The organism is Lachnoclostridium sp. An196 (assembly GCF_002160135.1).
Classification (GTDB): domain Bacteria; phylum Bacillota; class Clostridia; order Lachnospirales; family Lachnospiraceae; genus Hominiventricola; species Hominiventricola avistercoris.
The window spans coordinates 1-57,188 of the sequence record NZ_NFJZ01000014.1 but is presented as its reverse complement, the minus strand read 5'-3'; the positions used below and the strand labels follow the sequence as shown (position 1 = coordinate 57,188).

Here is a 57,188-nt window from a genome sequence, read left to right as displayed (position 1 = left end):
GATAGGTCATGCCGATGACCCTGAAGCAGCAGATATGCTGAAAGAAAGGTTGTTGGAACAATTCCCGGATTCTGAGATTTGTATTGCTTATATTGGCCCTATCATCGGAGCACACACCGGTCCCGGCGCACTGGCATTGATTTACTGGGGAAATAATCGATGACGGAGGATTTGTAGATACGCAAAAAAGCATTCTCCATCATAGAAAAATATAGTTTTGTTTAGAGCTGCCGGGTAACTTATGCTCGGCAGCTTTGAACTGTCTGCTAGAAGTAGTAGGAGGTGAACATATGGTTCCGCATGTATTGGGCGTAGGATACGCCTATAATGAATATGAGGTTACTGCTGGCCGATGGAAAGAATTTGAAATTGAATTTGACTATGCTGATAATATTAAACAAGCGGCCGCAATGCTGTCTTTTAAAGAATATATATGCGTAGCTATTTGCTCTGATGTGATTCCACAAGACGATTTGGATATCTTGAGACAAAAACGTGCGGTACCAATTATTGTTGTGCCACCTTCATATTCGGAGGAACAGCGGTATGCATGTGTCCATTTTGGTGCTGCTCAATATTTACATACCTATAATCATCCTATGGTAGAAATGTTTTCAGAGAAAAATAGTATGAGAAATTGTTTGAAAATACCAAAAGATAAAAGAAGACCGCTAACAATCATCACTGTGAAAGACTTGTCTTTCTGCTTAGAGTACAGGTCTGTAGAGATAGCTGGGGTATGCATTGATTTGACCGAAAAAGAGTTTGATATTCTTGCGCTGCTAATTATGAATCAACGGCAAGTCTATACTTATGAAATGATAATGGATTCTGTTTGGCATGATGATTTTTCGTTTTATTCACGCAATGCGATTTCAAGCCATATAAGTAATTTACGGAAAAAGTTAAAAAGTTCGGAAACTGCATCAGAACATATTAAAAGCATTCGAGGAATAGGCTACAAATTCGAAGTATAGGTATTTCTTGTGCAAATCTTGTATAAATCTAAAGTAAATCTTGCTTTCTGTTCTATACCATAGCTCTCAATAATGGCGAGCAGCTGTTAATTGAGTAATGGTTCAATGAAAACGCGGCTTGCTGAATAGCTGCCGCTTTATACTGCGTAGACAGAAAGGTTATTTACAGCGGCATATAGGAGGATGCCGCTTTGTTTGTTTTAACCTTTTACAGTTCTCATAATCTTCACTTGCTAAAAAAAGTGTAGCTTCCCCTCCGGGGCAGTTCGGCAACCTGTCGGTATTATCGTTCTGCGCAAACCGGAATAATAATGATCTTTTTTGTTGCGCCAGTTTCCTGGAATGGGAGACTGGCGCTTTTGCTTGTCGTTTTTTGCCGAATGTCCCCAAACGGCCTCGATGCCGTTCCCCGCCTCCATTCGATTCACCCGCTAATCACCCGTGAATCGAAATGGAGGTACATAATGAAGAAAGTCAATCTTCGGGATCTGTATCCCGATGTTTATAAAACCGATGCCTTTTTGGAAGTAACCGATGAAGTACAAGCGGTGTTTCAGTCTGACGAGCGAGCTGAAGCAGCCTATGAGCGAAAAATGTATCGCTATAAGGCGCAGTACTCCCTGGACTGTGAGAATGGAATTGAAAATGCGGTCCTGCGAAAGCTGGAGACGCCGGAGATGCTTCTGGAGGAAAAGCAGCTGCGCGAGCAGATTTACTCCGCCGTGATGGCTTTGCCGGAGAAACAGGCAAAAAGAATTTATGCTCGGTACTATCTGGGGATGAGCGTAAATGAGATTGCCGGAGCCGAAGGTGTAGATCCGAGCCGTGTCCGTGACAGCATCCGGCGTGGGCTGAAACAGTTGGCAAAAATTTTTTGATAAAGTTTCATTTGAAGCGCCTGTTTTTTGCCCCTTTTGTCAGTGTTAATAGAAGGACAAGTTTTCCCCTTCGATGGTACTTTGACAATTGAATAGACGGCATTTCTGGTACATAACCCATGTACGAGCGAATCAGGCGCGCCGCCAAGATGGACAGCCAAGGAGGTGATAAACAAGGCTGTTCCCAGCGATCAACGCCAGCCTGAGACCCGGAGGTGGCACTTCGAGCGCGAGGACTCCATGGGGGCTTAAAGATACTTGTTCACACCCGCCCACGGACTTGAGGCGGAACCCTGCGGCGCACGAGTAAAACGACGCTGCGGAGTTATGACATCCGCGCCAGCGGAGACCGGGAATGTCCCCATCGTCAGGGATGCGTGGCAAATGTGGCGAAAGCGAACTTCAAATTCAAGAGAGCTGCGTCCGGTTACCGTAAGCAACAACAGGTCATCATCCAGATGCAGTTTTCTTTTCAAAGTTAGATACCATGCACTGGCAGTTTCGGCTGCCAGTGCATTCATGTGATTTTGAAAGCACGATGACAACCTTGACGGAATGGAGGGAATATGATTTATGGAAAAACTGATTACACGAAAAGAAGCTGCCAGAATCCTGGGAATCAGCATTGCGACCTTGGATGCGGCCCGTAACAACGGCTTGATTTCTTATGTTCAGTATGTGCAGAACGGTTGTGTATATTTTACTGATATGGGCCTTCAGGAGTATATCGCAAAATGCACCCACCGGGCAAAACCGATGGAAAAGAATGCGACTTACCGCAAGACCCGGAACGCCGGAGCATGAGCCAATCCGTATCCTTGCTGGAACTGAAGATCTCTGATAAAACAAAGATACAGCGCTGGAGATTATTTTAGGAGGTGACGGAATTGGCAAAAAGGAAAATGATAATTCCTGAATATGGAACGGTTATAAAAAAAGGTGTCCTGTATTACAGAACAAGAATCAAAGATGCAGATGGAAAACTCGTTGCCCTTTATGCAAGAACGCCCGAAGAACTTTATAATAAGGAAACGATTGCGTTGGAGCAGATTGAGAACGCCACATTTCATCGAAAAACACCCACGGTTGCAGAGTATTGTGAGAAATGGCTGTTGATGCAGTCTGTTCATGTTCGTACCACGACTTTGACGGACTATACCTCAAAGGTACGGCGTCATATCATTGCGGAATTAGGTGATAAGCGGATGGGAGAGGTCAGCCTGGATGATATTCAGCTTGCACTTGTCTCTGTTTCAAAAAAATCTGCATCGGTATATAAGTCGGTCGTGATCCTGTATAAATCTATTTTCCGTGCAGCAAAGGAAAGCCGGATTATAGATAATAACCCGACGATCTATCTAACGACAAAGGGTGGCGGCGTTCCGCAGAAAGATAAAGCGGCGCTGACAGACGAGCAGGTCGAGCGCTTATTGGATGCGGTGGAAGGACTGCCAACCTATGTGTTTGTGATGCTTGGATTGTACGCAGGCTTGCGGCGGGAAGAAATCCTCGCCCTGAAATGGGATTCGGTCTATCTTGATGGAAACTTTCCTTATTTAACAGTGCGGAGAGCATGGCATACAGAAAACAACAGGCCGGTGATTCTGGAAGAATTAAAAACGAAGGCTGCCGAGCGAAATATTCCACTGCCGACCTGTTTGGCTGAGTGCCTGAAAGAGACAAAGGAAAATTCGACTTCGGAGTATGTGGTGCCGAACCGGGACGGCGATCCGCTGTCCTATACGCAGTTTAAGCGGCTGTGGCAGTATGTTGTCACCAGAACAGTCAAGGAACGGTCCTACTACCGATATGAGGATGGAAAGCGGGTAAAGCATACGGTCACACCTGTTCTTGGAGAAAAGGCGGCGCATAACGGTAATGTTGTTTACAGCCTGGACTTTGAAGTAACACCGCATCAGTTGCGACACACCTACATCACGAATCTGATTCATTCGTCGGTAGACCCCAAAACGGTGCAATACCTGGCAGGCCATGAAAGCAGCAAAATTACCATGGACATTTACGCAAAGGTCAAATACAACAGGCCGGATGAGCTGGTCAGAACGATGGGTAACGCATTTTCGCAATGGGATTCAGTGTGAGCATAAAATAACAAACGCGAAAACGAAGCAGGAGCGAGGCAAGGATGTCTCGCTCTTTGCTTTACATAGGCCGTATCTTTGATTAAGTCTGTACTTTCTGATAAAAAGAGAGTGTAGATACGGAAACTGCACGTTATCAGGAAAGGAAGGTCAAAGATGGCGAAAATGAAAACAGAGGTTCCGCAGTACGGAACCATTATGCAAAAAGGAATCCAGTATTACAGAACCCGGATCATGGACGCAGATGGCAAGCAGGTGAGTTTGTATGCTGCTACTTGCGAAGAATTATATGAGAAGCAATTAGAAGCGCGGCGACAGGTGGAGGAGATCATCTTTCGTCGGCAGCATCCGACAGTGGCCGAGTATTGTCAGAAGTGGCTGCTGATGCAGTCGGCAAAGGTATCTGCTTCTACATTGAGAGGATATACTGCTGACATGAAGAACTATATCATTAAGCCTTTGGGTGAGATGTATATGGAAGAAGTGACCGCAGATGATATTCGGCTGGCGCTTGTACCGCTGTCAAAAAAATCGGAGGGGTTATACAGCACAGTAAATATGCTTCTCAAGTGTATTTTCTACTCGGCAGAGCGCAGCCAGATACTTGAGCATAACCCCTGTGTAGGAATATCGGGAAAGGGCGGAAAGCCAGCGAAAAAGAGGGAGGCATTGACAGATCAGCAGGTAGAAGTGCTTCTGGATACGGTCAGGGAGCTTCCTCCCTACTTGTTCATTATGCTTGGGTTATATTCCGGTCTGCGCCGGGAAGAAATCCTTGCGCTGCAATGGGACTGTGTATTCCTGGACGAGTCTACTCCCTATATCTCGGTAAGGCGAGCATGGCGCACGGAACATAACAGACCCGTGATTTCCACTGTTCTAAAGACCAAGGCGGCTAAAAGGGATATTCCGATTCCCAAGTGCTTGGTGGACTGCCTGCGTGAAGCCAAAACAGCATCAAAGTCGGACTATGTGATTTCGGATAGCGAAGGACAGCCGTTAGCTGCATCGCAATTTCAAAGGGTATGGCAGTATGTAGTTGTTCGGTCTACCAAGCCGCGCAACTACTATAAGTATGTGAATGGGCAGAGCATCAAGTACACGGTTACACCAACGCTGGGCATGACACAGAGGAATCAACCCAAAATCAAATATACGCTGGATTTTGATGTGACCCCACACCAGCTCCGGCACACATACATCACGAACCTGCTTTATGCCGGAGTTGATCCCAAGACGGTTCAGTATCTTGCAGGACATGAAAACAGCAAAACAACTATGGACATCTATGCTAAGGTCAAGTATAATAAGCCAGAGGAGTTGTTCAGTGTAGTAAACGGTGCTTTTCATCAGAACGCTGCTGATTGAAAAACAGCCATTTTCCGTGGTTACCACATAGGATAACTGAACAGCGAAAAGTCCGGAAAAGCCCGAAATACCAAGGAAAAACGGCTCAAAAACGAGCGCAATACGGTCTCAAAGCAGCGAGACGTGCACCGCAGTTCTCCAAGAGATAATCGAGCGGACAAACCAATTCAAGATTGCTTAAAAAGCCCGGAACCATACGGTTTTCCGGGCTTTTTCCTTTATGGGTCGGATAGACCCAGTTGAGTACGTTGGAGTTTCTCGACAGAGAAACGGAGACGTGCGAAATAGGAACCACCCGCTATGCGGGTGCGCGACTTTTAATATCAGGATTTTGAAATACATAATCTATTGCTTCCTCATAAACAACTAAATCCACATCATCAGTTGGTGTTAGCCTCTCGAATTTATATTTGCTTTCTGCCATATTCGTCACATTCTCTCTTGTTTCAATACTCAGCACTAAGCAAAAAATCCGCCAAATGCACGATCTTCACGCCATTGATAGTAAGCGCTCAATAACATAACGGCTATCTTTTTGCAAAGCATCCAGTTATAGTTGAAGTAAAATGCTCCAACTTCAACTTTTTGATTTGATCTGACATCTCTGCTGTATCATTTCAGACCAGGGCATCAGCTCTTCTATCCCTTCGGGCTCGTTTTTGTAGTCCGGCATATAGAGCAGTACTGTCTCCAGATATGCATAGATGTTCAGGTTATTGAGTTTTGCAGTTTCCACCAGACTGTAAATGATGGCACTGGCCTGGGCGCCTTTTACGGTATCGTGGAAGAGGAAATTTTTCCGCCCCACTGCGTAGGTGTAAATAACGGTCGCTCGTGACACACTGCACGGTTTAACTGTACCACCCTGCCGCTAATTCTGTACCATCTTACCGGTTGGCTGTACCAGCCGTTAAAGTTCTCCTTATAATGATTGTGGCACACCTAATGTGTGACTACTATTATAAGGAGGGCGATAATCATGGTAGATTATCGAGAAATCCTGAGGCTTCATAATCTCGGGTATTCACAGCGGGTGATCACATCATCTGTTCATAGTTCCCGCAGTACTGTCAAAGAAGTAATCGACTTAGCCAATGCGCTGAAGATCGAGTGGCCTCTGGATGCAAATGTTACTAACTCAGACCTGGAGTTACTCCTGTACCCTGCCCGGGCAGAGAAGAATTCCAACCGTATGCCCATTGACTTCCCGTGGATTCACAGGGAACTTGCAAAGAAAGGCGTTACGATGACACTTCTTTGGACAGAGTACTGCGAGCAGGCTTATGCCGCAGGGAAGCAGCCGTACATGAGTACACAGTTTGGTGACCTCTACCGCAAATGGGCAAGAGTCAGCAAGGCAACCATGCGTATTTCCCGAAAGCCTGGAGAGACCTTCGAGGTTGACTGGGCTGGTGCAACCGTTGACATTCACGACAGTGTTACCGGCGAAATCACTCCGGCTTATCTCTTCGTGGGAGTATTGTCTTGCAGCAGCCTTGTATATGCGGAACTCTGCCGGGATATGAAGTCGGAGAACTTTATCCTCTGCCATGTCCATGCCTATGAGTACTTTGGTGGCGTAACCCGTTTGGTTGTGCCGGATAACCTCAAGACCGGAGTAACCAAGAATACCCGTTATGAAACCGTCATTCCCAGAGCCTACCAGGAAATGGCCGATCATTACGATACGGCGATTGTCCCGGCCCGGCCAAAGGCTCCTGACGACAAACCAAATGCAGAGGGTTCCGTGAAGTTTGCCACGACCTGGATCCTTGCCGCCATCAGGAATTATCACTTCCTCTCTTTTGAAGAGGCTTATGCCACCGTAAAAGAGAAGCTTGAGGCTCTGAACAATAAGTCTTTCAAGACCCGGAAAGGGAACCGCCACACGGCATATGAAGAGGAAGAACGCAGTTTTATGCATCCGCTTCCTCCCGCACCGTACGAGCTGGCTACATGGAGCACAGCGAAGATCCACAACGACTATACGATCACCGATGGCCTCAATCGTTATTCGGTGCCCTTTGACCTGATCGGCGAGACCGTAGACATCCGCACTACAAGAGATACCGTGGAAGTGTTCTTCCGTGGCGGACGCGTTGCTTCCCATGTGCGCTTAAAAAAGGCCCAGAGCGATGCTGTTATGGTGCCGGGACATATGCCGGAAGCACACCGCAGATACCTCTCTTACAACAAAGACGCTTTCCTCTCATGGGCTGAGTCGGCAGGCTCCTCTGTTTCCGCAGTGATCCGTCAATTCCTGGAAGCCGGGAAGGAGCCGGAGCAGGGCTATAAATACTGTGTAAGCCTTATGAAGGCTGCAGACAGATATGGCCTTGCCCGTGTGGATGCCGCCTGTGAACGTGCATTAGCCTTTTCATCGACACCTGCGCTGAGGAGCATCCTCACCATTCTCAAAAACGGACAGGATAGGATTCCCCTCAATCAAGCCGCTGAAGCACCTGTGCCGAAAAATGGCACCCGCCACGGGATCACACGAGGCGCTGATGCTTTCCGGAAAGGGGGTGCAAACATATGATCAACCAGTCAACGATTGATACCCTCAAGCAGATGCGGTTCTCAGCCATGGCCAAAGAACTGGAGTCCCAGCTGAGCGATCCTGATACCTACAGCAGTCTCGGCTTCGAGGAGCGGATCGCTCTCCTGGTCGATGCAGAGTGGAACCGCCGCCAGGCCAATAAGCTCGCCAAATGCATCCGTGATGCCGGATTTTCAGCGCCAAATGCTTGTATGGAAGAGATCGAATACCATCCGGACCGTAAGCTGGACAAGACGCAGCTGACACGCTTCTCCACCTGCAAGTATATCGATGACGGGCGGCATATCATCCTGAGTGGTGCCTGCGGCAGCGGCAAGACGTACATTGCATGTGCACTTGGCAATGCTGCCTGCAGAAAATTTAAAAAAGTACGTTACGTACGCCTTCCTGAGCTTCTGGAAGAACTGAATGTCGCTAAGGGCACCGGTGAATTCCGGAAAACCATTGCTTCTTACCTGAAAGTGGATCTTCTCATCCTTGATGAATGGCTCATCCGCCCGTTGGTACAGCAGGAATCCTATAACCTGCTTGAGGTTGTGGAAGCACGGATCAAAAGCCAGAAGGGATCCATGATCTTCTGTTCCCAGTATCATACGGACGAATGGTATGGCAGGCTCGACCCCGCATCAGCGGAAGGGAGCCCGATTTCCGAAGCGATCATGGACAGGATCATCCACAACGCCTATGACGTTTTTATTGATGGCCACGTCTCCATGCGAAAACGCCATGGGATCCAGACATCCGGAGAGGATGGTGATGGCAAATGATCCGGGATGATTACACCGCATGGGACGAATGCCCCGATATTGATAACTGCGAACTGATCCAATCCTTCCTGGAACTCGTAGACTCCATGGTGAAAGACATCCAGCATCTGAAAGCTGAGACCGTAAAGGCCAGATATGAATTGAGCCAGAAGCTTGATCCGGAACATCAGTGTACCACTGGAGCTGATATTCTTTCTGATCTGGATACCCCGCATTACGATAACCTGGCGTACCAGGAGTACATGAGGATCTACTATGATGGCGGAGATCCAATGTCATTTAAGGAGCATGTGGATTCCATGATAAGGATTGCCCAGGGTCAGGATGACGACCGGTATTAAGTTGTCAAGGTAATAATCTATAGTCAACAGCGTATGCGCTGGAATGACTCTATGTAAGATGTCCTGAAAACATCAGGTCATCGGCTGTGGAGTCAACGCTCCATCAGCACGGAATGCGTTTGCTTTGTTTAGCTGTCATTCATCTGGCAGGATGGCACTTGTCAATGTCGTAGTTGCGTCAGCGAGGCGATAACAGCCATTGCAAGCTCCATTCTCGCCAGATACCGTCTTTAGGCAAAGTAATCGAATATCGAGTGGATCAACCATCCGGAAGGATGGTTCACTTCACTTCACCGGAAAAGTGGTTCGCATCGTTGGCAAAGTGCAGTTGCCGACCGGTACAGCAAACCGGCAAGGTGGTATTCTTGTTTCGGCAGGGTGGTACAGTTAGACCGTGCAGATGGTACTAATTCACCGTTATTTACAGTAGGGGCGGGCAATATTTTCTGCGATATTGTTCGATATGGAGCATCGCCCATCCAACAGATAGTTTTCCATATACGGCTTCTGGTTTTTCGCATAGGTCACAGCTTTTGCCAGACGGCTCCCGCCCGCCGGGTTCACGGTTTCAAGCCATGACCAATAGGCCTCCCATATGGCAGGCTCTGTCTCAAGACGCTCTGCTTTCCGGGTATCGGCATCCAAATCTGCATACTCCTTTTCCAGTTCGAATAACTGGTTACAGTAGTCTAAGCCGATTTCTGCATGGGTCTTATCGGAAGACTTCCTGGATTTTCCGGGAAGCGCTTCCTTCCAGTACCGCCTCATATGGGCAAGGCAGCCGCAGCGGATGACACCCTTCAGCTTATTGTAGCCACTGAAACCATCGCAGATAAGGTAACCGGAGAATCCTTTCAGGAATTCCTCCGCATGATATCCTCCACGGCTGGGCTGGTAATCATACAGGCGGATCGGCGGCAGCCCATCGTTCCCGGATCCATACAGCCACATATAGGACCTGGACTGCGCTGTTTTTCCGTCCTCTTTCAGTACCTGGCAGGGCGTTTCATCTGCATGGATGATATCCCTTTCCAGCAGACACTGGTGGAGATGTCCATACACCGGCTCCATATAATCTATGCCGCATTTGATGACCCAGTTAGCCAGTGTCGCTCTGGAGAGTTTCACTCCCAGCTGTTTCCAATCCGCCTCCTGGCGGTAAAGAGGAATGCTGTTCACATATTTCTGGTACATCACATAAGCAACCGTGGACGCAGATGCGAGGCTGTGTTTCAGCAGCGGGCTTGGTGTTTCAGCCCCGACAATAACGGAAGCGCCGTCCTTCTTGCATTCCGGACAGCCAAGCACTTCCTGGACATACTGGATCCGTTCCACTTTTGCAGGGATGATCCGCAGTTCTTCCCGTACAACCTTTTTCCCGATGACCTCCATCGGAGTGTTGCAGTAGGGGCAGTTCCTGTCCTCATCCGGCACGGTGCAGGGAACTTCGACTACCGGAAGCCCTGCAAGGATCTCTTCCCTGGTGGCTTTCTGTTTCCTTGCCTTACGTTTATAACCGCCAACAGCCTCCTCCAGAGTTGGTTCCGGTACAGAAGGATCCGCAGCGGCTTCCGCTTCATTGAACAGATCCAGCTGGCCCGGGAATGCATCTTTTTTTGTTTTTTCACTGGAAGATGCGAACAGCTTTTTCTTCAGATATTCGACCGTCTCATTGAGATTCGCGATTGTCTGGTTCAGCTGTGCAGTCTGCGCCTCATGGCTTTTGGTCATCTGCTCGATCGTAAGGCGCTGGCTGTCCACCAGCTGACGCAGGGATTCAATTGTCTCTTTCTGAAGCTGTATGAGCGCTTCCATTTCTGACTGCGGCATAGGGAACCACCTCTTCTTTTCGCTGATTCCTATTATACCGGAAATCCTGCGGAAAAGCGAATTTTCCGCTGTACCGGCACCGTCATTTTGACGAAGCCGAAATGTGGAAAACATACCATTTCCACAAGGCGGCATCCATAAAAAATGCTGTGCTTTCCACAGGGAAACGAGAACCCGAAGGAAATGGGAAGAGTTATCCTCCTGATATCCTGATGGTTCCATCCGCATGTGGATAACCCATCCGCAGCGTTCTGCCGGACCCATAAAGGGAAGAAAAATTTTCTCCCTTTTGCACAAAGGTCAGAAATCCTTTTTCCCGGCAGGCCGGATTGCCCTGGGCTGGTCAATGGACAGCCCTTCCAAAAGCCAGCGGTATTCCTGCCGGGTAAGGTTCCTTACCTCGGCTGAATTCCTGGGCCATTGGAACCGCCCGTTATCTAAACGCTTGTACAAAAGGCAGAATCCATCCTTTTCGAAGTGCAGTGCTTTGATCCGGTCACAGCGTCTCCCGCAGAAAAGGAACAGGGAATTGCTGTAGGGATCCATTTCATAGGTATCCCGGATGACTGCCATCAAGCCATCGATGCTCTTTCTCATATCGGTGTAGCCTGTCACCAGGTAAAATTTTGCTACACCGGAAAGGTCGCCTAACAAAGCTGACGCAGGGCAAGCAGGGTATTTCGGATCACATCCGCCCCGGCCTGTTCATGAATCTCAATACGGATCCCCTGCATTTCCAGGCAGATGGATGGTGCAGGTATAGAAACGGCGTCAGAAGGAGGCGGCTCAGTTCCCCAAAGCGGGATCTGGACGACTTCCTGTTTTTGCATAATCGTATCCGTTGCTTCCGGAACTTCACAGGCTTTTTTGCGCAAAGCACGAACATGATAATAGAATGTACTGACAGAGATTCCGTTTTCTATACACCATTGGCGGTCGGTAAGACCGCTGGATCTGCACTGAGTGATCAGCTTTAACCAATGGTCATCATTTGAAGCTGTACTCATTTGCTTCATCTCCTCCAATGTGAGATTTTGGAGTAACCAGGTACAACAAAAGCGGGAGAAGATATGAGATTGAAGTGTAGCTTTTGCAGTTCTGAGAACCAGATATAAAGTGAATTACTCCAAGTATCTGAAGTATCTCACAAAAGTTGGGGATCTGCTATCCGGTCGATTATAAAGCGCTTACCATTGATATTTCCTGCCGCCAACTCATCCAGCGTTACCACATATTTCGGATAGTGGTCTTTGATTTCGAGGAGATTGGCAACCTCCCGATCCGATTCCTCCGGCAGCCTGCGACAAACCTGAACGTAGATACGCTCGTCACGCTGCACCGCCACAAAATCAATTTCTTTCGTTTCATTCTTCCCGATATAAACTTCATAGCCCCGCCGCCGCAGTTCAAAATACACGATGTTTTCCAGCATAGCGGCAATAGACTTCGGATTAAAGCCCATGATGCAGTATTTCAGAGAAGCGTCTGCCAGATAGAATTTTTCCTGGGTTTTCAGCACGGATTTTCCCTGCAAATCATACCGCTGGCAGCGATAGATCACAAACGCCTTTTCCAGCCAATTCAGATAGTTGTAAACCGCCTCCACGGATAGGGAACGCCCCTCGCTTTTGAGGAACTTCGCAATGGCGTTGGCGGAAAAGGTTTTGCCCACATTTTCCACGATATACTTTACAACACGGTTGAACAAATCAAAGTTCATGATGTTATGCCGCTTTGTAATATCGTTGGTAATCACAGAGTTATAGATTCCCTCCACGATTTGATAGGCCGAGCGTTCGTCAAAGCTGCCGAGCGCCACAATGGGGAAACCGCCCAACCGCAGATATTCGTTTAATAGTTCCTTTGGGGAACGGGAATCTGATTTCTTGAAATCCAAATATTCAGCGAAAGACAACGTATAAACCGGAATGGAGATATATCGTCCCGTCAAATAGGTCGAGATCTCGCTTGACATCAGCTTGGAATTGGAATCAGTCACATAAATATCGGTATTGGCATTTTCCAGCAGGCTGTTGACTGCTTTTTCCCAACCGTCGATTTCCTGCACTTCGTCCAGCAGCAGATAGTAGCGCCCATCGTCGGTCATCTGTTCTTTAATGCCCTGATACATAGCCTTGTCGGTCATTCCGTCGTCAAAATCCTCCGACGTATAGCGCATACTGATAATGTGGTCGGCGGCAATCCCGCTTTTCAGCAGATCGTTCCGCAGCATATCCAAAATCGTGGATTTGCCGCAGCGCCGGATTCCCGCCAGTATCTTAACAAGCGGAACATCCCGATAGGTTTTCAACGTGTTCATATATTGTGGTCGGATAATCATATCGTTCGCCTCCTTGTTCCTTACTAATAGCATAGCGAAAAACTCCAAGAATAACAATAGTTTTTACTCGTAATCCGTAAAAACTTATTTTGTTCAAGATCTTTTTGGGGGTGCGGATAAATTCCTTCAGGGCTTCATGCTCATCAAGTTCTCCCTTGCCCTCCAGCAGAGCGCCAATCACAGGATTTTGGCGTTTCAGTTCCTCCATCTGGGCCTTCAACTCGGTATATTCCGGGCTGGCAGCCGCCAAATCCATCACAATGTCGCTGTCGATTTCAGAAAACTGCTCGGAAATGCGCTCCGGGAGCAGCCACGGCAAAGAGCTGGAGCGGCGGGTTATCCCCAAAAACCGCGCCTTTGTGGACGAGATTTTGAAAACCCTTGGCCTCAGCCATAACGACACCAAGGGAATCATTGACGTGTGCAAGGGGCTGTCGCTGAACGATAGCTATTGGGTGGTGCCGGAAGGATTTGAGGGGAAATTCTCCCAATATAATCTTTACGAAAATCGCTTTTCCGAGATACTGGCGCTGGTGGCCTATACCGGCGCAGGCGGGAGCCGTACTGCGAGTATTATGCTTCGCAGATTGCGGAAACCATGCGTCTGAACGCCGTGCATTATGACCTGGAGAACTGGAAAGGCATTACCGCCTCTAAGTGTGCTCTGTTTACCAACATAGATACGGCCTATATCCCCATCGGGCGCATTGTCCGAACCGGGGGCATTGCCGTCTGCCTTGCCTACTATGACAAGCTGGGGCCGGAGTTTTCCGAGCAAATCCGCAGTATACTGGTGTTTGACGCCCTGATCTACAACGAGGACCGCCACTTTGGAAATTTCGGCGTCCTGCGGGATAACCACAGCGGCAGCATCATTGCGCCCGCTCCCATTTTTGATAATGGACTGTCCCTGTTCTGCTATGCCGGTAAGGAAGATTATGCGAACCTGGACGAGTATGCAAAAACCCGTTCTAATCCCTACAACATCTCCTATGAGGAAGTGTGTGCGGAGGTCATGGGGCCAAAGCAGAAAGAACAGCTTCGTCGCATGATCGGGTTCCGTTTCAAGCGCCACGAAAGCCTGGGCCTGCCGGAAGAACATTTGCAGGCCATTGAGAAGCATTTGGAAGGCCGGGTGCGTGGGCTCCTGGCAATCCCCACCCGCCGTCTGAAACAGGAGAAGGCACGGTAAAAACGAATATCTTTTTTGGAGGGGCTGTTGCAAAATAGATGAGAAATCATCTATGGCGCAATGGCTCCCTTTTCCACCGCGGCAGACTATCGGAGCAGATCTCGCTTTTACTTTCTGCAAAAAATAGGATATACTGAAAAGCAAGAGTGGAATTGCGAGGTGTTGAACGATGGATTACAAGAAAGCGCAGAACTATTGGAAAGAAAAAGCTGCCGCATTGGTCAAAATGGATGCGGAAACCCTGAAGGAAAAAATAGAGGAATATATCAGCGCCAATAATACTTGTGCATTGGCTACTGGCACGGATGATTTCATCCGTAATACGCCAATTGAGTATTCTTACCATGACGGCTGCTTCTGGATGTTCTCGGAAGGCGGTGAAAAGTTCATCGGACTGGAGAAGAATCCGAATGTCTGCATTGCGATTTTCGATAAGTACACTGGCTTTGGCAGTTTGAAAGGGCTTCAGGTGATGGGATGCGCAAGTGTCGTGGAGTCGTTTTCAGATGAGTACAATGCTCATGCGGCGGCAAAGAAAATCCCGCTTGCAGCACTTCAGAAATTGAATCCTCCAATGAACCTGCTCAAAATTCAGCCGGTCAGCGCAGACTTTCTGAACTCTGATTTTAAACGAGACGGATATGATTCCAGACAGCACTTTGAGTTTTGATAACGTAAGAGCGTTCCGGTCGAAGAAAGTTAAGAAACAAAATGCACGAGGAGTCATAATGAGAAATCCTGTTGAAAATATCAGTTTATTACAGAAACAGATTAATGACCTTCAGCTGGAAAATCAGATTCTGAAAAATATATTAGCCCCTTGAGATTTCACCACCTTCCGAGAGGTGTTGTCGGGTGTTATTAAAACCCCGGAAACCCTTGAAAATACGCCAATTTATCCATGCGAAGGCGTTATAGGCTGTTATCGAACATTACCGCATTTTTATGGTCTCACGGACGCTCGTGAGGGAAAAATTAAGGGCAAAACACAGGGAACGACAAGAGAATGAAGTGGCAAAGAGAACTGTCGTGATGTGTGCCAGGTTCCGCTCGAGCCTCCCCTGTGCGAAGCCGGACAACTGAATATAGCGGCTCTTGTGAGCCGATGGACTGACGGACATTAGTATTTCTGCGGATGTCCGTTTTTCTATGCCCAAAATCAGATGCGAAGGAGGTTCCGGGCTGGGCCTCCTTTTTGTGTCTCAATGGAGGTGAGAAGCATTGAGCGACAAGCCCGCGTCACCTGCCAGGGGACGAAAGAAAACCGCCCCGCCTGCCCAGCAGCCACCCCAGGAAGAAGTGGTGGTCCGACAGATGTTCCCCCACGATAAGCGCCTGATTGATAAAATCCCCTCTGTCCACCTGGGGCCAGCGGCCAGCCAGATGGAGAAGCACGGCATCCGCACCGACAAGGGAGAAGTCAACCGCCAGATCGCCGCCGACAACAAGTTGCTGAAGCCATGCGGGAGGAACTGAAAGCCGTTGAACGGCTCCGCAAGGCCGCCGACCAATTGGCCCGCCAGGGACAGGACAAGTCCCATGACCGGGGGCCGGAACGGTAACACAAAACCGGGGCATCGCGTTTCACGACACCCCTTTGCACACAGAAAAACCGCCGTACAGGTTTCCCCATACGGCGGCAGCACTCTCATTTATTGAACAGGTCGCTGTGCGTTCCGGTGCGGGCCAGCGTCAACACCAGCACATCGTCCTCAATGCGGTAGATGAGCAGCCAGTCCGGCTGAATGTGGCATTCCCGATGCCCCACCCAATCGCCGGTAAGTTCGTGGTCTTTGTTTTTTTCTGGCAGTTTTTCGCCTCGTGACAAAGCCCGGATAATATCATCCAGCAGGCCGATGTCCATGTGGCGCTTCATTGCCAGTTTGTAGTCCTTTTTGAACTTTGTCGTCCAAACAATGTCGCGCTTCATTTTTTCAGCTCCCGGAGGGCTTCTTCCACATCGGAGTAGTGCTTCACGCTGGGATCACGCGCAATCCGTTCTGCCTCCAACATGGCGGCAATGGTTTCCTTGTTGGGCTGTTCCAGCCTGACTTCAAAAGGAAAGCCACCGGCGCGGAGCGACTGACGCAGAAAGACATTGATTGCTGTGGTAAGGTTTATGCCTAATTCATTGTAAAGCGTTTCACACTGCTTTTTGATGTCGCTGTCCATACGGACGCTGAAATTAGTCGTGTTAGCCATCATATCAGCCCCTTTCAAGTTTATTGCACTTATAGTATATGCCATTTGCAACGCAAAATCAACTCAATAGCCATTAAATTTACAAAAAATTAAGGAGGAACTGCCTATGACTACCGTTCACTATCTTGTGACCGTCCACCTGAATATCGACTTGCCCATTGCCCTCTTGCAGCCGGAACCGGAAGACGCGCCCACCGGCCCGGAGCCGGAGGCCCATGCCTGCCAGGGCTGCGGCAACTGCGGCTGGTGTGGGAAGTGCCAGCATGAAGAATGGAAGAGAGTGCGGACGAGATATAAAATATTTCGGGCACTCCATCTGCCGGAGTGGCAGGTGCGTAGGATGGCAAACTGCCGAAAGGGAACATGGAGAGCGGCGGAGATGCTGAACACTGTGCTTACAAAGGCAATAGTTTAGGATTTGTTTAATAATTCATATCAGATTTTTTAGCCTCTCATGTTACGCTTTGATCTGGAAAGGATTCAGGGAGGCCGGCTATATAAGAATCCTCCTTAAAATGAGGAAGAGGAATGATATGTGCAGTCAACAAAAGAATAGTACGAAGAAGAAACCAATGCGTAAATACAGTCTGATTACAGCTTTTTTATTCCCCGTTCTGGTATGCTGCATCGGGTTTGCCCTAATAAAAGTGTATCCTTTTGGCTCCAGATCGGCGCTGATTATTGACGGCGTTCACCAGTATCTGGGATTTTATAAAGAACTTCAGCATCAGATCAGTCAGGGAATTTCCTGGACTTTTTCAGGGCATGCGATGGGATATAATTTTTACAGCCTGTTCTGGCATGGGCCGTGGAACAGCTGGTGATAGCCGGACGATGGCGAGTTTATACGGCAGTTTTGGGATACTGCATATTGTCCAATTATTATATGGGATTCATGCTGTGTGTATTTGCCGCGCTTTACTATCCGGCTGTATACTTTGGGACGGAGAAACGAAGAGACGGATGGTGGAAATCCTGCGTCAGGTTTGCCGGGGCTTCCGTTTTAAGCGGAGGCATCTCAGCCGTGGTCCTTATTCCCATGGATGGGGACAGGTGAAGGATATTGCGAAGAGTGAACTTGCGGCGGGAGCGGTCCTGTGTATACTGTTTTGTGCCGCTATAGGGATCCGGACCCGGAATCCTCTGGAAATCCAGAACAGTCTGCTCCGACAGATGGGAGCGGGAGAGCTTTTCCGGACAGAGCAGGCAGCCTCCGCGGTCACGCAGTCCGGGCCGGCGGAAACGGTATTTGAAATCCGGCTGAACGACGGCGTACAGCTTCTGTGCGTGGGAATCCTGGGCCAGTACCTGGCGCGTACTTATATGGAGGTAAAAAAGCGCCCGGTTTATATATTGAAAGAAAATTCGGAGGAGGAACAGCCGGAGGAAGCCGGGAGTGATTTTTGACGGCGATAAAGTCCTTGAAAATAGTGCCGGAATACGCTATCGTTATTTCATAAAACACAGAGCAGCATAAAAGGCAGTCTGGAGGTATTATTTTTATGAAATACGATTTCACATCTATTATGGACCGCCGCGGCAAGGATTCCATAGCGGTGGACGGTCTGGGCCAGAACCCTGGATTTGCCCCGGAGGCGCCGAAGGACGGTTTTTCCATCATTCCCATGTGGGTGGCGGATATGAATTTTCCCACCGTGCCGACCATCCCGGAAGCGCTGGCAAAGAGGGCTGCGCACCCGGCGTACGGCTACTTCAGCCCCACGGAGGAATATTTTGACTCCATCATCCGGTGGCAGGAAAAGCGCAACGGAGTGAGCGGACTGAAAGCAGAGCACATCGGATATGAGAATGGCGTGCTCGGTGGCGTGCTCAGCGCGCTGAATGTGCTGTGTTCCAAAGGAGACCAGGTGCTGGTCCATTCTCCGACCTATGTGGGATTTTCCATGAGCCTGGAAAATAACGGGTATCATGCGGTTCACAGTCCGCTGAGGCTGGATGAGGAAAATATCTGGCGTATGGATTTTGCCGATATGGAGGAAAAAATCATAAAGAACCGCATCCATGCCGCCATTCTCTGCTCTCCTCATAATCCCTGCGGGCGCGTGTGGGAGCGCCGGGAACTGGAACGTTTTATGGAACTGTGCAGAAAATACGACGTCTATGTGATCTCCGACGAGATCTGGTCGGATCTGACGCTGGAAGGATATGAGCATATTCCAACCCAGATGGTCAGCGAGGACGCCAGACAGCGCACGGCGGCGTTTTACTCACCGTCCAAAACATTTAATCTGGCAGGCCTGGTGGGCAGCTATCATATCATCTACAATACGTGGCTGAGAGACCGGATAGAGAAGGAATCTTCCCTGAGCCATTACAATGAGATGAATGTGATGAGCATGCACGCTCTGATCGGCGCATATAAACCGGAAGGATATGAATGGGTAGACGAGCTGAGGCAGATGCTCACCCGGAATGTGGAATATGCCTGTGAACATATCCGGAACCATTATGAAGGCATACAGGTATCCAGGCCTCAGGGCACATATATGCTTTTCCTGGACTGCAGCGGGTGGTGTTCCGGACATGGAAAGACGATTCAGGATCTTTTGAAATCCGGCTGGGATGTGGGCGTGGCATGGCAGGACGGCGCCATGTTCGGCGGACCCTGCCACATCCGCATGAATCTGGCGCTCCCGTTTTCTCTGGTGCAGGAGGCGTTTGCCCGGCTGGATCAATACGTGTTTTAAAGGAATAGGATTTATGAAGCTGATACCTGTCCGCAAGGATTTATATGAAGAATACCGTCTTACGTTAATGTTTGACTGCTATAAATGGGATCCCCAGTTTCTGGATGGGGATTCTCCTGTAAGACCAATATTAATTTCAGTATATATAAAAGGGAAATATCTGTAAAGAGCTATCGGGAAGTACAGAATTAAAATTTCCTTAATTCTTTTCATCCCCCTTGACAAAGCCGTTTTCAGCCACTAAACTGAAAAACATGGCAAAGGCTGTGAGGAAGAGGAGTACGCAGGTATGGCCGTCAGAGAGGACCGTCCATTGGCTGAAAGGCGGTTTCGGTACAGACAGGCGGAAGGTGGCTTCGGAGCTGAAGCGCAGAAAGAAGAGTAAGCGCTTTCGTCGGATCCGCGTTAAGGAGAATGAGGCATGGGACTTCCCATGTGAACAAAGGTGGTACCGCGAGATATTCGCCCTTTGCACAAACGATGTGCAAAGGGCATTTTTGTACGGCAGAAAATTTCAGAGAGGTGGCATTTGAACAGAAAATATATATTTGCGGCGATGGTGATCCTGATACTGGCAGGCATTTCCACAGCGCTGCTGCGTTATGTGGTGCGTGAGCCGGGAGTCCATTTCTCGGAGACGGAGGCTTTTCAGGAAGAGGCTTTTGATCTGCGGCTGGACAGCGGCCTGTTCGGAGGAAAGATTTATTACACACTGGATGGAAATAATCCGACGCTGGAATCAGAGGTCTATACAGGGCCGATTCATATCGAAGCAGGCCTTCCGGACCGTGTGACGGTGGTGAAAGCGGCGGCCCTGCAGGGAGGAGAACTGGGGCAGGTCTACACGCAGACTTATTTTGTGGGCGAGGGCGTGTCAGATCTGTTTGATGTGATGGTAGTATCCCTGACGGCGGATGAAGAGGATCTGTATGATGAGGAGACCGGAATTTTTACAAATTACAGTGAAAAAAGTGAGAACGGCGAATGGGACCGGCCGGCATATATTGAGTTTTATGAATCGGACGGCAGCCTGATGCTGAAGCAGGGAACCGGTATCGCCGTTTCCGGACACGGATCCAGAGGATTCGATCAGAAGAGCATCAAATTGATCAGTTCCTCGGAATACGACCCCGATCATCCGACGTTCGAGTACGATTTTTTTGAAGCGGACATGGCGGGAAATACGACCGGACAGTCCTACAACCGGCTGGTGCTGAGAAACGGCGGGTCAGACCACGAAGGAACCATGATAAAATGGAACGTGGTAAGCCGTCTTGCAAAAGAGAGCGGCATGATCTGTGCCGGCGCCCGTCCGGGGATTTTGTTTCTGAATGGAGAATACTACGGGATTATCCAGCTTCAGGAAAAATATACGGCATATAATGTGGCGTCCGCCATTGGAGCGCAGAAAGACGACATTGAAAAATATGAGCCCAACGAAGTAAACAGTTCCCGTTTTGGCGGATACTATAATCAGCTCCATCAGGATCTGAACGCCCCGGACCGCCAGGAATCTCTGGAGTCCGCGGTGGATATGGAAAATATGCTGCAGTATTATGCGGTCAGCGTCATCATGGACAATATAGACTGGCCGTCGCATAACTTCCTGTCATGGAAGTGCGCGGAGAACAGTTCCAGCGCTTACGGGGATGGAAAGGTCCGCTTTTTCCTGTACGACCTGGACGCGGTTTACCAGGATACCAGCGACCGGGAAATCCAGAATGCGTTCGCATATTTGATGGGGGAACCGATCGCAGATGCGACAGATACGCTCTGGCTTCTGATGCAGTCGGACAAGTACCGGACGCAGTTCGTAAATATGGTGTGCGACCTGACCGGCACGGTCTATGACGCGGATCATGTGATTCAGGTGATCCGGGAGGAGGACCAGAAAGTGGAGCGTTCCATGCAGATGTATTATACGGATGAGGAACTGGAACGGCAGCAGGCGGCAGTGGAGGAAATGATTCAGGCGGCGGCCGTGAGCTGCGACAAGATCCGTGCAGGGATGGAAACCTATCTGGGAACGGAAGATCCTTATACCCTGACCGTCACGGCTCCGGAAGGATCCGGGATCGCGTTCAGCCAGATCCGGCTGTCGGAAGGAGAGAGCTACAGCGGAACCTATTACCACAACTATCCGCTGACTTTGGTGGCGGAACTGGGAGAAGAACAGAGCTTCCGGTGCTGGCTGGTCAACGGGGAAGAAATTTATGAAGAACAGCTTCTGCTGGATGGAAGCTATACAGAAGACACTTTGGAAATACAACTGATAACAGAATGATGACGAAGGAGAGTGCGTTATGAAAGAACTGGCAAAAACCTATGATCCGAAAGCGATCGAAGACCGTACCTATGCAAAATGGATGGGCAGAAAATATTTTCATGCAGAAGTGGACCGGAGCAAAAAACCGTTCACGATCGTGATGCCGCCGCCCAATATTACCGGGAAGCTGCACATGGGACATGCGCTGGACAATACACTGCAGGATATTCTGATCCGCTACAAAAGAATGCAGGGCTACAATGCGCTCTGGATTCCGGGCACGGATCACGCCAGCATTTCCACGGAAGTGAAGGTAATCAACAAACTGAAAGAAGAAGGCATTGATAAAAACGAACTGGGCCGTGAAGGCTTTCTGAAACGAACCTGGGAGTGGCGCGAGGAGTACGGACGTACCATTGTGGACCAGTTAAAGAAGATCGGTTCTTCCTGCGACTGGGACAGGGAGCGCTTCACCATGGACGAGGGCTGCTCAGAAGCGGTCCTGGAAGTGTTTGTGCGCCTGTACGAGAAAGGATATATTTACAAAGGTTCCAGGATCATCAACTGGTGTCCGGTGTGCCGGACTTCCATCTCCGACGCGGAAGTGGAGCATGAGGAGCAGGCGGGACATTTCTGGCACATCAATTACCCGATCGCGGACGGAAGCGGATACGTGGAGATTGCCACGACCCGTCCGGAAACCATGCTGGGAGATACTGCGGTGGCGGTCAACCCGGAGGATGAACGTTATCAGCATCTGATCGGAAAAACGCTGAAACTGCCGCTGACCGACAGGGAGATCCCGGTAATCGCGGATCCTTATGTGGACCGGGAGTTCGGAACAGGATGTGTGAAAATTACCCCGGCACACGATCCGAACGACTTCGAGGTGGGCCGCAGACACAACCTGCCGGAGATCAATATTATGAACGATGACGCCACGATCAACTGCCCGGGCAGCAAATACGACGGCATGGACCGTTATGAGGCGCGCAGGGCGATTGTGGCGGATCTGGAAGAACAGGGCCTGCTGGTAAGGGTGGAAGAACACGTGCACAACGTGGGAACCCACGACCGCTGCCATACGACCGTGGAACCGCTGATCAAGCAGCAGTGGTTTGTAAAGATGGAAGAAATGGCAAAACCGGCGATTGAAGCGATTAAAAACGGCGACCTGACCTTTGTGCCGGAGCGTTTTGACAAGATTTACCTGCATTGGCTGGAGAATATCCGCGACTGGTGCATTTCCCGGCAGCTCTGGTGGGGACACCGGATCCCGGCCTGGTATTGCGACGACTGCGGAGAGATTGTGGTGGCGAAGAGCGCCCCGGCAGTGTGCCCGAAATGCGGATGCACACACCTGACTCAGGACCCGGATACGCTGGATACCTGGTTTTCTTCCGCGCTGTGGCCGTTCTCTACATTGGGCTGGCCGAAGCAGACGGAGGATCTGGACTATTTTTATCCGACCGATGTGCTGGTAACCGGATACGATATCATTTTCTTCTGGGTCATCCGTATGGTATTCTCCGGATATGAGCAGACTGGAAAGTGCCCGTTCCACCATGTGCTGATTCATGGACTGGTGAGGGATTCTCAGGGACGCAAGATGAGCAAGTCTCTGGGCAACGGCATCGATCCGCTGGAGATCATCGACCAGTATGGCGCGGACGCGCTCCGTCTGACGCTGGTGACCGGAAATGCGCCGGGCAACGATATGCGGTTCTACATGGAACGTGTGGAGGCCAGCCGCAATTTTGCCAACAAAGTATGGAATGCGTCCCGTTTCATTATGATGAACCTGCCGGAAGATGCAGACCTGGATATGGCGGAGCTGGACCCGGCAAAACTTACAGACGCAGACCGCTGGATTCTGTCCAAGGTGAACAGCCTGGCGAAAGAAGTGACTGCAAATATGGATAACTTTGAACTTGGCATCGCGGTTCAGAAGGTATATGACTTCATCTGGGAAGAGTTCTGCGACTGGTACATTGAGATGGTGAAACCGCGTCTCTACAACAAAGAGGACGAGACCAGAGGGGCGGCGCTTATCACGCTGAAAACGGTGCTGATTCGTGCGCTGAAGATGCTGCACCCGTTCATGCCGTTCATTTCTGAGGAAATCTTCTGCAATCTGTCCGGGGAAGAATCCATCATGATTTCCTCCTGGCCGGAATACCGGGAAGACTGGAATTTTGAGAAAGAGGAACACGCCGTTGAGACGATCAAAGAGGCTGTGCGCGCGATCCGGAATGTCCGCAGCAGCATGAATGTGCCGAACAGCAAAAAAGCGACCGTATATGTGGTGGCTGCAGACACGGGAGTGCGGGAAATCTTTGAGAATGGGAAAGTGTTCTTCGCTACCCTGGGCCATGCGGGCGAAGTGGTCATCCAGGCCGACAAGACCGGTATCGCAGACGATGCGGTATCTGCGCTGACGGCGGCTGCGGCCATCTATATGCCGCTGGCAGAACTGGTGGACGTGGAAAAAGAAATTGAGCGTCTGAAGAAGGAAGAGGAACGCCTGACAAAAGAACTGGCGAGAGTCAACGGCATGCTGGGCAACGAAAAATTCGTGAGCCGCGCGCCGGAGGCGAAGATCCAGGAAGAACGGAAAAAACTGGAGAAATATACGCAGATGATGGACCAGGTCAAAGAGCGTCTGGCACAGCTGGGGGCATAACATGAATTACGAAGAAGCGGTGGCATACATTCTGGATGTGCCAAAGTTTACGAAAAAGAATACGCTGGATAATACAAGGGCGGTGCTGGAGCGGCTGGGCCGCCCCGACCGCCGCATGAAGCTGATCCATGTGGCGGGAACCAATGGGAAAGGCAGCGTTTGCGCGTACCTGGCCTCGATCCTGAAAGCGGCGGGCAAGAAGACCGGACTTTTTACCTCCCCGCATCTGGCGGTGATCAACGAACGGTTTCAGATGGACCAGGAAATGATTTCGGACGAGTTGTTCCTGGAAGGATTCGAGGCCGTGATGGAGGCGGTGCATGCGCTCCTTGAGGAGCGTCCGGATACTTTTTCCCATCCTACCTTTTTTGAACTTTTGTTCCTGATGGGGATGTATTTGTTCGACAAATACGGGATGGAATACGCGGTGCTGGAAACCGGCCTGGGAGGACGGTTCGACGCTACGAATGTGATTGAAAAACCGCTGGTGAGCGTGATCACGTCGATCAGCCTGGACCATACGGAGTATCTGGGAGACACGCACGCGCTGATTGCCGGAGAAAAAGCAGGGATCATCAAGGAAGGCTGTCCGGTGGTCTACGACGGAACCCGCAGGGACGTGGAGGATGTGATTCTGGCAAAAGCCGCGCAAATGCATGCCAGAGCCTATGCGATCCGCCCGGATATGTATAAAATTTTGATGAACACCCAGAAAACGATTGATTTTTCAATAGAGACTGGGTATTATGATCCTGTGAACATCTCCATTTCCAGTGTGGCGGAGTATCAGATCATGAACGCCATGGAAGCGGTGACAGCGGCCCATGTGCTGGATATCGGGCTGACGGAAGCACAGATCCATGAAGGGATGGCGAATATGCGCTGGCAGGGACGTATGGAGACGATTCTGCCGGGCGTGATCCTGGACGGCGCGCACAATGACGCGGGTGTGGAAGAGTTTGTCCGCACGGCGAAGAAATTTGAAAAAGACTCAGGAGTCAGTATCCTGTTTTCCTGTGCGAGAGAAAAAGATTATGAAGGAATGATCCGGACCATCTGTGAAAGTCTGGATCTGGATCGAGTGACAGTAACCGAGATCGAGTCGGACCGGAAGGTTCCGGCAGAAGAACTGAAAGAGCTTTTTGAGAAATATACAGATTGTCCGGTAGAGGCGGTTCCTTCCGTAGCGGAGGCGTTTGGCCGGGCACAGAGACAGAAAGGGAAAGGAATCCTGTTCTGTGTGGGTTCCCTGTATCTCGCAGGCAGTCTGAAGAACCTTTTAAGGAGTGAAAAATATGCTTGATTTTGAAGAAGAATTAAAAAAATTCCGGCCAAGTCTGGAGATCGATCAGGTAGAAGACAATGTCTATAATAATAATCTTACGGACGTGACAGATCTGTTGGATGAGATGCTGAAGGAGATTAGAGAGCATCAGTAGAAAAGGTGAAAATATGAAATGTTTTAACTGCGGCGCCACCCTGAAGAACACGGACTACTGCAGTCAGTGCGGGGCGGATGTCAAGCTGTATCGAAAGATGATCCAGCTTTCCAATGCTTACTATAATAAAGGCCTGGAAAAGGCAAAAGTACGTGACCTGTCGGGGGCGGCAGGCGTTCTCAGACAGAGTCTGAAGATCAACAAGAAGAATACAGACGCCAGAAACCTGCTGGGACTGGTTTATTTTGAACTGGGAGAAGTAGTCGAAGCGCTGACCCAGTGGATTATCAGCAGAAGTTTCCAGGGAGAGAAGAATCTGGCAGATTATTACATTGAAGAGATTCAGAATAATCCGGCACGTCTGGAAACCATCAACACGACGATCCGGAAATACAATCAGTCTCTGCTGTACTGTGAACAGGGCAGCTTTGACCTGGCGGTGATCCAGCTGAAGAAGGTTCTGTCCATGAATATGAATCTGATCAAAGCGCACCAGCTGCTGGCATTGCTTTACATGAAAAATGAAAATTACGGCAGGGCGAGGGCTGAACTGAAAAGAGTGCTTGCCATCGACAGGACCAATACCTGCGCGCTGCGGTATATGCAGGAACTGGACGAAGCGACAGGAAAGCACGCGCCGCAGGAGGAGGAAAAGCAGAACAAAGAAGTGATTGCCTACACCAGCGGCAATGAGACAATCATCCAGCCGGTGGGAGTAAAGGATAATTCCGGCCTGTTGTCGGTGATCAATGTGATCATAGGTCTGGCTATCGGAGCGGCAGTTATGTGGTTTCTGGTCATGCCAGCCCAGCAGCAGAGGACCAATGAGGAACTGAACCAGGCGGTCGCGGATTACAGCGAACAGCTGGACTCCCGGACTGCGGCTCTGGAGACTCTTCAGAGTGAGATGAGCAGCCTGGAATCCAGGACCCAGGAGGCGGAGGAGGCGTCCAGCCAGGCGGCTGAGCAGCTTTCGGACTATGAGTCTCTGCTGAACGCCTATGCGCTTTATACGCAGGACGATGCGGCGGGAGCGCTGGAAGCGCTGCAGCAGATCGACCGGGAGAGTCTGGGCGACAATGCGGGGACTCTGTATGACACGATCTTCGCGGACGTAGGCACGCAGGCGGTGGACGATCTGTATGCCACGGGATACGCCGCGTATGAGTCGGGAGACTATGAGACTGCCATTAATGATCTGAGCAGATGCTACGAGCTGGACAATACCAGAGCGAACGCACTGTATTTCCTGGCCAGGGCTTACCACCGGTCCGGAGATACGGAAAACGCCAGAATATATTATCAGAGAGTGATTGACGAACAGCCGGGCACCAGATGGGCGACAGATGCCGCCGGTCTGCTGGCAGGACTGTAAATCATATAAGAACAGAAGAGGAACCCTGAAGGATAAGGGACGTTGCAGAGCGCTGCAGCGTCCTTTTTTGGTGCATACAGCCGGGGAACCCGGTGGAAAGGAGACAATATATGGAACTGTTGGAACAGCGGGGCGTCCGCCTCATTGTCCATCTCCCGGCGGAGCTGGACCATCATTGTACGGAAGAACTGAGGAAAGAGATTGACCGGACACTGGAAAAAGAACCGGTGTCGGAACTGGAATTTGATTTTTCAGAAACGGCGTTTATGGACAGCGCCGGAGTGGGATTGATTCTGGGCCGCTGCAAAATCATGCAGGCTCTGGACGGTTCTATGACGGTCAGTCATATGAGCACGCAGATACGCAGAATATTGGTACTGTCCGGGATACAGCAGCAGATCCCGCTGAAAAAGGAGGAGGCTTTATGAAAAATGAGATGACGCTGGCATTTGACAGCATTTCGCAGAACGAAGGGTTCGCAAGAGTCGCGGTGGCGGCTTTTGTGACCCAGCTTAACCCGACGCTGGAAGAGGTGGCGGATATCAAAACGGCGGTTTCAGAAGCCGTAACCAACGCGATCATACACGGATATCCGGACGGCGTACATACGATTGTCTTGAGAGCCGTATTGCGGGATAAAACCGTGGAATTGTGGATATCCGACGAGGGCGTGGGGATTGAAGACGTGAAGCAGGCGATGGAGCCTCTTTATACCAGCCGGCCGGAGCTGGAAAGATCCGGAATGGGATTCATGTTTATGGAAGCGTTTATGGATCAGGTTCATGTGGAATCCGCGCCGGGAATCGGCACCACTGTCTATATGAAGAAAAGGATCGGAGCATCAGGACAGGAGGGCTGAATATCTTTATGGAAGACACGATGGGATTGATTGAGCGGTCACACCATGGGGATAAACAGGCAAGAGAAAAACTGGTGAAAGAGAATATGGGGCTGGTCTGGAGCATTGTACGGCGGTTTGCCGGACGGGGGACGGACAGCGAAGATCTGTTTCAGATCGGCGCGATGGGACTGATTAAAGCCATCGACAAATTTGATACGTCTTATGAGGTGAAATTTTCCACCTATGCGGTGCCTATGATCGCCGGAGAGATTAAACGTTTTCTGAGGGACGACGGGATCGTGAAAGTGAGCAGGACTCTGAAGGAAAACTGGTGGAAGATCCGCAGGGAGACAGAACAGTTCCGTCAGAAAAAAGGAAGGGATCCCAATATGGAGGAACTGTCGGAACTGACCGGTCTGGACCGGGAGGAGATCGCCATGTCTCTGGAAGCCGGAGTGGAGGTGGACTCTCTTTACCGTCCGATCCACCAGAGCGACGGCAGCGAGACCTGCCTTCTGGACCGGGTGGAAAGTCAGGGGCATATGGGCGGCGGAGAAGACATGGAAAAAGAGCAGCTGCTGAACCGGGTGGTGCTGGAACAGCTTTTGTCGGAACTGGAGGATTCGGAACGCAGACTGATTATGATGAGGTATATGCAGGACAAGACGCAGACAGAGGTGGCGGGAGTTCTGGGAGTTTCCCAGGTGCAGGTAAGCCGGATGGAGAAAAAGATCCTGGCCAGGATGAGAGAGAAGCTTACCGGATAGAACTGGGCAGCGGACGGTATAAAAATACAGAAAGTGCAGATACTGACTCCATATAACGGAGGTGCGCGATGAACGGAATGCTGTATTTGAAGATCGATCAGAACGTGGAAGTGGACCACGCGGATGTGACGCTGGGGGATGTGGCAAAGATGGAATGCGCCGACGAAACGGTAAAAAACCGTCTGAAGACCATGAAGCTTCTGAAGATCCGCGATGAAAAGAGCAGCCGGTATGTATATTCTGTGCTGGAAGTGGTACGCCGTATTCATGAGATCTATCCGGGATTGGAAGTGCAGAACGTAGGAGAGGCAGACTTCATCATAGAATATGAATCTCCGATGTACAATCGGAACCGCTGGAGCATGCTCAAGGTGATGCTGGTATGCGTGACGCTTTTTATCGGCTCCGCATTTTCCATTATGACGTTCAACAACGACGTGGGGATACCGAAAGTCTTCGCGCAGGTGTACCTGCTGATTATGGGAAAAGAGTCGGACGGTTTCACAATTCTGGAGATTATGTATTCCATAGGGATCGCCGTGGGAATTCTGGTTTTCTATAATCATTTCGGAGGAAAGCGCATCACAAAAGATCCCACCCCCATTGAAGTGCAGATGCGGCTTTATGAGGATGATGTAAATTCAACGCTGATTGAAGGCTGCAATCGCAAGGAGACGCACATTGATGTGGATTAGACAGGCTTTTCTGGGACTGACAGGATTCTGCTGCGGGATGGCGGTGGCAGGCGGCCTGTTTGCGCTGCTGATCGCTCTTGGCATTATTTCCCGTATGGCAGGAAAGACGCATACGGCAAAATACATCTGGTATTACGAGGATGCCACGACACTGGGCGGAGTGCTGGGCAATCTGCTCAGTATCTATCAGTTTCCCATCCCTGCCGGGACTGCGGGGCTGATCTTCTGCGGCCTGTTTGCAGGTATCTATACCGGCGCGTGGTCCATGGCGCTCACGGAGATCGTGGATGTGATCCCCATCTTCAGCAGAAGGATCGGGCTGAAAACGGGGATGCCGTGGCTGATCCTGTCCATGGCTCTCGGCAGGATGTTCGGCGGGCTGATCTATTATGGATGCGGATTCTGATCAGCCGAAAACGCCCATGTGTTCCAGCAGGATTTTGAGACCGATCAGAACCAGGATTACGCCGCCGCAGAATTCGGCTTTGGACTTGTAAATGGTTCCGAACACGTTGCCGATCCGCACGCCGGCTGCGGAACAGACAAAAGTAGTGATTCCGATAAAAGAGGCGGCTGCCAGAATGTTGACGTTTAAAAAGGCAAAAGTAATGCCTACGGCCAGAGCGTCAATGCTGGTGGCCACAGCCAGCAGGAACATTTCCCGGGGAGCCATGGAGCCGCTGGAACATTCCTCTTCGTCGCCGAAGGACTCCCGGATCATGTTCCCCCCGATCACAGCCAGCAGGATAAAAGCGACCCAGTGATCCAGAGACTCAATATAACGGGTGAAGTATCTTCCCAGGAAATATCCGATGGTGGGCATCAGCGCCTGGAAACCGCCGAACCAGACACCGGCCAGAGAACATTCCCGCAAAGTGACCCGCTGCACAGCCAGTCCCTTGCAGACAGATACGGCAAAAGCGTCCATAGATAATCCTACGGCGAGGATAAAAAGTTCGATAAAACTCATGACAGTTGTCCTTCTTTCTTATGTGATTTCATTCATTCCTGCGGTTTTCGGCTTTCTTCCGGATGAAATTCCATCCAGGTTTCATACCAGTCCAGACAGGCATCTGTATATCGGGAAAGCAGCAGATCCTCCTCTTCCCTGCGCTTATCCGAATAGGAGGGATCCTCCCAGAAGAGCTGCCAGTCCCATTGTTCGCAGAACGTTTCCAGCTTCGCGCGGAACTGCTCCAAAGGTTCGGCGGCGAGACGGAGGCGCCAGTCCTCATACATGCGCTCGGTAGACGGTTCGCGGAAATGGCGCTCGGCTTTCGGCACATTCTGAAGGCCGCTGATCAGAGCCTGCTCTTCCGCCTGTATTCCGGCAGAAGTGTCCGTGACGGCTTTCCGGCGGCGCTCCATGTAGTGCGTATAGCCAAAAGGATAATACTGTACAGAATCCTTTTCAAAGATCAGCAGCGCGTCGGCTACCTGCTGAATAAAATAGCGGTCGTGGGAGACGAACAGCAGCGTTCCCGTGTAGGCCCGGAACGCGGATTCCAGCGTTTCGCGGGCAGGGATATCCATATGGTTGGTGGGCTCGTCCAGAATAAAGAAATTCGGGCGGCTCTGAAACAGCTCTGCCAGCACCAGCCGGGATTTTTCACCGCCGGACAGGGAAGAAACTTTTTTCTGCGCGTCGCGGCCGGGAAAGAGAAACGCTCCCAGGGCGTCCCGGACTTCCTTTTCCGTCATAGACGGAAAATGGCTGTGAAAATGTTCCGCCACGGTCTGCCCGGAGGAAAGAGCCGCCGTCTGCTGATCAAAATATCCGGTCTGCACACGCAGACCCAGACTGCATTTTCCTTTGACGGGAGGAATGATTCCGGCCGCCGTTTTCAGAAATGTAGATTTGCCGATTCCGTTGGGACCGATGACTCCGATTTTCTGCCCGCGGCGAATGCGCAGGGACAGTTCCAGCAGGACTTTGTCATAGCCGATCTGCAGATGTTCGGCTTCCAGCACCCACTTGGCACCGGGTATATCCGGCGTGATCTCACCCGTAAAAATATGGGCGTCGTCCCGGACCGGTTTTTCCACGCGGGGCATCCGTTCCAGGATTTTCTTCCGCGAACGGGCAAAAGCCGCTTTTTTGGGCTTGTGCTTGAAGCGCTCCACCAGACTTTCCAGGCGTTGAATCTCCTCCTGCTGATTCTGCCAGGCTTTTTCCTGAATCCGGATATTTTTCAGCTTCTGCCGGCGGTATGCCGTATAGTTTCCGGTATAGCGGGTCAGGCGCCCGTCCTGCAGTTCCCAGACGGTATCCGCCGTGCGGTCGAGAAAATACCGGTCATGAGATACGACGACCACCGCCTTTTCATAATCCCTCAGATACTGTTCCAGCCACTCTGCGGTATCGGCGTCCAGATGATTGGTGGGTTCGTCCAGGAGCAGCAGATCCGGTTTCTGGAGCAGCAGACGGATGAGAGCCAGTTTCGTCTGCTCTCCCCCGGAGAACATGGAGACCGGTTTCTTCTTGTCTTCTTTTGACAGTCCGAAACCGGTAAGGATACGGTCGTATTCCTGCTCCCAGGCAAAACGCTCCCTGTCCCAGTGATCGGAACAGGGACAGGCTTTCAGAAGTTCCTGTTCCACTGTGACGGATGGGTCAGAAAAAGCCTGCTGATGCAGCAGGCCTGTGGTGATACGCCGGGAAGTGGTAAGTCCGCTCTGAACGGAATCGTCCCTGTCCAGATGCAGTTCTCCCGCGAGAAGACGCAGGAAGGTGGTCTTTCCGGATCCATTGCGCCCAACCAGGGCGATTTTTTCTGTCCCTTTGATCTCAAAATGAAAATGCGAGAGGACCGTCTGTCCTCCGACGCTCAAGGTGCCGTCCTGAATCTGTAAAAGCATGATTCCCTCCAAAGGAAATTAGTCGTGAACCTAACTATATCAGAACGGAGAAAAAGATGCAACATACCCTGACAAATTTAGCAATTTTTCAGATTCCCAGCCCCTTGCCCAGCCAGTACAGGAGCCCCACGACCCAGCTTGTGAATACGCCATAGAGGATCACCGGCCCGGCGATGGTGAAGATCTTGCAGCCGATGCCGAAGACCTGCCCTTCTTTTTTGTATTCGATGGCGGACGACGCGACGCCGTTGGCGAATCCGGTAATAGGAACCAGAGCGCCGGCCCCGCCCCATTTGGCGATAGAAGGGTAGACATTGAAACCGGTGAGCAGGACGCTGAGCAATATCAGGAGGATGGAACACCAGGTCCCGGCAGCTTCCTGTTCGATGCCGGCCTGCATGAGCAGATTGGTGATCAGCTGTCCCAGCGTGCAGATGGCGCCTCCGGTCAGGAACGCATGGAACATCTCCCGGGGAAGGCTGTGGGTGGGGGTCACCTGTTTTACGTATTCGTTATACTGTTGTTTCTGTTCGTCGCTGACACTCATATACTTGACTCCTTTTTGCCTAGTCTGTCCGGACAGACCGGTTTATATACCCGGCGCCGTGGTATTTTTGCTTGCCAGGTGATCTCCGCCGTCTACGGAGATCAGGCGCTGCTGCGCGCGTCCCTGTTCCTGATCGTATTCAACTGTCTGGTCTATACTTACGGTATCCAGATGATGAGCGGGAATCCGGAGAAAAAGACAGGATTCCAGTGGAAAAAGATCGCGAATATGGGTGTAATCGCATGTATCCTGTCGCTGGCGCTTTATCTTCTGACGATTCCTCTGGTATCTTTGATCACCGGAGTATAAAATCATCCGCATACTTTTTTCCTTTCCTGAAAAACTATGTAGTAAAACGACAGAAGTTTTCGGAAAGGAGCCAGGCCATGACAGAGAAAAAGGGAAGAGCCAGCGTAAGTTTTGGAGAACCGCCCCGTATCATCGGAGCGGCCTCCATCGTGGGAAGCAAGGAAGGAGACGGACCTCTGGGTCATCTCTTCGATGTGATCGAACCGGATCCCAGATTCGGCAAGAATACCTGGGAAGAAGCGGAGAGCGAGCTCCAGCTTCTGACGGCGCGCAAAGCCATGGAGAAGGCCGGTATGAATGAAGAGCAGATCCGCTATCTGTTCGCGGGGGATCTGCTGGCGCAGGGAATCGCCACTTCCTACGGGATCATGGAACTTCAGATCCCTCTTTTCGGACTGTACGGAGCCTGTTCCACCTGCGGAGAGAGTCTGTCGCTGGCGTCCATGGCGGTGAACGCGGGCTGTGCGGAATGTGCCATGGCGCTGACCTCCAGCCATTTTGCCAGTGCGGAAAAGGAGTTCCGATTTCCCCTGGAATACGCGGGACAGCGTCCCCTGTCGACTACCTGGACGGTCACCGGATCCGGAGCCTTTGTACTTGCCGCCGCGGGGAGCTCGTATGCGGAAGGAGCCTCTGTATGTATCACCGGAATCACCACCGGAAAGGTGGTGGACTACGGGGTAAAGGATTCCATGCATATGGGCGCCGCCATGGCTCCGGCCGCGGCGGATACGATCTACCGCCATCTGATGGACTTCGGAAGAGAAGCGGAAGAATACGACCGGATCATCACCGGGGATCTGGGAAGCATCGGACAGACGATTCTGAAAGATCTGCTTCGTGAGAGAGCCATCGAACTGGACGGGATCCATGAGGACTGCGGCATGCTGATCTACGACCCGGATTCCCAGGACACCCATGCGGGAGGTTCCGGCTGCGGCTGCGCCGCCGTGGTGCTGGCCTCATACATTCTGCCGAAGATCATGAGGAAAGAGTGGAAGCGGGTACTCCTGGTACCCACCGGCGCGCTTTTGTCCAAAGTGAGCTTTAACGAAGGGAAATCCATACCGGGGATCGCCCACGGCGTGGTCCTTGAGTGTATTTAAACCAAAATTTATGTAAAAACGGTGAAAAATTTTCCCAGATCGAAAAAAACCTGTTGCATGCTGAAAAAATTATGGTAAACTGGATATGGTCTTGGTGTTTGAGATTGGCATGGAGGGTAAGCCGTTGAGAAAAAAATCACATCTTTGTCTGGCCGGATTTCTGGTCAGAAGTCTGGATCATGAAATATTGCGCCGCAGATGGAGATCGTTTTATATAGGAAGCATTCTTCCTGACTGCCGGCCCGCGTTTGTGACGGTAAGGCATGAATTTGACGTGACATTCGACCTGGTGGAAGAAAAAATCCGCAGGCTGATAGAGACGGATCTGTACCGCCCGGAGGACTGTATCCGCTATATGGTGGATCTGGGACAGGTTATGCATTATCTGGCAGACTATTTTACATTTCCTCATAACAGCCATTTTCCGGGCAACCTGAAGGACCACTGTAAGTATGAGAATGTGCTGAAGCATGAGCTTCGCAGATATATTAACGAAGATCAGGCGGTATTCCATATGGCTTATCCCGGACGTTTTCTGTCGGCGGACGAGATTCTGGACTATATCCGGAAGACCCATGAAGAATATATGCAGAAGACCAGATCGGTGGAAGAGGACTGCGAGTTCATCACCCGGGTCTGCTCTCATGTGCTGAGCGGAGTCCTGTGTCTGGCAGAGGAGCCGGTACTGGTATTTGCTGCTTAGGAGTATTTATATGGAAGATAGACTGGAACGAAAATACGGCGGGTTGAAGAGCCGGATCGCTTCGGAGGGGAAGGCAGCTATCGCCTTCTCCGGCGGAGTGGATTCGGTTCTTTTGTTATATGCGGCGCGGGAAGCGCTGGGAGAGAACGCGCTGGCGCTGACGGTGTCCCTGCATGCGGTGCCGGAGCGGGAGCTGGCGCTGGCGAAAGCATTCTGTGATAGATTCGGTATCCGCCACCGGGTCGAGACGGTGGATGAATTTTCCATCGAAGGGTTTGCAGCGAATCCCCCGAACCGCTGTTATCTGTGCAAACGTGCATTATTTACAAGGATGCGCGCGGCCGCGGATGAGGAAGGAATCCCTTTCCTGGCGGAAGGCTCCAATGTGGACGACCAGGGGGACTACCGTCCGGGCCTCAGGGCTCTGAAAGAACTGGGGATCGCCAGCCCTCTGAAAGACGCGGGATTTACCAAGGCGGAGATCCGTCAGATGGCGGACCGTCTGGGCCTGTCGGGATGGAACCGCCCGTCTTCCGCGTGTCTGGCGTCCCGTTTCGCGTACGGGGAACAGATCACGCCGGAGAAGATGAAAAGGGTGGAGAAGGCGGAGGACTATCTGCAGGATCTGGGATTCACACAGAAAAGGGTGCGTGTTCATGGAAATCTGGCGAGGATTGAGCTTTTGCCGGAAGAATTTCCCAGGCTGTTTCATGAGAATCTGTCGGAGAAAGTGACGCGGAGACTGAAAGAGCTGGGATTTACCTATGTGACGCTGGATCTGGGCGGATTTCAGAGCGGCAGTATGAATAAGGAGCTGGGGACATGAACGAGACATTTGCCCGGACAGAACTCCTGATCGGAGAGGACGGACTGAAAAAACTGAGAAAGGCCAGGGTGGCGGTCTTCGGCATCGGCGGCGTGGGCGGCTACGCGGTGGAAGCGCTGGCGCGGAGCGGCGTCGGACATTTCCTGCTGGTAGACAACGACGTGGTGGGCGAGAGCAATCTGAACCGGCAGATCATCGCCCTTCGGAGCACGCTGGGCCAGTACAAGACTGCGGTGATGAAGGAGCGGATCGCGGATATCTGCCCGGAGACGGAGGTGGAGACACAGGAATGTTTCTTTCTTCCGGAACATGCGGACCGGTTCGATTTCGGCGCCTTCGACTATGTGGTGGACGCCATCGACACGGTCAGCGGGAAGCTGGAACTGGCCGTAAGCTGTCAGAAAGCGGGGACGCCGCTGATCAGCGCCATGGGCGCGGGCAACAAGCTGGATCCCTCCAGGTTTGAGGTGACGGATATCTACCGGACAAAGGGCTGTCCGCTGGCGAAGGTCATGCGGCGTGAACTCCGGAAAAGAGGGATAGAGAGACTGAAAGTAGTGTACTCCACGGAAGAGCCTAGGAAACCTCTCAGACAGATCCTGGGAGGGGACGGACGCAAGGTGACGCCCGGAAGCATGGTGTTCGTGCCGGGGACGGCGGGACTTCTGCTTGCCTCCGAAGTGGTGAAGGATCTGCTGGAACGACAGGGGTGAAGATATGGCATTGCAGCTGATACTGGGAAATCCGGGCGCGGGGAAATCCCATTATTTATTTGAAAAGGTGATCCGGGGGTCCATGCAGTATCCGGAGAAGCAGTTCCTGGTCATTGTGCCGGAACAGTTTACTATGCAGACCCAGAAGGATCTGGTGCGGATGCATCCCAGGCACGGGATCATGAATATCGACGTACTGAGCTTTGAACGTCTGGCGCACCGGGTCTTCGGCGAAGTGGGAGGCGAGCACCGCCGGATCCTGGAGGATACGGGCAAGAATCTGATTCTGCGCCGCATCGCAGAGGAGAAGAAAGACGAACTGGTGCTCCTGGGCGGAAACCTGAAGAAGCTGGGCTACATATCCGAGGTCAAGTCTCTGCTCTCGGAGTTCACGCAGTACCGGATGCAGCCGGAAGAACTCCGGCGCGTCATGGAGCAGAATAAGGAGAATCCCCAGCTGTATTTTAAACTGAAGGATATGCTGGTGATTTATGAGAGTTTCCGGGAATATCTGGAGGGGATGTATCTGACGGTGGAGGAGCTGCTGGACGCGCTGGAGCAGGTGGTAGAGCGGTCGGAGACAGTGCGGGGCAGCGTGATCGCCTTGGATGGCTACAACGGATTTACCCCCGTGCAGATGAAACTTCTGCAGAAGCTGCTGGGGCTGGCGGAAGAGGTGTGCGTGACGCTGACCATGGACGGACGCGAGCAGCCCTTTGTCCGGGAGGCGGAGTACCGGCTGTTCCATCCCACGAAGAAAACGGCGCTGGAGCTTGCGCGTCTGGCAGACCGGGCGAGAGTCGAAGTGAGAAAGCCGGTGATCCTTTCGGACGCGGGAAAATACCGCTTCCGTGAGGCTCCGGCGCTTCATTTTATGGAACAGCATATATTCCGCCATGAAAAAGCGGTCTGGGAGGAAGAGACGCAGGAAGTGCGTCTTTTTTCCGCCGGCAATCCCAGAGCGGAGTCCGAGGAGATCGGAAGAGAGATCCTGCGTCTGGTGCGGGACGAAGGATTCCGCTATCGGGACATTGCTGTGGTGACCGGAGACCAGGAGAGCTATGTGCCGCTCCTGGAACAGTGCTTTTCCAGGCTGGGGATCCCGGGGTTCATGGACCGGAAGCGGGATGTATTGAAAAATTCCTTTGTGGAATTTCTGCGCGCCCTGCTCCTGGTTGTCCAGGAGGATTTCTCCTATGAATCCATGTTCCGTCTGCTGCGGAGCGGTATGGCGGGAACAGACAGCGAAGAGACAGACCGGCTGGAGAATTATGTGATCGCCAGAGGAGTCCGCGGGCTGTCCGGCTGGAGACGGGAATGGAAGCGCCCCCTGAAACATATGGAAGAGGGAGATCTGGAAACGCTGAACGAGATCCGGGCCCGCCTTGCCGGCTGGCTGGAGACTCTGAAAGAAGGGCTGACCCGGAAAGACGGGAATGTGCGCGGCATGACCGAAGCGCTCTATGACTGTCTGGTGGGCCTGGATATTCAGAAAAAACTGAAGGAACAGGAAGCGTGGTTTGACGGAAAGGGCGACATGGCCACTGCCAGAGAGTACGCGCAGATCTACGGGATGGTCATGGATCTGTTTGACAAGCTGGTCATGCTGCTGGGAGACTGCAGGATCCCGTTGGAAGAATATGCCGAGCTGCTGGACGCGGGGCTGTCGGAGATGAAAGTGGGGCTGATCCCCGCAGGAACCGACCAGGTACTGGCGGGGGATATGGAGAGAAGCCGTCTGAAAGACGTGAAAGTCCTGTTTTTCGCGGGAGTTAATGAAGGAAGCGTCCCCCGGGATAAGAGCCGGGGAGGCATCCTCTCGGAGATGGAGAGAGAACTCCTGCATGAGCAGGAAGTAGAGCTGGCGCCCACGGCCAGACAGGAGGCATGCGTCCAGAAATTCTATATCTACCTGAACCTGACGAAGCCTTCCAGGAGGCTGTATCTGTCCTGGAGCCAGGCGGATGCGGACGGAGGGGCGTTAAGGCCGTCCTTTCTGATCTCCCAGATCCGGCAGCTGTTCCCGAAGATCCGGGTGGAAGATCCGGAGAAGAAAGAACTCCTGGACCGTCTGGTGGCGCCGGAGGGCAATCTGCGGGAACTGACCGGGGCGCTGAAGGCGGAACGGGAAGGACTCGCCGGAGGCGGAGACAGAGCCCTGATCAGCTGGTACGCGGCCCGGGATCCCTGGAGAGAAAAACTGGAACGTCTCATGGACGCGGTGTGCCGGACCAGGCAGGAGGACGGCATCGGGAAAACAGTGGCGCGGGCTCTGTACGGGACCCTGCTGGAAGGCAGCGTCACGCGCCTGGAACAGTTCGCGGCCTGCGCCTATGCCCATTTCCTGCAGTACGGCCTGCGCCTGAAAGAACGGGAGACCTGTGAACTGAAGGCCGTGGATATGGGAAATGTGTTCCACGAAGCGCTGAAATATTTTTCGGACGCGGTGGAGCAGGGCGGATACGGATGGTTCCATGTGCCGGACGATCTGCGGGACCGTTGGATGGAGGAAGCCCTGGAGCGGGCCATCCAGGATCACGCCGACCAGATTCTTCCGGACCGGGCGAGAGACCAGTATACCCTGGCGCGCATGAAGCGGATCGGGAAGCGTACCGCCTGGGCCGTGCTGCGGCAGGTGGAAAGGGGAGAATTCCTCCCGGAGGACACGGAAGTATCTTTCCGGAATCTGGAACAGCTTCAGAGCGTGTCCGTGCTTCTGTCCGAGGACGAACGCATGCGCCTGCAGGGCAGGATCGACCGGATCGATGTGTGCCGGAAGGACGGGAAGGTCTATGTGCGCGTGGTGGACTACAAGAGCGGTTCCACGCGGTTCGATCTGACCAGCATCTATTACGGACTGCAGCTGCAGCTGGCGGTGTACCTGAACGCGGCCGTGGAACTGAAACGCCGCCAGCAGGATGGGGATGAGGAAGTGCATCCTGCCGGCATGTTTTATTATCATATCGAAGATCCCATGCTGGACTATGAAGAGGAAGAAGATCCGGCGAAAAAGCTCCTGAAAGAACTGGCGCTGGGCGGCCTGGTCAGCGCGGAGGACGGAGTCGCGGAACTGATGGACCGGGAGATGGAGACCGGATCGGATATCCTGCCCGTGCGCAGAAAGAAGGACGGCGGGTACACGGCGGCTTCGCCGGTGGCGGAGGAAGAACAGTTCGAGCTTCTGATGGGACATGTGAAAAGACGGGTTGCCGAGTATGGAGAACGCATCCTGAACGGGGATATCCGGCTGGATCCCTACGAGATGGGGACGGACGACGCCTGCCGGTACTGCGCCTATCACAGTGTCTGCGGCTTTGACCGGAAGCTGGAAGGGTGCGAGAAACGCCGTCTGCAGCCCATGGACCGGGAAGAGGTCTGGGAGAAGATGAAGGAGGAACAGGGATGAGCGTCGTATGGACAGAGGACCAGAAAAAGGCCATCGACACCAGAGAAAAAAATCTGCTGGTGTCTGCCGCCGCGGGTTCCGGCAAGACGGCGGTGCTGGTGGAGCGGATCCTGTCCCTGATCACGGATCCGGAACATCCGGTGGACGCGGACCGTCTGCTGGTCACCACGTTTACCAAAGCGGCCGCGTCACAGATGCGGGAGCGGATCGGGAAGGCTCTGGCGGAGCGGATCCTGGAAGACCCGGGAAACGAATGGCTGCAGAGGCAGGAAGCGCTTCTCTCACGGGCCCAGATCACCACGATCCACGGGTTCTGCCTGTATGTGATCCGCAATTATTTTCATACCATCGACCTGAATCCCAGTTTCAGGATCGCGGATGAGGGCGAGATGCGGCTTTTAAAACAGGATACGGCGCAGAAGGTAGTAGAGGAAGCGTGCGCGGCGAAGGATCCGGATTTCCTGCGGTTTGCCGAAAGCTACGGCAGCGGGAACCGGGGAAGCGGGCTGGAGGAGCTGATCCTGCAGCTCTATGAATATGCCCAGGCTCATCCGCAGCCTGAAAAATGGCTGAAAGACTGCGCGGCGCTGTATGAACTTCCAAAGGACGCTTCCTGGGAGGATTTCCGCGGAACGAAAGAGATCATGGAAGAACTGAAGAGGACGGTTTCGGACTGCCGGGACAAGATCTTTCTGGCGGAAGAGATGGCCCGGGCGCCGTACGGGCCGCTCCCGTATATAGAAGTATTGCGGTCGGATGCCGCTCTTCTGGAAGAAATGCTCCGGTGCGGGTCCATGGAGTCTTTCGGAGAGCTCCTGGCGGACCTGAAGTTCCAGCGGCTCCCCAGCCGCAGAAGCAAGGCCATGGCAGACGCGGATGAAGGGATCTGCGGCCGGATCATGGAGATCCGCAATGACATGAAAGATATTTTGAAATCCCTGAAAAACCAGTATTTCCAGCTTCCTTCGGAGACGGTGTTCCATCAGATGCGGGAGACGGCGCAGAATGCCCGCTGCCTGGCAGATCTGACGCTTCAGTTTACGGAACGGCTGGGAGAAGAGAAGCGGCGGAAAAATATCCTGGATTTCAGCGACCAGGAGCATTTTGCCCTGAAAATCCTGACCAGGGAAGAGGAGGGGAAGCTGGTTCCCAGCGGGACAGCGGATGTGTTTTCCAAATATTTCGCGGAGATCATGGTGGATGAATACCAGGACAGCAACCTGGTCCAGGAGGCGATCCTCGAAAGCATCTCCGGCAGCCGGCAGGGGCGGGATAACCGTTTCATGGTGGGAGATGTGAAGCAGAGTATCTATCGTTTCCGACAGGCGGAACCGGGGCTGTTCCTGGAGAAATACCATGACTATCAGGACGGGAAAACCGGCGTGCGGATCGATCTTCACCAGAATTTCCGAAGCAGGGGAGAGGTACTGGGTCCGGTCAATGAGATTTTCCGTAAAATCATGCGCCGGGAACTGGGGGGCATCGATTACGGGGAGGCGGAAGCCCTCCGGATGGGAGCTTCTTATCCTGACCAGGAAGGATGCAGGGCGGAGCTTCTGCTCCTTTCCCAGGAAGAATGGGAAGAAACCCGCCAGGAAAGCCGGTGGACGAAGCAGGAGGCGGAGGCGCATCTGATCGCGGCCAGGATCCGGGAACTGTTAAAAACCGGAACGGTGACAGAGGACGGAGAACTCCGTCCGGCGCGCTGCGGGGATATCGTGATCCTCCTGCGCACCATGGCCGGCTGGAGCGAGACCTTTGTAAGAGTGCTGCAGGAGGAAGGGATCCCGGCCAGCGCCCAGTCCAGGGAAGGATATTTCCAGACGGTGGAAGTGGAAGGGCTCCTGTCCTACCTGCGGGTGCTGGACAATCCGACTCAGGAGATCCCGCTGGCTGCGGCGCTGCACGGAAGCATAGGGGGATTTTCCTCCGAAGAACTGGCGAAGATCAAGGCGGCATACCCGGAGAAACGGTTTTGCGCGGCCTGCGCGCTCTATGCGTCGAAAGGCCCGGATGCAAACTTAAAGGAACGGCTCGCGGATTTCTTCTCCCGGGTGGAAGAGTACCGGAGAAGGGCGGGGTGCACATCCATCCATGAACTCCTGTGGCAGATCGTGGAAGAGACCGGATATATGGACGAGATGCGGGCGCTCCCGGGCGGGGAGCAGCGGATTGCCAATGTGGAGATGCTGCTTCAGAAAGCGCAGGATTATGAGAAGATCAGCTATCACGGGCTGTTTCATTTTATCCGGTATATAGAGAAGATGCAGAAATACCAGGTGGATTTCGGCGAGGCGCCGCTGTCGGGCGCGGACGGTGGATCCGTGCAGATCATGAGTATCCATCACAGCAAAGGACTGGAATTCCCGGTGGTATTTGCCGCGGGCATGGGGAAAAGTTTCAACCGGCAGGAGAGTCGGGACAAGCTGGTCTGCCACAGCCGGTACGGAATCGGGCTGGACTATGTGGACCTGGAACACCGTATGCGCAGGGCCACGCTGGTCAAACAGATGATACGCAGACAGAACCTGCTGGACAATCTGGGAGAAGAACTGAGGATCCTCTATGTGGCCATGACCCGCGCGAAAGAGAAGCTGATCCTGACCGGCATGGCAGGAGAAAAGCTCCTGCAGGCGGAACCGTCGCCGGAAGAGAAGCTGAGCTATCTGGAACTGTCCGGCGCGGACAGTTATCTGGACTGGATCATGCCTGCGCTGAAGGCAGAGGGAAGCGCGCTGGAGAGAAGACAGGTTTCCCTGAAGGAACTTCTGGCAGGAGAAGTGGGGATCCGGGTGCAGGACGCTCTGAGCAGGGAAGAGATGGAGCGCCGCGTGCTCTTCCCGTCCGGGGATCAGAGACTGGACGCGGAGGTGGACCGGAGGCTCTCCTGGAAATATCTGTGGGCGGACGAGAAAACCTCGCGGCAGAAATACAGCGTGACCGAACTGAAAAAACTCCGGATGGAAGAAGAGTCCGACGCCGCCGAAGAGATGTTCCCGGAATCGGATGTGATCCCGCTGATTCCGCAGTTTATCGAAAAACAGGAAGAGAAGACCGGGGCCGCCCGGGGAACGGCGTACCATGCGGTCATGGAATGTGTGGATTTCGGAAAAGACATGGAGACAGAAGAACAGGCGGGACAGGTTCTGGAGGAACTGGCCGGAAGCGGCAGACTGGAACGGCAGGATATCGACGCGGTGAATGTCCGGGATCTTCTGAAGTTTATCCAAAGCCCGCTGGGGAAACGGATGCAGGACGCCGCCCGCCGGGGAAATCTTTACCGGGAGCAGCCGTTTGTCATCGGACTGCCCGGAGACCAGGTGGACGGCTCCGACCCGGAAGAACTGGTACTGATCCAGGGAATCATAGACGCATTCTTTTACGAAGAAGATGAGATCGTGATCGTAGACTATAAGACGGACCGGATCTTCCGCGCGGAAGAACTGGCAGGAAGATACCGCGCGCAGCTTCAGTATTACGGGAAAGCGCTGGAGATGATGACGGGGAAGAAGGTAAGAGAGAAAGTGATTTATTCGTTTACGATGGGGAAAGTAATTGTGTTGTAAAAGCAGAAAATTGATTTTATGTTCGGTAAATGATATATTGGATGCAGCAAATACAGGAGAGACAAAGTGATATGGAAGAAAAACATCTGCAGCAGGGCGGCGCGGCGCGGCGGCTGTACTACGAGGACAGCCATCTGAAAGAGTTCCGTGCCGCCGTCCTGTCCTGTGAAAAGTATAAAGACGGATACCGGGTGGAGCTTGACCGGACCGCTTTCTTTCCGGAAGGCGGCGGGCAGTTCGGAGACCGGGGATGGCTGGACGGGGTCCAGGTGACGGACACCCGGGAAGAGGACGGCATCATCTGGCATATGACGGCGGAGGCTGTCCCGGAAGGGAGCGAGGTGCTGGGACGGCTGGACTATGCGGAAAGGTTTTCACGCATGCAGCAGCACACCGGAGAGCATATCCTGTCCGGCTTGGTGCACAGCCTGTACGGGTATGACAACGTGGGATTTCACCTGGGGCAGGAAGCGACCACGCTGGATTTCAACGGGGAACTGTCCGGGGAGCAGATCCTGGAGCTGGAGCGCAGGGCAAACCAGGCAGTTTATGAAGATATTCCGGTACAGGTGCTCTATCCGGACAGCGAGGAGCTGAAAAAGCTGGATTACCGCAGCAAGATCGAGATCGAGGGACAGGTGCGGCTGGTGTCCGTGCCCGGCTACGACATCTGCGCCTGCTGCGCGCCCCATGTGCAGCGGACCGGAGAGATCGGCGTCATCAAGGTGCAAAGCTGTGAACGCCACCGGGGCGGATGCCGGGTGACGATCGTGTGCGGAGACCGGGCGCTTAAGGATTATCAGGAAAAACAGCGGGGCGTGACCGGCGTATCAGTGGCGCTGTCGGCCCGCCCGGATCAGATCGGGGAAGCGGTGCTTCGTCTGAAAGAGCAGCAGGAGAAGCTCCGGGAGCATCTGAACCGTATGCAGGCCCTGTATCTGGAAGAGAAACTCGGCCGGATCCGTCCGGATCAGCGGAATGTGTGCATCTTTGAGGAGGATCTGGACAACATCGCCGTGCGGAATTTCATCAACGGAGCCGTGGAGCGCTGTCCGGGCATCTGCGCGGCCTTTGTGGGCACGGACAACGCGGGATACCGCTATATCCTGGGGAGCCGGAACGTGGACCTGCGCGTCTTCGTAAAAGAACTGAATGCCCGCTTCCGGGGAAAAGGCGGCGGAAAGCCGGAGATGGTGCAGGGATCTCTGACAGGAACCAGAGAAGAGATAGAAAAAATGATTATGGAGGGATAAAAAGATGAAGAAACCAGTGCTGGTGATCATGGCGGCAGGGATGGGAAGCCGTTACGGAGGACTCAAGCAGATCGACCCGGTGGACGATCAGGGGCATATTATCATGGATTTTTCCATCTATGACGCTGTGCAGGCGGGATTCGAGAAAGTGATCTTTATCATCAAGAAAGAAAATGAGAAAGATTTCCGGGAGCGGATCGGCAGCCGGTTGGAGGGCAGGGTCCGGACAGAATATGTCTTCCAGGATCTTCACAACCTGCCGGAAGGTTTCCAGGTGCCGGAAGGCCGCGTAAAACCCTGGGGTACCGGACATGCGGTGCTGAGCTGCCTTGCTGTGATCGACGGCCCCTTCGCGGTGATCAACGCGGACGATTTCTACGGAAGGGAAGCGTTCCGCCTGATCTATGACTATCTGACCACTCATGAAGACGGCGATAAATATGAATATACCATGGTGGGATATCTGCTGAAAAACACTCTGACGGAGAACGGATCCGTGGCCCGCGGCGTGTGCAAAGTGGATGAGCAGGATATGCTGACCGATATCCATGAGAGAACGCGCATCGAGAAGCAGAGCGACGGAAGCGCCGCTTACACAGAGGACGATGGCAGGACCTGGATCAGCCTGCCGGACGACGCGGTGGTCTCCATGAACATGTGGGGATTCACCAGGAGCATGATGGAGGAACTTAAGGGCCGCTTCCCGAAAGCGCTGGAAAAGGGCCTGAAGGAAAATCCTCTGAAATGCGAGTATTTCCTGCCTTTTGTGGTGGATGAACTGATCCGGGAAGACAGGGCGGAGGTGAAGGTGCTCACCAGCAGGGACCGCTGGTACGGAGTGACCTACAAAGAGGACAAGCCGACGGTGGTGCAGGCGGTGCGCGACATGAAAGAGCGCGGACTGTATCCGGAAAAGCTGTGGGGTCCGGAAGAGGTGGAGAGATGAGTCTTTCCATCCGGACGGCATGCCCGGAGGACGCGGAGGCCCTGCTGGAGATCTACGCGCCGTATGTGCGGGAGACGGCGGTCACCTTTGAGTATGAAGTTCCGTCTCCGGAAGAATTCCGGGGCAGGATCGAACATGTCCTGAGCAGGTATCCCTATCTGGCGGCGGAAGAAGACGGGAGGATCGTGGGGTACGCCTATCTGTCGGCCTTTCATCCCCGGGCCGCCTACGGCTGGTGCGCGGAGCCCAGCGTCTATGTGGAGATGGAACGGCGGGGCAGAGGGATCGGACGGCGCCTGTATGAGGAGCTGGAGCGGATCGGAGCGTCCCAGAACCTGACGAATCTCAACGCCTGCATCGCCTATACCGGGCATGCGGACGGGCGCCTGAACGACGCCAGCGTGCGGTTCCATGAGCGGATGGGATACGTGAAAGCCGCGCATCTGCACCGGTGCGGATACAAGTTCGGGACCTGGTACGATATGATCTATATGGAAAAGATGATCGGAACGCATAAAAAAATCCCGGAAGCGGTGATCCCGTTTCCGGAACTGAAGGTGTGAGGCGTAAGCGCCTTACAGCCTGCGTTTCAGCATCTCAGGATTGGAGGCGTGCGCAAGCGCCTCCTCTTTTGTGATCCGGCCTTCCCGGACCAGCGAAGCCAGGCTGGCGTCCATAGAGAACATGGTCTCGGAAGAGGCGGAATAGATGGTCCCGTCGATCTGGGGGATCTTGTTCTCCCGGATCATATTCCGGATAGCGGGAGTCGCCGTCATCATCTCGAAGGCGGGTATCATGCCGGAGCCGTCCGCCGCCGGGATCAGCTGCTGGGAGACCACCGCCTGCAGGGCAGTGGACAGCTGCACGGCGATCTGCCGCTGCTGGCTGGGCGGAAATACGTCGATGATCCGGTCTATGGTGCTGGCCGCGCCGGGCGTATGCAGCGTGGAGAATACCAGATGCCCGGTCTCCGCCGCTGTCATAGCGATAGAGATCGTCTCAAAATCACGCATCTCGCCCAGCAGGATCACATCCGGACTCTGCCGCAGAGACGCCCGCAGAGCCACCACGTAACTCTCCGTGTCGGAACTGATCTCGCGCTGGCTCACGATGCTCTTTTTATGCCGGTGAAGGTATTCCAGAGGATCCTCCATGGTGATGATATGTTTCTCCTGCGACTGGTTGATGGCGTCGATGATGCAGGCCAGCGTCGTGGATTTGCCGCTGCCGGCGGGACCGGTCACCAGAACCAGACCTTTTGACAGACTGCCCAGCCGGATCACCTGCTCCGGGATGCCCAGCGCCCGCGGGTCCGGAAGTTCGAACGTGATGACCCGGATCACCGCCGCCATGGAACCGCGCTGCATATAAGCGCTGATGCGGAAACGGGAAAGCCCGGGGACAGCGAAAGAAAAGTCGTCGTCTCCGGTCCGCAGGAAACGTGAAATATCGCGGTCGGCCAGACGGTAGATCTCGCGGATCAGCGCTTCCGTCTGCGCGGGCATCAGCCGTTCCTCGCAGGACATAACGATTCTTCCCGCCTTTTTGCAGGAGAGTGGCCGGCCGGCGACGATGAAGAGATCGGAGGCGCCGGTCGAAGTAGCCTCTGTCAGAAAATCTAAAGCATTCATATCTATTCCTCCTCCGTAAGCATGTCAGAGACGGCCTCCTTATCCAGAAGGGGAAGGCTGCCGTCAGACTCCCATTCGTGAGTAGATACCGTGTTCCAGGCCAGGATCCGGTAGTGGCTGCCGTCGTCATATGTCTCGTAGGAAATCTCCAGAGAGACGGACAAGAGCTGCTCTTTATCCAGAAGGACCTCATATTCCAGAGAATCGGCGCCGGTAAAAAGAATGCCGTTCTGTCCGTCCAGGCGTTCCCGAAGCTTCTGATAGAAAACGGAAGCGTCAGGGCTGTCTTTATATTCCTCTATACAGGAAATGACAGAAAGCAGGACGTCATTGGCACGGTTTTCCGCGTCGTAATAAGCAGATGTGCGTTCCGCGTTTTTCTGACTCAGACGGAGATCCGCTCTGGCAGTCACCAGCGACAGTACAGAAAAAGTAAGCAGGCAGAGCATGACGAAGATCAGGACAAGGGATGTGATCCCGATGCTGGAAAAGGACGATTGTTTCTTTCTGGAATCCATATATTTATTCCTCCTTTCCAGCCGTAACTGCAGATGGATAACGCAGGGACAGCTCGTAGAGAACGGCGCCGTCCTGTCTGGTCATGGACAGAAAGGTATCTGTCCGGATCCCGTCCTGTTCTGTCCGGATCGTCATCGTGTACGATGCCTCTTCCGGACTGCATGGCCTGCGGTTCCGGTCGTAATAGATCAAACAGCCGGAATCGTCCGCTCTGGCGGAAGGAAAATATTCGGAGAGCGCTTCCGCAGATCCATCCGTATAACGGACCGCAGAGGCGGCTCCGGAGATCTGTGAGGAAGCGAAACTCAGTTCCTGGGCAGACCGGCTCATCAGATAGGCCTGGGAGAAAGCCCGGATGCACACTGCGCTTCCAATGGAAAAGAAAAATACAGCAATGATCAGTTCAATCAAAAACAGACTGGAACGTGTATGCGGTATATGCTTCATGTCTGTCTCATTCCTTTCAAGAAAATCCTCCGCTGTTCCGAAGGTGCAGGAGAAAGCTGTAAGACTGTCCGTAATCATCCAGTGCGGTCAGTTCCAGAAAGCCGTCCCCGCGGTCTGTTATAGAAAAGTCATCGACACGGAGAACCTGCTGTCCCATGTCGGAGGACAATGTTGTTCCCTGACGGACAAGCAGCTCACAGACATAGTCGCCGTCAGAATAAATGTAAGTTTTATAGATATCGTCTCCCGCCTGATCTGTCAGCATGATGGCAGTCAGTCCGTCAATTTCGGTCAGGGAGACACGGCCTTCCGCGTCGTGCTGCCGAACTTTTTCCGTCACGTAGGCCAGAGCGGTGCGCGCGGAATAAGTTCCCTCCAGACGCTGCGCCGTGGATCTGTACACACGCACGCCCGTCAAAACCAGCAGAAGGGCGCTTGCGGCAAACACGCAGAAAAGAGAAATAGTAAACAAAAGATCTACAGTATGAGGCCTTATGTGTCTGCGGTTCATGTACCTTCCTCCCTTCCATATAAGGGGATCACAGTTACGTCCGGCATCAGATTGGAACCGATAACTTCATAAGATACCACGTATTTGTCCGTATTGTAGGATATGCCGTAATGCTCCTGGAGATATGCAAGATCCTCCGGATAAAAGCCTTCCAGCGCGTAGCACTGAACCGCCCCCTGCAGAACCGAATCTCTGAGGCGGGAGGCTTCTTCCCTGGCGGCGGCGGAAGACACAGAAGACAGACCTTCCAGCAGCAGCAGGAACATGATGCAGAAAACGAACAGCGGAAGCAGAAGCCGCATATGCGAAAACAGGCTCTTCTGTTTGTGAAAACGGTTCATAGATTACCCTCCGATATTGATCATGACGCCCAGAAGAGGAAGCATGACAGAAAGCAGGATCAGTCCCACGGCTACGGAAAGGACGGCTACCAGAGTGGGTTCCAGTCTTCCAAGGAGCGTATCGATCTGCTCTTCGATTTCTTCGTCATACTGCTCGGAGATCTGCTTCATGACGTTGTCCGGAGCGCCTGCCTTAAAGCCGATCGACAGCATTCTGGCACGGGAACCGGTAAACAGACGGGCACGCGCGGCCGCGTCCTCAAAACTTTCGCCTTCTGCGATACACCGGCGGATTTCGAGAATTTTTTCATGAACATCCGGATGTTCGATCAGACGGGCAGTCATCTCCAGACTCTGGTCAACGTCCAGGCCGCTGCTAAGAGCCAGGTACATACCGCTGGCAAAACGGGAACAGGAAATCTTTTCGCTGAGCGCGCGTGTCATAAAAAACTTTCCTGCGAAACTTTTAGATTTCTTACGTCCGTTTTCTGTGAAAAAAAGCCAGATACAGATAACGGCCGCCGCCACGGCCAGAATAAGGAACGCCGCGCTGTAATTTCCCAGAGCCGTGCCCAGGTTCAACACGGCTGCAGGGAAACCGGTCATCTGTGCGCCCAGCTGCTCAAATACCTGGCGGAAGACCGGCATAACCTTGATCAGTAGTACGGCCAGAACCGCGGCCATCATCCCCAGCATGACCAGCGGATAGATCACCGCGCTGCGGATGCTTCTGGAAAGAGACTCTTCCCTGCGATAGTGAAGAGCCAGAGATTCCATCACGTCGTCCAGCCGTCCGGACTGCTCTCCGATCTCTGCCATACTGCAGAAATAAGAAGGAAATACCTTTACAGATTCCAGAGCCCGGCTGAAACTGCCGGTCTCTTCCATGGAATGCAGCACATGCTCCAGGATCTGTTTTCCTTCACCGGACGGAGTGTCCTCCAGAATCAATGACAATCCCTCCACGGAAGAGATGCCCGAGCGCAGGATCAGCGCCATCTGGCTGCTGAAAGATGCCAGTTCAGAGTTGTTCAGAGCTTTCATAGCAGATTCCTTTCTCAGCGGATATATTGTGTCGTATAGTTGGATCCGTCCCCCATGTATTTCAGGGCGGCGGTGCTGTTGTCGTTTCCGGCGGCCAGCGTGGGATCCATCCGCGTCCAGCCGTTTCCGGTAAATTCTATGATACGGTCGATCCATCCGGTTTCTTCGGTATAAACGCTGATCCAGGCATGGTAGACGCTGCCGGAATAGCCGATCTCCAGGCGGGAGGGAATGTTCTGGGAACGAAGCATGGCAGCTGTCAGAGAAGCATAATCAAAGCAGATTCCTTTCCCTGTCCGCAGGGTCTCATCCACATCCGGAAGATAACCGCTGGAAACAGTCTCGGCTTTTTCTGTGTCATAGACAATGTGGCTGATGACGTAATGATAGATGTCCGAGATCGCGTCCAGATCAGAACGGGCTTCTGATACGGTATCGGCCGCGACGGCTACCGCTTCGCTGCCCGCGTGAAAATATACGTATTGGTTAGGATATAAAAAAGGCAGAAATTCATTCTCTATCTGAACCTGGACAGCTTCCCGGAAAAGAACGGCATACTGACTGTCCACGATGTTCTCGTAGCCGTCGATCTGGTATGTCCCGTTTCCGCCGGTCAGCGGAAGCGGTATGAATGATTCTGACGGAGGAAGAAAATATTTGTAACTGACGCCGTCAGAGCCGGTGATCTGGATATTGGCTTTGGCGGAATCTCCTGTATACCGCGCCATCACGTAACCTTGGTCTGTACAGGAAATATCCACGATCAGCGGTTCTTTTCCGAGCACATCGGTCTGAGGCGCCTGAGGCTCGTATACGACCGGGGTATTGGGACGGAGCGGCCGGTCTTCTTCCGTATTCGTTTCAGCGGATGCGCCGCTTCCGGAACATCCTGCCAGGAGGGCGGCAGAGAGTAAAAACAAAGCAGATAATCTTAAATACATGCCTTCTCCTTATAATGAGTCTAATTTTTTCTGCAGATGCTTCCGGGCTTTGTTTATGGCCCGTTTGACTGTACTCAGGCTGCAGCCCAGAAAATCGGCGATTTCTTCCAGCTTCAGATCGTTCTCGTAGCGAAGAAGAAAAGCCTGGCGGGACTGAATGGGAAGACCGGAAAGCGCTTCATTCAGGTTTTCCCGAAAATCGTCATCCCATACCTGCTGAAAAGCATCTTTTTTATCCCATATCTCCAGGATAGAATCGTCCCAAACCGGAACGGAAGTCTCATGGTCTCCCAGAACTGTATTTTTCCGGAGAAAATCACAGCAGACATGATAAGTGATCTGTTTCATCCAGGAGTAAAGCAGGCGGTCTTCTTTGAGAGAAGATATAGAGCGCCATATTAATATATAAATCTCGTGGAGTGCGTCCTGCGCAAGATGTGCATCCTTTAAAAAATAATAAGCATATCGGTACAGATCTTGGTATGTAGTATGGTAAAGTTCAGTGAATGCGTCAGAGTCGTGCCTGCGGATGCGGCTTGCCAGGAGCGAGTAGTATTCTACATTAAATCTGTTTCCCATAGTAAACGGCTCCTGTAAAAAGCACTTACAGATAAGTCAGTACTTAATATAAAACAAGTCGTTACACTTGTTTTTTTAAGTATACCACTAAGAAAAATAAAGAACAAGGGAAAATAATGAGAGAAACAGAGACGGAAAACAAATATCTCCGCCGGAGTTTCCGTTGAAATCCCGGCGGAGACGTCTGACCGCTGCATTAATCATTGTCGTTTCCTGTCATAGGCGCCAGGGAAAGTATCAGGCGGTTGTCGTTGTAATCAGGAACCGTGATCAGGATACGGCTGCTGGGACGGGCAAACGCGACGCATCCGCTTGCTTCGTCGTACCAGACGGGCGGAATAGAGACGGAAGTGGATTCATCGTATGCCGTAATGGATGGAAAATCGATGCCTACTCCATCGCCGTCCGTAAGATAGATCAGGATCTGATTGCCTTCCTGCCGATGACTGGTCACCTCGGGCGCGCGCGTATCGATTCCGGAGATCTCCATGCCGTGAGAAGTATGGATGCCGGTGATGGAGCATACGTCGAGGAGAAGGTATCCGTTTTCTTCTACCGTAACGGTATATTGCTGGTATCCGTCGCTTTCCACGGTCAGCGCGTGATCGTTAATCTCCGCGGTTACTTCCCGGACAGGGATCACAGAACCCAGCTGAAAAGAGATCTGCACGGAGGCGGAGTCTGAGGATGGAGCCGCGGAAACCTGGGATACTGCGACCGGCACGACTGTACCGGGGCCGAAACATGCCAGAAGAAGCAGTATACAGGCTGCGGCTGCCGCGCGCTTTACCAGATAACGTCTTCGTACAATATGATAATAAGTTTTTTTGCCCGGCCGGGGCGGTCTTTCCAGCTCCAGATCGGTCATGATTTTTCCCAGCAATGCGTCCGCCTGATCCGGGGAAAGAGGTTCCGGAATATCTTTTCTGCGGAAAAAACGGATCATGTAGGCTCCTCCTTTCTTGATAGAGTGTCTGCCTGCGCATATCTCTTTTTCAGGTATTTATCGTGGTACATACGTGAATCTGCATACGAGATCAGCTGTGACACGCTGGTGTCAGGATATTCTGAACGGGAAGCGCAGCCGATACTGTAAGAGATTGGATGAACAGCGGAATGATTGTAGCGGGTTACTGCTTCTTTCAGGCTGGCGCAGAACCGCGCAGCCGCCTGTCTGGAATCTTTTCCGCTGAAAACTGCCAGAAACTCATCGCCGCCATTGCGGAATGCATATGCTCCGGGAAGCGCCGAATTATAAAACATTACCGCGAAATCCCGGATCATGGAATCGCCGGCCAGGTGTCCGGACATGTCATTGACCAGTTTTAATCCGTCCAGATCTGCCATGGCTACGGTGATTTCGGGAGAGGAAGCGCACTGCCGGATATAAAGATCCGCGCTGAGCCGATTCGGTATCCCGGTGAGAGCGTCAAAGTACGCGGCCTGGTATAATTTCTGATAGTCGCGCCTCGCCCTGCAGAATATGCACAATTCTACTGCGGCATATATACAGAGCATAAGGGCGGGAACTTTCCGGATAAACGCGGACTCTGCAAAAAAATTATCACATGCTAAGAGCATTATAAGAAAAAAACCTGTAATTTTCAATATTTTAAGAGCGGTAAAATGTCGGTAAATACCCATGAGCGTCTCCTGTTCTCTTTCTGCCTTCATTCTTAAAGACGGAATCGGCAGGCAAAACGGTTCAGCCAGAAGCTGATTATGTTATTTTTTATAAAAATGATGAAAAAGTGAACAAAATGTGACCTGTTTGTGTCCAAAGATCCGTCTTTATCTAATGTAGGGGCAGATATGTCCCCGCAATATCACAGCGGCGGAAAAACCGCCGCGAGTTTATAAGGAAAGGAGGGAAAAAGAGATGAGACGGACAAAGAAAATGCTGGCACTTTTGTTGGCAGGCGTACTGACGTTCTCAAATGTAGCCTATGCGGCGCCTGGAGATGGTGGTTCAGCTCCAATGGAAGAGCCAGTGGACAATGCAACCGACATCTCTAATCCCGAAGAGGAAAAGGAGGCTGCGAACACGCCGGAGGAACCGACAGAAGCGGAGACGCTGAGCGAGGAAAACGCAGTACCGATCGATGGTGAGACGGAGGAACTCCCGACGGAGGAATCCGAGGAGGATCCGAACGCAGAAATCGATGCAGAAACCGATGAGGAAGATGCGGACGGAACGGATGCAGAAACCGATGAGGAAGATGCGGATGGAACAGATGCAGAAACCGATGAGGAAGATGCAGATGGAACAGATGCAGAAACCGATGAGGAAGATGCAGATGGAGAGGATGCAGAAACCGATGAGGAAGATGCGGATGGAACGGATGCAGAAACCGATGAGGAAGATGCGGATGGAACGGATGCAGAAACCGATGAGGAAGATGCAGATGGAACGGATGCAGAAACCGATGAGGAAGATGCAGACAAAACCGACGCAGATTCCAACGAGGATGCTGCCGGTGCGGCTGAGGAAAATCCTGACGCAGATGCTGAGGAAGAAGTGACTGAAGGCGAGGAGGAATCCGAGGAAGCAGTTACATACAAGATCACGTTTGCCGAGGAGCCGGAATCTCACGGTACACTCCTGACGATCGACGATGAGGAGATCGGCGAGGAAGGCATCGAGACCGACGAAGAGGGCTATGCTCAGTTCAAAGTGCAGGCTGACGAAGGTTGGACTGCAGAAGCAGTATGCGGCGACGAAGTCCTGAGTCTGGTGGAAGACAGTTACTATGAAGTACAGGTGTCGGAAGATACCGAGGTGACGGTCAGCTATCAGGAAGTTGCTGTGGAAGAAGTTCCGATGGATGATGCTGGTTTAGTGAAAGCAGTTCCGAGTTTACTGAGAATGCAGAAGGTTTTGCAGGAAAGTGAAGGATCCATTCCGATTACTATCGAAGGCGCGGGAGTGCATAATGGTACTGTTCATGTTGAAGAAGGAAGTATAGACAAACTTACTCAATCTGATGATTTAAAATTTGAAGGATATACTTTTAAAGAGGCAGTTGTAGGAAATGACAAGATTGTAGCCATAGGTGAATACACCACTTCGGATGGTAAGTCACACATTTACTACAGCTTAGATGGTGATACAGGAATTCTGCTCCAAGCTGGTCAGACGATTGTTTTCAGATATGAAGAAACGGTTGCAGAATATACAATAAGTTATTCGGTTGTAAACGAAGGTCTGGGAAGCATAGAGGAAGGTCCGCAAACGGTTAAGGAAGGCGGAACTATTTCATTCCGAGTAACACCGGGATATGGGAATTATATCGGAAGTGTTACAGTAAATGACCATCCACTGCAAGGAACTGTTGTTGACACGGATACAAATGCTACAGATTATGTTGTCTCAAACATTACTGAGAATAAGAACATCGTTGTCAGCTTTGCAAAAACAGAAGAGTTTAGCATATCATGGAACAATGGTGAAATCCGCCAGGGAGATATCACGAGTAGTGTAACGTCCTTTAAGAATGGTGAAATTGTCACGCTGGAGTTGACAAGCTCATGGTCTAATCATAAAGCTGACCACGAAGGCGGAGGGTATGAGTCGAATATATTATTCTGGAGAGAATGGCATTTAAATCAGCTGACTATTAATGACCAGAATATTGAGGTGCCTGAAACATATGAAGTAAATGCGACCGCCACAACAGAGCTTGCCAACGGAATAACAGTAACTGTTATTTTAAAAGAAGAAGAAGGAAATTGGCTTGGGACAGCTACACGATATATATATGAAATCAGAATTGACGGAGCCAAAGAAAATCTCATTGTCAATAATGGTAATTTTAAATCTGCTAGCATAGATGAAATTATCGTTAAAGAACTGACTGGAGTTGATACTTTCCAACATTGGACCCAAAATGAAAATAGAAAGTGGGTATGGAAAGATGTAGGAGTCAACTATGTTGCTACGAAAAGCAATGAAAATCAGTATCGATTTAAGTTAGAAGTCGGATATGAGGATCCTCAATTAACTGGTATTGGAATGGATCAGTCCTATATATCAGGACCGGACAATGAAGGTTGGTATACTCTTAATATTCCTGGGAATAATACGGAGAGCGATTTGTCCTGTATTCGGTTAAATGCAGAAAAGGTTACTTATTCTGTTATTTATGATATGAATGGTGCAAATTCTGAGTCAATTACAGACGAAGGAATGTACACAGCGCTTGAAGGCGAAAACAATGTGATTCGCATTTCTAACGAGATTCCGGCAAAAGAAGGGCATGTATTCTTAGGGTGGAAACTTGGAACTAATGAAACGCTGTATCAAATGAATGAATCAATTACAGTTAATGAAACGTCATTGAATTATGTAACGGGTCATACATTTGAATTTGTGGCACAGTGGAAAAAACTAGAACCAGGAAGTACAACAGCTCCATATACTGTTAAATACTGGCTTGAAAAAGCAGATCATTCGGAAGATGCTGAAGTAGACGAAAAATATGATCTAAAGGGAACCGTTAATGGACTAGGAATTGTAAATGAAAAAGTTATCCGATTGAGTACCTACGATGTACCTGAAGAGTATAATAGCAATTATAATGATTCATCTAATCCAATGACAACAGTTACTGCGGATGGAACTGCGACCATTAATTTCTATTATGATTTAAAAACAGTTACATATAAGGTTAAATATCTGGATGAAGATACGGATGAGTCTGTGAGATCTGCAGACAGCAAAACAGCTAGATATGGTCAAACAGTAACGGAAACTGCACCGGAAATTTCGGGATACGTACTTGTTAGTGATGCGAGTAAAGTATTTACAGTTTCTAAAGATGGGACTAGTGTAGAAGATGTTGTGTTCTATTATTCTGAGGATACAAACCAAAATGGTATTCCGGACGATTATGAAGTGACAGTGACGTTCAAAGCAACGAACGGAACCTTCGATGACGGAGAATCAAGCTACACAATAATCGGAGGCCTGAAGAAGAATGGGAAATGGGACGCAACCGGAAGCTACACAATAGTAGCCGGAGACATCCCAGGGACCAATAAGCCTGCAGAAGGCTACCAGAATAGCGGAAGCTGGAAACCGCAACTGGAAGCAGGTACGACAAGCGTGACAGCGGAGAGTGCAAAGACACCGTTCGTGTATACTTATACTAAAAATGTAAGCGTATGGCACATACTTGAATATGATGGAAATAATCATACAAAGGGAACTGTTCCAGCGCCTAAAGAGTATGTAGAAGGTACAACTGTTACTCTTGCAGGACAAGGTTCATTAGAAAGAGATCAAGCGCTGTTTTTAGGTTGGAGCTTAAAACAAAATGCTCTGATTATGACTGAAGCGGAAAAAGATGTTGCAGGAATTTTTGCTGATGGACGATTGGTAATGCCGGAAACAGACACAAAAGTCTACGCGGTATGGGCATCCGATATAGACGAGGACGAGACACCGGACTATGAGGATGACAAGTATGACCTGACATATGACGCGAACGGCGGCCAGGGTGGACCGGGTACGGTAGAAGATACCTACCTGAACACGCAGACAGTAACACTGGAAACAACCAACGTTCCGACGATGGAGAAAGCGAAGTTCTTAGGATGGAGCGAGACAA

The 57,188-nt window shown here is 51.8% G+C and carries 59 protein-coding genes, 1 pseudogene and 1 other annotated feature (1 of these 61 running past the window's edge); of the genes and pseudogenes, 39 read left to right on the top strand and 21 right to left on the bottom strand.

The features are described 5' to 3' along the window. The 6 genes from B5F29_RS14470 to B5F29_RS14440 all read left to right on the top strand — a co-directional run. Positions 1-163, top strand: partial view of a DegV family protein gene (locus tag B5F29_RS14470; protein ID WP_002587448.1) — the 3' portion only. The gene continues 710 nt to the left of window position 1, outside the view; only the last 163 of its 873 coding nucleotides appear in the window; its start codon lies beyond the left edge, outside the window; it ends in the stop codon at positions 161-163. Positions 164-290: 127 nt separating this feature from the next. Next, entirely contained in the window at positions 291-977 is a 687-nt protein-coding gene (locus B5F29_RS14465) for a winged helix-turn-helix domain-containing protein (RefSeq protein WP_016147206.1), read from the top strand. A 464-nt stretch (positions 978-1,441) separates the two neighbouring features. Beyond that, positions 1,442-1,855 (top strand): sigma factor-like helix-turn-helix DNA-binding protein, encoded by a 414-nt coding sequence (locus B5F29_RS14455; protein ID WP_016147205.1) that lies wholly within the window; start codon positions 1,442-1,444, stop codon positions 1,853-1,855. Between the two features lie 573 nt (positions 1,856-2,428). Then, complete coding sequence (locus B5F29_RS14450; protein ID WP_016147204.1) at positions 2,429-2,659, top strand: hypothetical protein; 231 nt, start codon at positions 2,429-2,431, stop codon at positions 2,657-2,659. Positions 2,660-2,742: 83 nt separating this feature from the next. Further along, on the top strand, positions 2,743-3,957 hold the full coding sequence (locus tag B5F29_RS14445) for a tyrosine-type recombinase/integrase (RefSeq protein WP_016147203.1): 1,215 nt from the start codon (positions 2,743-2,745) through the stop codon (positions 3,955-3,957). A gap of 156 nt (positions 3,958-4,113) precedes the next feature. Continuing rightward, complete coding sequence (locus B5F29_RS14440) at positions 4,114-5,325, top strand: tyrosine-type recombinase/integrase (RefSeq protein WP_016147202.1); 1,212 nt, start codon at positions 4,114-4,116, stop codon at positions 5,323-5,325. 577 nt (positions 5,326-5,902) lie between these two features. On the opposite strand, the gene B5F29_RS14435 is transcribed toward B5F29_RS14440, so the two are convergent. Next, a complete protein-coding gene (locus tag B5F29_RS14435) occupies positions 5,903-6,166 on the bottom strand; it encodes a transposase domain-containing protein (protein ID WP_242955686.1) in 264 nt (87 codons plus the stop codon). Between the two features lie 138 nt (positions 6,167-6,304). On the opposite strand from B5F29_RS14435, the gene istA reads away from it, so the two are divergent. The 3 genes from istA to B5F29_RS14420 are packed head-to-tail and all read left to right on the top strand — an operon-like array spanning position 6,305 to position 8,993. Then, positions 6,305-7,864, top strand: a complete 1,560-nt coding sequence (gene istA / locus B5F29_RS14430) for an IS21 family transposase (protein ID WP_164488385.1) — start codon at positions 6,305-6,307, stop codon at positions 7,862-7,864. Further along, positions 7,861-8,652, top strand: a complete 792-nt coding sequence (locus B5F29_RS14425; protein WP_033125733.1) for an ATP-binding protein — start codon at positions 7,861-7,863, stop codon at positions 8,650-8,652. Before istA ends, B5F29_RS14425 begins: the two co-directional genes overlap by 4 nt. After that, complete coding sequence (locus B5F29_RS14420; RefSeq protein ID WP_087155324.1) at positions 8,649-8,993, top strand: hypothetical protein; 345 nt, start codon at positions 8,649-8,651, stop codon at positions 8,991-8,993. The genes B5F29_RS14425 and B5F29_RS14420 overlap by 4 nt, the downstream gene beginning before the upstream one ends. A 417-nt stretch (positions 8,994-9,410) precedes the next feature. On the opposite strand, the gene tnpC is transcribed toward B5F29_RS14420, so the two are convergent. The 5 genes from tnpC to B5F29_RS16635 all read right to left on the bottom strand — a co-directional run bounded on the left by tnpC (position 9,411) and on the right by B5F29_RS16635 (position 13,510). Next, positions 9,411-10,823: an IS66 family transposase gene (gene tnpC / locus B5F29_RS14415; RefSeq protein WP_162608445.1), complete on the bottom strand. Its 1,413-nt coding sequence runs from the start codon at positions 10,821-10,823 to the stop codon at positions 9,411-9,413. Between the two features lie 300 nt (positions 10,824-11,123). Beyond that, positions 11,124-11,438 carry an IS66 family insertion sequence element accessory protein TnpB gene (gene tnpB / locus B5F29_RS14410; RefSeq protein ID WP_275532941.1) on the bottom strand — a complete coding sequence of 105 codons (315 nt, stop codon included), beginning with the start codon at positions 11,436-11,438 and terminating at the stop codon, positions 11,124-11,126. 32 nt (positions 11,439-11,470) lie between these two features. Then, positions 11,471-11,830, bottom strand: coding sequence for an IS66 family insertion sequence element accessory protein TnpA (gene tnpA, locus B5F29_RS14405; RefSeq protein ID WP_242955685.1), 360 nt, complete (start codon positions 11,828-11,830; stop codon positions 11,471-11,473). Positions 11,831-11,967: 137 nt separating this feature from the next. Then, complete coding sequence (locus B5F29_RS14400) at positions 11,968-13,164, bottom strand: ATP-binding protein (protein ID WP_087155321.1); 1,197 nt, start codon at positions 13,162-13,164, stop codon at positions 11,968-11,970. Continuing rightward, the gene (locus B5F29_RS16635; protein ID WP_206414222.1) at positions 13,103-13,510 is read right to left on the bottom strand and encodes a hypothetical protein; all 408 of its coding nucleotides are present in this window, start codon (positions 13,508-13,510) and stop codon (positions 13,103-13,105) included. The genes B5F29_RS14400 and B5F29_RS16635 overlap by 62 nt, the downstream gene beginning before the upstream one ends. A gap of 25 nt (positions 13,511-13,535) precedes the next feature. On the opposite strand from B5F29_RS16635, the gene B5F29_RS16915 reads away from it, so the two are divergent. The 4 genes from B5F29_RS16915 (at position 13,536) to B5F29_RS16995 (ending at position 15,832) form a co-directional block, all read left to right on the top strand. Then, positions 13,536-13,772, top strand: a complete 237-nt coding sequence (locus tag B5F29_RS16915; RefSeq protein ID WP_242955684.1) for a hypothetical protein — start codon at positions 13,536-13,538, stop codon at positions 13,770-13,772. Next, complete coding sequence (locus B5F29_RS14390) at positions 13,763-14,356, top strand: hypothetical protein (protein WP_242955683.1); 594 nt, start codon at positions 13,763-13,765, stop codon at positions 14,354-14,356. The genes B5F29_RS16915 and B5F29_RS14390 overlap by 10 nt, the downstream gene beginning before the upstream one ends. 169 nt (positions 14,357-14,525) lie before the next feature. After that, positions 14,526-15,026: a pyridoxamine 5'-phosphate oxidase family protein gene (locus tag B5F29_RS14385; protein ID WP_087155320.1), complete on the top strand. Its 501-nt coding sequence runs from the start codon at positions 14,526-14,528 to the stop codon at positions 15,024-15,026. 551 nt (positions 15,027-15,577) lie between these two features. Next, entirely contained in the window at positions 15,578-15,832 is a 255-nt protein-coding gene (locus B5F29_RS16995) for a hypothetical protein (RefSeq protein WP_087155319.1), read from the top strand. 172 nt (positions 15,833-16,004) lie between these two features. Here B5F29_RS16995 and B5F29_RS14375 read toward each other — a convergent pair whose 3' ends face one another. Both B5F29_RS14375 and B5F29_RS14370 read right to left on the bottom strand, forming a co-directional pair. Continuing rightward, complete coding sequence (locus B5F29_RS14375) at positions 16,005-16,286, bottom strand: type II toxin-antitoxin system YafQ family toxin (protein ID WP_087155318.1); 282 nt, start codon at positions 16,284-16,286, stop codon at positions 16,005-16,007. After that, the gene (locus tag B5F29_RS14370; RefSeq protein ID WP_164488384.1) at positions 16,283-16,561 is read right to left on the bottom strand and encodes a type II toxin-antitoxin system RelB/DinJ family antitoxin; all 279 of its coding nucleotides are present in this window, start codon (positions 16,559-16,561) and stop codon (positions 16,283-16,285) included. The genes B5F29_RS14375 and B5F29_RS14370 overlap by 4 nt, the downstream gene beginning before the upstream one ends. 103 nt (positions 16,562-16,664) lie before the next feature. On the opposite strand from B5F29_RS14370, the gene B5F29_RS14365 reads away from it, so the two are divergent. From B5F29_RS14365 to B5F29_RS14300, 15 genes are all read left to right on the top strand, one after another. Next, positions 16,665-16,973 (top strand): hypothetical protein, encoded by a 309-nt coding sequence (locus B5F29_RS14365; protein ID WP_087155316.1) that lies wholly within the window; start codon positions 16,665-16,667, stop codon positions 16,971-16,973. Between the two features lie 157 nt (positions 16,974-17,130). After that, a complete protein-coding gene (locus B5F29_RS14360) occupies positions 17,131-17,382 on the top strand; it encodes a YfhO family protein (RefSeq protein WP_087155315.1) in 252 nt (83 codons plus the stop codon). Beyond that, positions 17,367-17,615, top strand: a complete 249-nt coding sequence (locus B5F29_RS17330) for a YfhO family protein (protein WP_162608444.1) — start codon at positions 17,367-17,369, stop codon at positions 17,613-17,615. The genes B5F29_RS14360 and B5F29_RS17330 overlap by 16 nt, the downstream gene beginning before the upstream one ends. After that, a complete protein-coding gene (locus B5F29_RS17095) occupies positions 17,522-17,965 on the top strand; it encodes a hypothetical protein (protein ID WP_330397627.1) in 444 nt (147 codons plus the stop codon). Before B5F29_RS17330 ends, B5F29_RS17095 begins: the two co-directional genes overlap by 94 nt. 95 nt (positions 17,966-18,060) lie before the next feature. Continuing rightward, on the top strand, positions 18,061-19,266 hold the full coding sequence (locus B5F29_RS14345) for a MalY/PatB family protein (protein ID WP_087155312.1): 1,206 nt from the start codon (positions 18,061-18,063) through the stop codon (positions 19,264-19,266). Positions 19,267-19,523: 257 nt separating this feature from the next. Next, positions 19,524-19,739, top strand: a binding site (T-box leader). A 56-nt stretch (positions 19,740-19,795) separates the two neighbouring features. Beyond that, positions 19,796-21,550, top strand: coding sequence for a CotH kinase family protein (locus tag B5F29_RS14340; protein WP_087155311.1), 1,755 nt, complete (start codon positions 19,796-19,798; stop codon positions 21,548-21,550). A 19-nt stretch (positions 21,551-21,569) separates the two neighbouring features. Further along, entirely contained in the window at positions 21,570-24,215 is a 2,646-nt protein-coding gene (locus B5F29_RS14335) for a valine--tRNA ligase (protein WP_087155310.1), read from the top strand. 1 nt (position 24,216) lies between these two features. Beyond that, complete coding sequence (locus tag B5F29_RS14330) at positions 24,217-25,518, top strand: bifunctional folylpolyglutamate synthase/dihydrofolate synthase (RefSeq protein ID WP_087155309.1); 1,302 nt, start codon at positions 24,217-24,219, stop codon at positions 25,516-25,518. Further along, complete coding sequence (locus B5F29_RS16580; RefSeq protein ID WP_164488383.1) at positions 25,511-25,654, top strand: hypothetical protein; 144 nt, start codon at positions 25,511-25,513, stop codon at positions 25,652-25,654. Before B5F29_RS14330 ends, B5F29_RS16580 begins: the two co-directional genes overlap by 8 nt. 13 nt (positions 25,655-25,667) lie before the next feature. Further along, positions 25,668-27,029, top strand: a complete 1,362-nt coding sequence (locus tag B5F29_RS14325) for a tetratricopeptide repeat protein (protein WP_087155308.1) — start codon at positions 25,668-25,670, stop codon at positions 27,027-27,029. Positions 27,030-27,139: 110 nt separating this feature from the next. Further along, positions 27,140-27,457, top strand: coding sequence for an anti-sigma factor antagonist (locus tag B5F29_RS14320; protein ID WP_087155307.1), 318 nt, complete (start codon positions 27,140-27,142; stop codon positions 27,455-27,457). Then, positions 27,454-27,888 (top strand): anti-sigma F factor, encoded by a 435-nt coding sequence (spoIIAB, locus tag B5F29_RS14315; RefSeq protein WP_087155306.1) that lies wholly within the window; start codon positions 27,454-27,456, stop codon positions 27,886-27,888. The genes B5F29_RS14320 and spoIIAB overlap by 4 nt, the downstream gene beginning before the upstream one ends. A gap of 8 nt (positions 27,889-27,896) precedes the next feature. Next, positions 27,897-28,637 (top strand): SigB/SigF/SigG family RNA polymerase sigma factor, encoded by a 741-nt coding sequence (locus tag B5F29_RS14310; protein ID WP_087155305.1) that lies wholly within the window; start codon positions 27,897-27,899, stop codon positions 28,635-28,637. Positions 28,638-28,705: 68 nt separating this feature from the next. Then, the gene (locus B5F29_RS14305; RefSeq protein WP_087155304.1) at positions 28,706-29,332 is read left to right on the top strand and encodes a stage V sporulation protein AA; all 627 of its coding nucleotides are present in this window, start codon (positions 28,706-28,708) and stop codon (positions 29,330-29,332) included. Further along, a complete protein-coding gene (locus B5F29_RS14300; protein WP_087155303.1) occupies positions 29,322-29,738 on the top strand; it encodes a stage V sporulation protein AB in 417 nt (138 codons plus the stop codon). The genes B5F29_RS14305 and B5F29_RS14300 overlap by 11 nt, the downstream gene beginning before the upstream one ends. Here the strand turns inward: B5F29_RS14300 and B5F29_RS14295 are convergent, their stop codons facing one another. The 3 genes from B5F29_RS14295 to B5F29_RS14285 form a co-directional block, all read right to left on the bottom strand. Further along, positions 29,739-30,302 (bottom strand): manganese efflux pump MntP, encoded by a 564-nt coding sequence (locus B5F29_RS14295; RefSeq protein WP_087155302.1) that lies wholly within the window; start codon positions 30,300-30,302, stop codon positions 29,739-29,741. It lies immediately after the preceding gene. A gap of 32 nt (positions 30,303-30,334) precedes the next feature. Next, a complete protein-coding gene (locus B5F29_RS14290; protein WP_087155301.1) occupies positions 30,335-32,191 on the bottom strand; it encodes an ABC-F family ATP-binding cassette domain-containing protein in 1,857 nt (618 codons plus the stop codon). 88 nt (positions 32,192-32,279) lie between these two features. Beyond that, the gene (locus tag B5F29_RS14285; RefSeq protein ID WP_087155300.1) at positions 32,280-32,738 is read right to left on the bottom strand and encodes a SpoVA/SpoVAEb family sporulation membrane protein; all 459 of its coding nucleotides are present in this window, start codon (positions 32,736-32,738) and stop codon (positions 32,280-32,282) included. A gap of 15 nt (positions 32,739-32,753) precedes the next feature. On the opposite strand from B5F29_RS14285, the gene B5F29_RS14280 reads away from it, so the two are divergent. The 10 genes from B5F29_RS14280 (at position 32,754) to B5F29_RS14235 (ending at position 46,129) form a co-directional block, all read left to right on the top strand. Next, positions 32,754-33,047, top strand: a complete 294-nt coding sequence (locus B5F29_RS14280) for a hypothetical protein (RefSeq protein WP_143449168.1) — start codon at positions 32,754-32,756, stop codon at positions 33,045-33,047. A gap of 77 nt (positions 33,048-33,124) precedes the next feature. After that, positions 33,125-34,153 (top strand): stage V sporulation protein AD, encoded by a 1,029-nt coding sequence (locus tag B5F29_RS14275; protein ID WP_087155298.1) that lies wholly within the window; start codon positions 33,125-33,127, stop codon positions 34,151-34,153. A 124-nt stretch (positions 34,154-34,277) separates the two neighbouring features. Further along, positions 34,278-34,856, top strand: coding sequence for a zinc dependent phospholipase C family protein (locus B5F29_RS14270; RefSeq protein ID WP_162608443.1), 579 nt, complete (start codon positions 34,278-34,280; stop codon positions 34,854-34,856). Between the two features lie 10 nt (positions 34,857-34,866). Then, positions 34,867-35,682 carry an ATP-dependent sacrificial sulfur transferase LarE gene (larE, locus tag B5F29_RS14265; protein ID WP_087155296.1) on the top strand — a complete coding sequence of 272 codons (816 nt, stop codon included), beginning with the start codon at positions 34,867-34,869 and terminating at the stop codon, positions 35,680-35,682. Further along, positions 35,679-36,395 (top strand): tRNA threonylcarbamoyladenosine dehydratase, encoded by a 717-nt coding sequence (locus tag B5F29_RS14260; RefSeq protein WP_087155295.1) that lies wholly within the window; start codon positions 35,679-35,681, stop codon positions 36,393-36,395. The genes larE and B5F29_RS14260 overlap by 4 nt, the downstream gene beginning before the upstream one ends. Positions 36,396-36,399: 4 nt before the next feature. Continuing rightward, on the top strand, positions 36,400-39,801 hold the full coding sequence (gene addB, locus B5F29_RS14255) for a helicase-exonuclease AddAB subunit AddB (protein ID WP_087155294.1): 3,402 nt from the start codon (positions 36,400-36,402) through the stop codon (positions 39,799-39,801). Next, complete coding sequence (addA, locus tag B5F29_RS14250; protein WP_087155293.1) at positions 39,798-43,367, top strand: helicase-exonuclease AddAB subunit AddA; 3,570 nt, start codon at positions 39,798-39,800, stop codon at positions 43,365-43,367. Before addB ends, addA begins: the two co-directional genes overlap by 4 nt. A 71-nt stretch (positions 43,368-43,438) precedes the next feature. After that, positions 43,439-44,620, top strand: a complete 1,182-nt coding sequence (locus B5F29_RS14245) for an alanyl-tRNA editing protein (RefSeq protein WP_087155292.1) — start codon at positions 43,439-43,441, stop codon at positions 44,618-44,620. Positions 44,621-44,624: 4 nt separating this feature from the next. Beyond that, a complete protein-coding gene (locus B5F29_RS14240; protein ID WP_087155291.1) occupies positions 44,625-45,566 on the top strand; it encodes a sugar phosphate nucleotidyltransferase in 942 nt (313 codons plus the stop codon). After that, positions 45,563-46,129 (top strand): GNAT family N-acetyltransferase, encoded by a 567-nt coding sequence (locus B5F29_RS14235; RefSeq protein ID WP_087155290.1) that lies wholly within the window; start codon positions 45,563-45,565, stop codon positions 46,127-46,129. The genes B5F29_RS14240 and B5F29_RS14235 overlap by 4 nt, the downstream gene beginning before the upstream one ends. A 12-nt stretch (positions 46,130-46,141) precedes the next feature. Here B5F29_RS14235 and B5F29_RS14230 read toward each other — a convergent pair whose 3' ends face one another. The 10 genes from B5F29_RS14230 to B5F29_RS14185 all read right to left on the bottom strand — a co-directional run bounded on the left by B5F29_RS14230 (position 46,142) and on the right by B5F29_RS14185 (position 53,097). Beyond that, positions 46,142-47,197 carry a type IV pilus twitching motility protein PilT gene (locus B5F29_RS14230; RefSeq protein ID WP_087155289.1) on the bottom strand — a complete coding sequence of 352 codons (1,056 nt, stop codon included), beginning with the start codon at positions 47,195-47,197 and terminating at the stop codon, positions 46,142-46,144. A gap of 2 nt (positions 47,198-47,199) precedes the next feature. Beyond that, a complete protein-coding gene (locus B5F29_RS14225) occupies positions 47,200-47,715 on the bottom strand; it encodes a hypothetical protein (RefSeq protein WP_087155288.1) in 516 nt (171 codons plus the stop codon). Positions 47,716-47,719: 4 nt separating this feature from the next. Then, the gene (locus B5F29_RS14220) at positions 47,720-48,163 is read right to left on the bottom strand and encodes a hypothetical protein (protein WP_087155287.1); all 444 of its coding nucleotides are present in this window, start codon (positions 48,161-48,163) and stop codon (positions 47,720-47,722) included. 16 nt (positions 48,164-48,179) lie between these two features. Beyond that, positions 48,180-48,674: a DUF4860 domain-containing protein gene (locus B5F29_RS14215; protein ID WP_087155286.1), complete on the bottom strand. Its 495-nt coding sequence runs from the start codon at positions 48,672-48,674 to the stop codon at positions 48,180-48,182. Then, complete coding sequence (locus B5F29_RS14210; protein ID WP_087155285.1) at positions 48,671-49,015, bottom strand: hypothetical protein; 345 nt, start codon at positions 49,013-49,015, stop codon at positions 48,671-48,673. The genes B5F29_RS14215 and B5F29_RS14210 overlap by 4 nt, the downstream gene beginning before the upstream one ends. Before the next feature lie 3 nt (positions 49,016-49,018). Beyond that, entirely contained in the window at positions 49,019-50,059 is a 1,041-nt protein-coding gene (locus tag B5F29_RS14205) for a type II secretion system F family protein (RefSeq protein ID WP_087155284.1), read from the bottom strand. Positions 50,060-50,073: 14 nt separating this feature from the next. Beyond that, positions 50,074-51,000 carry a transglutaminase-like domain-containing protein gene (locus tag B5F29_RS14200; RefSeq protein WP_087155283.1) on the bottom strand — a complete coding sequence of 309 codons (927 nt, stop codon included), beginning with the start codon at positions 50,998-51,000 and terminating at the stop codon, positions 50,074-50,076. 9 nt (positions 51,001-51,009) lie between these two features. Then, positions 51,010-51,579, bottom strand: a complete 570-nt coding sequence (locus tag B5F29_RS14195; RefSeq protein ID WP_087155282.1) for an RNA polymerase sigma factor — start codon at positions 51,577-51,579, stop codon at positions 51,010-51,012. Positions 51,580-51,775: 196 nt separating this feature from the next. After that, positions 51,776-52,525, bottom strand: a complete 750-nt coding sequence (locus B5F29_RS14190) for a hypothetical protein (RefSeq protein WP_087155281.1) — start codon at positions 52,523-52,525, stop codon at positions 51,776-51,778. Next, positions 52,522-53,097 (bottom strand): GGDEF domain-containing protein, encoded by a 576-nt coding sequence (locus B5F29_RS14185; protein WP_162608442.1) that lies wholly within the window; start codon positions 53,095-53,097, stop codon positions 52,522-52,524. Before B5F29_RS14185 ends, B5F29_RS14190 begins: the two co-directional genes overlap by 4 nt. A 361-nt stretch (positions 53,098-53,458) precedes the next feature. On the opposite strand from B5F29_RS14185, the pseudogene B5F29_RS14180 reads away from it, so the two are divergent. Further along, positions 53,459-57,188, top strand: a pseudogene (locus B5F29_RS14180) (InlB B-repeat-containing protein); the annotation flags it as partial.

Excerpts from the sequence above, each read along its gene's own strand:
- B5F29_RS14465 (WP_016147206.1), top strand. The coding sequence starts at position 291 with ATGGTTCCGCATGTATTGGGCGTAGGATACGCCTATAATGAATATGAG.
- B5F29_RS14455 (WP_016147205.1), top strand. The coding sequence starts at position 1,442 with ATGAAGAAAGTCAATCTTCGGGATCTGTATCCCGATGTTTATAAAACC.
- B5F29_RS14450 (WP_016147204.1), top strand. The coding sequence starts at position 2,429 with ATGGAAAAACTGATTACACGAAAAGAAGCTGCCAGAATCCTGGGAATC.
- B5F29_RS14440 (WP_016147202.1), top strand. The coding sequence starts at position 4,114 with ATGGCGAAAATGAAAACAGAGGTTCCGCAGTACGGAACCATTATGCAA.
- istA (WP_164488385.1), top strand. The coding sequence starts at position 6,305 with ATGGTAGATTATCGAGAAATCCTGAGGCTTCATAATCTCGGGTATTCA.
- B5F29_RS14425 (WP_033125733.1), top strand. The coding sequence starts at position 7,861 with ATGATCAACCAGTCAACGATTGATACCCTCAAGCAGATGCGGTTCTCA.
- B5F29_RS14420 (WP_087155324.1), top strand. The coding sequence starts at position 8,649 with ATGATCCGGGATGATTACACCGCATGGGACGAATGCCCCGATATTGAT.
- tnpC (WP_162608445.1), bottom strand. The coding sequence starts at position 10,823 with ATGCCGCAGTCAGAAATGGAAGCGCTCATACAGCTTCAGAAAGAGACA.
- tnpA (WP_242955685.1), bottom strand. The coding sequence starts at position 11,830 with ATGAGTACAGCTTCAAATGATGACCATTGGTTAAAGCTGATCACTCAG.
- B5F29_RS14400 (WP_087155321.1), bottom strand. The coding sequence starts at position 13,164 with ATGATTATCCGACCACAATATATGAACACGTTGAAAACCTATCGGGAT.
- B5F29_RS14390 (WP_242955683.1), top strand. The coding sequence starts at position 13,763 with ATGCGTCTGAACGCCGTGCATTATGACCTGGAGAACTGGAAAGGCATT.
- B5F29_RS14385 (WP_087155320.1), top strand. The coding sequence starts at position 14,526 with ATGGATTACAAGAAAGCGCAGAACTATTGGAAAGAAAAAGCTGCCGCA.
- B5F29_RS14375 (WP_087155318.1), bottom strand. The coding sequence starts at position 16,286 with ATGAAGCGCGACATTGTTTGGACGACAAAGTTCAAAAAGGACTACAAA.
- B5F29_RS14370 (WP_164488384.1), bottom strand. The coding sequence starts at position 16,561 with ATGATGGCTAACACGACTAATTTCAGCGTCCGTATGGACAGCGACATC.
- B5F29_RS14365 (WP_087155316.1), top strand. The coding sequence starts at position 16,665 with ATGACTACCGTTCACTATCTTGTGACCGTCCACCTGAATATCGACTTG.
- B5F29_RS14360 (WP_087155315.1), top strand. The coding sequence starts at position 17,131 with ATGCGTAAATACAGTCTGATTACAGCTTTTTTATTCCCCGTTCTGGTA.
- B5F29_RS17095 (WP_330397627.1), top strand. The coding sequence starts at position 17,522 with ATGGTGGAAATCCTGCGTCAGGTTTGCCGGGGCTTCCGTTTTAAGCGG.
- B5F29_RS14345 (WP_087155312.1), top strand. The coding sequence starts at position 18,061 with ATGAAATACGATTTCACATCTATTATGGACCGCCGCGGCAAGGATTCC.
- B5F29_RS14335 (WP_087155310.1), top strand. The coding sequence starts at position 21,570 with ATGAAAGAACTGGCAAAAACCTATGATCCGAAAGCGATCGAAGACCGT.
- B5F29_RS14330 (WP_087155309.1), top strand. The coding sequence starts at position 24,217 with ATGAATTACGAAGAAGCGGTGGCATACATTCTGGATGTGCCAAAGTTT.
- B5F29_RS16580 (WP_164488383.1), top strand. The coding sequence starts at position 25,511 with ATGCTTGATTTTGAAGAAGAATTAAAAAAATTCCGGCCAAGTCTGGAG.
- B5F29_RS14325 (WP_087155308.1), top strand. The coding sequence starts at position 25,668 with ATGAAATGTTTTAACTGCGGCGCCACCCTGAAGAACACGGACTACTGC.
- B5F29_RS14320 (WP_087155307.1), top strand. The coding sequence starts at position 27,140 with ATGGAACTGTTGGAACAGCGGGGCGTCCGCCTCATTGTCCATCTCCCG.
- spoIIAB (WP_087155306.1), top strand. The coding sequence starts at position 27,454 with ATGAAAAATGAGATGACGCTGGCATTTGACAGCATTTCGCAGAACGAA.
- B5F29_RS14310 (WP_087155305.1), top strand. The coding sequence starts at position 27,897 with ATGGAAGACACGATGGGATTGATTGAGCGGTCACACCATGGGGATAAA.
- B5F29_RS14305 (WP_087155304.1), top strand. The coding sequence starts at position 28,706 with ATGAACGGAATGCTGTATTTGAAGATCGATCAGAACGTGGAAGTGGAC.
- B5F29_RS14300 (WP_087155303.1), top strand. The coding sequence starts at position 29,322 with ATGTGGATTAGACAGGCTTTTCTGGGACTGACAGGATTCTGCTGCGGG.
- B5F29_RS14295 (WP_087155302.1), bottom strand. The coding sequence starts at position 30,302 with ATGAGTTTTATCGAACTTTTTATCCTCGCCGTAGGATTATCTATGGAC.
- B5F29_RS14290 (WP_087155301.1), bottom strand. The coding sequence starts at position 32,191 with ATGCTTTTACAGATTCAGGACGGCACCTTGAGCGTCGGAGGACAGACG.
- B5F29_RS14285 (WP_087155300.1), bottom strand. The coding sequence starts at position 32,738 with ATGAGTGTCAGCGACGAACAGAAACAACAGTATAACGAATACGTAAAA.
- B5F29_RS14275 (WP_087155298.1), top strand. The coding sequence starts at position 33,125 with ATGACAGAGAAAAAGGGAAGAGCCAGCGTAAGTTTTGGAGAACCGCCC.
- larE (WP_087155296.1), top strand. The coding sequence starts at position 34,867 with ATGGAAGATAGACTGGAACGAAAATACGGCGGGTTGAAGAGCCGGATC.
- B5F29_RS14260 (WP_087155295.1), top strand. The coding sequence starts at position 35,679 with ATGAACGAGACATTTGCCCGGACAGAACTCCTGATCGGAGAGGACGGA.
- addB (WP_087155294.1), top strand. The coding sequence starts at position 36,400 with ATGGCATTGCAGCTGATACTGGGAAATCCGGGCGCGGGGAAATCCCAT.
- addA (WP_087155293.1), top strand. The coding sequence starts at position 39,798 with ATGAGCGTCGTATGGACAGAGGACCAGAAAAAGGCCATCGACACCAGA.
- B5F29_RS14245 (WP_087155292.1), top strand. The coding sequence starts at position 43,439 with ATGGAAGAAAAACATCTGCAGCAGGGCGGCGCGGCGCGGCGGCTGTAC.
- B5F29_RS14240 (WP_087155291.1), top strand. The coding sequence starts at position 44,625 with ATGAAGAAACCAGTGCTGGTGATCATGGCGGCAGGGATGGGAAGCCGT.
- B5F29_RS14235 (WP_087155290.1), top strand. The coding sequence starts at position 45,563 with ATGAGTCTTTCCATCCGGACGGCATGCCCGGAGGACGCGGAGGCCCTG.
- B5F29_RS14230 (WP_087155289.1), bottom strand. The coding sequence starts at position 47,197 with ATGAATGCTTTAGATTTTCTGACAGAGGCTACTTCGACCGGCGCCTCC.
- B5F29_RS14225 (WP_087155288.1), bottom strand. The coding sequence starts at position 47,715 with ATGGATTCCAGAAAGAAACAATCGTCCTTTTCCAGCATCGGGATCACA.
- B5F29_RS14220 (WP_087155287.1), bottom strand. The coding sequence starts at position 48,163 with ATGAAGCATATACCGCATACACGTTCCAGTCTGTTTTTGATTGAACTG.
- B5F29_RS14215 (WP_087155286.1), bottom strand. The coding sequence starts at position 48,674 with ATGAACCGCAGACACATAAGGCCTCATACTGTAGATCTTTTGTTTACT.
- B5F29_RS14210 (WP_087155285.1), bottom strand. The coding sequence starts at position 49,015 with ATGAACCGTTTTCACAAACAGAAGAGCCTGTTTTCGCATATGCGGCTT.
- B5F29_RS14205 (WP_087155284.1), bottom strand. The coding sequence starts at position 50,059 with ATGAAAGCTCTGAACAACTCTGAACTGGCATCTTTCAGCAGCCAGATG.
- B5F29_RS14200 (WP_087155283.1), bottom strand. The coding sequence starts at position 51,000 with ATGTATTTAAGATTATCTGCTTTGTTTTTACTCTCTGCCGCCCTCCTG.
- B5F29_RS14195 (WP_087155282.1), bottom strand. The coding sequence starts at position 51,579 with ATGGGAAACAGATTTAATGTAGAATACTACTCGCTCCTGGCAAGCCGC.
- B5F29_RS14190 (WP_087155281.1), bottom strand. The coding sequence starts at position 52,525 with ATGATCCGTTTTTTCCGCAGAAAAGATATTCCGGAACCTCTTTCCCCG.
- B5F29_RS14185 (WP_162608442.1), bottom strand. The coding sequence starts at position 53,097 with ATGCTCTGTATATATGCCGCAGTAGAATTGTGCATATTCTGCAGGGCG.